The following is a 57,225-nucleotide window of genomic DNA, read 5'->3' as shown; positions in this document are numbered from 1 at the left end:
ACGAACTCGCACAACTGATCGCGGGCGAAGTCGGCATGCCGCTCAAGCTCGCGCGCGCGATCCAGGTGGGCGGCCCGGTCTACAACTGGGGCGCCTACGCGAAGCTCGCGAACGAATTCCAGTACGAGGAACGCGTCGGCAACTCGCTCGTCGTGCGCGAGCCGGTGGGCGTGGTCGCGGCCATTACGCCGTGGAACTATCCGCTCAACCAGATCACGCTCAAGGTTGCCGCCGCGCTGGCCGCAGGCTGCACCGTCGTGCTCAAGCCGTCCGAAATCGCGCCGCTGAACGCCTTCGTGCTCGCCGAGGCGATCCACGAAGCGGGCCTGCCCGCAGGCGTGTTCAATCTCGTGAGCGGATATGGCCCGGTCGTCGGCGAATTGATGGCGCGCCATCCGCAAGTCGATATGGTTTCGTTCACGGGCTCGACGCGCGCGGGCAAGCGCGTGTCGGAAGTGGCGTCCGCGAGCGTCAAGCGCGTGGCGCTGGAACTGGGCGGCAAATCGGCCTCCGTGGTGCTCGACGATGCCGATTTCGCCGCCGCCGTGAAGGGCACCGTGGGCGCGTGCTTCCTGAACTCGGGGCAGACCTGCTCGGCGCACACGCGCATGATCGTGCCGGAATCGCGCTACGAGGAAGCGCGCGAACTGGCTAAAGCGGCCGCCGAAGCCTATACCGTCGCCGATCCGCGCGACGAAAAGGCGAAGCTCGGCCCGCTTGCCTCGAAGGTGCAGCAGGAGCGCGTGCAGCACTACATCGAGCGCGGCCTCGCCGATGGCGCCGAACTCGTGACCGGCGGCGCCGGCATGCCCGATGGCCTGACGAAAGGCTTCTTCGTGAAGCCGACCGTGTTCGGCCGCGTGCCGCGCGACGCCGCCATCGCCCAGGAAGAAATCTTCGGCCCGGTGCTGACGATCCTCACGGCCAAGAACGAAGACGACGCCGTCGCCATCGCCAACGATTCGCTCTACGGTCTGGGCGGCGCAGTGTGGGCCGGCAGCGACGAGCGCGCGATGCGCGTGGCGCGCCGCATCCGCACGGGCCAGATCGACATCAACGGCGGCGCATGGAATATGGCCGCGCCGTTCGGCGGCTACAAGCAGTCGGGCCATGGCCGTGAGAACGGTGTCTACGGTCTCGAGGAATATCTCGAGTACAAGTCGATGCAGTTCAAGGTGCCGAAGGCCTGAGTCTTCGATAGCCCGTAGAAAACCGTCGCGCCTTGCAAATGTCTCGGTGCGACGTCTTGATAAAGGTCATTGCTGCGGGAGTCATGACTGGCTCCCGCAATAGTTTTTGACTTTTATCAATGCTGCAATTGGGGTGCGCGCGACCATTAGCGTTTTGTCATCGACAACGCAAAGCGGGTCACCATGTTTCCTGATCATTCATTCGCGCCGCTCCACCTTCGTGGCCGTCAACTGTTGCCCATCGTGCAAGGCGGCATGGGCGTCGGCATTTCCGCGCATCGGCTCGCGGGCAGTGTGGCGCGCGAGGGCGCGCTCGGCACCATCGCGAGTATCGATCTGCGCCATCATCACGCCGACCTCGTCGAGCAATGCCGCGCCGATCCGCGCCACGAAACGCTCGCGCAAGCCAATCTCGTCGCGCTCGGCCGCGAGATCGAAGCGGCGCGCAGGCTGGCCGAAGGCCGCGGCATGATCGCCGTCAACGTCATGAAAGCCGTCAATGCCCACGCCGATTACGTGCGCGCGGCCTGCGAGCACGGCGCCGACGCCATCGTCATGGGCGCGGGTCTGCCGCTCGATCTGCCCGATCTCACGCAAGGCGTCGATATCGCGCTGATCCCGATTCTCTCCGACGCACGCGGCGTCTCGCTCGTGCTCAAGAAGTGGATGAAAAAGGGCCGTCTGCCCGACGCCGTGGTGCTCGAACATCCGGCCCACGCGGGCGGCCACCTCGGCGTGACCGATCTCGCCGATATGCAGAACGAACGCTTCGGCTTCGAGCGCATTTTCGAGGAGCTGGACGCCGTGTACGCCACGCTCGGCATTACGCGCGCCGATGTGCCGCTGATTGTCGGCGGCGGCATCAACAGCCACGAAGCCGTGCGGCGCTGGCTGCAGGCGGGCGCCAATGGCGTGCAGGTGGGCACGCCGTTCGCGGTGACGGAAGAGGGCGACGCGCATCCGAACTTCAAGCGCGTGCTCGCCGATGCCAAACCGGAAGACATCGTCGAATTCGTCAGCGTGACGGGCTTGCCCGCGCGGGCGGTGAAAACGCCGTGGCTCGATCGTTACCTGCGCAACGAATCGCGTATTCGCGCCAAGATCGGCCAGGTGAAGAATGCTTGCCCGACCGCGCTCGAATGTCTGTCGGTGTGCGGGCTGCGCGATGGCATCGAGAAGTTCGGCCATTTCTGCATCGATACGCGCCTGGCCGCTGCGCTGCGCGGCGAGGTATCGAACGGGCTGTTCTTCCGCGGCCGCGAAGCGTTGCCTTTTGGCAACGCCATTCGCTCGGTGAGAGACCTTTTGGAGCTGCTTTTGACCGGTTCTGCGCGACCTGCTGTCGCACATCGCGCGGCGTTTGCGCTTAACTGATTCGCATCAAGCGTGGGATGACCCCTGCCTCGGAAAATTCGCACTGTCTTGCGAATTACCGCGGGAACCACAGGGGAAATCACCATGAAAAATCACACGAAGACCATCCTCGCCACGGCGCTCGCACTGGCCGCAGCGTTCGGCGCATCGGCCGCGCAGGCCGCCACGCCCGATACGGGCATCTACGCGGGCGACTGGCTGGTGCGCCTGCGCGCGATCAGCATCATGCCGCAGGTGGGCACGAGCGGCACGCTCTCCACGCTGAAAACCGACGTCAACAACGCCATCGTTCCCGAGCTGGATTTCACCTACATGGTGACCAACAACATCGGCGCGGAACTGATTCTGGGCACGTCGCGCCATCAGGTCACGTCGAGCATCGGTGCGCTCGGCGGCGTCGGCGTGCTGCCGCCCACGCTGCTGCTGCAATACCACTTCAACAACGCCGGCGTGTTCCGGCCATACGTGGGCGCGGGCATCAACTACACGCTGTTCTACAACAACGGTCTGCACGCGGGCGGCCAGCAGGTGTCGATCGACAACCATAGCTTCGGGCCGGCGCTGCAGTTCGGCGTCGATTATCAGGTCGCGAAGCATGTGTTCGTGAACGCCGACATCAAGAAGATCTGGATGCGCACGGGCGCGTCGCTCAACGGCCAGTCGATCGGCACGCTCTATATCGACCCGATCATCGTGGGTATCGGCGTCGGCATGAAGTTCTGAGCGCTTGCGCGTCAGACGCGCCTGTCAATGCAAACGCCGGCGTGTCCGGCGTTTTTTATGCGCTACGCACACTCAAGCGTGCGCGCTCAGCCGTCCTTGCGCTGAAAACGCATGGCGGTGCCTTCGCTTTCGATGCGGGTCCAGATGGCGCGCTTTTCTTCGTCGCTCAGAAAAACCCAGTTCGAGACTTCGATCGCGGTGCGGCCGCAGCCTTTGCAGATATCGTCGAAAAGCGTGGAGCACACGCCGATGCAGGGGCTGTCGGGAAGGTCGTGAAGATTGGATGCCATCGATCTGTCTTGGGGCGGGATGGCCGGGCAGAAAAGGGCGCGCCGGCCGGGCGGAAAACCCCGCTATGTTAACCGATAAGCCGGGGCGGCCTTTTTTTGCCCATCCAGTTGAAAGGGCAAGTAATTTTTTGGTGCAGGAATGGGCGGTATTCCGGTGCCGGGCGGCTGGCGTCGCGTGAAAGTTGCGTTCGCCGTTTTTTTTGTGGACAGGGACGCTCAAACGGCTAAAATTGCGCGCGATTTACCGTCTGCTGCACGCTTTGCGCGTGGGTCTATCGGCCATTCGGACGCTGTTCCGTTTGTGCGACAAGCTGGCGTTCTTTTTTGTCGCCTGGCGCGATTGATGGTAGGTTCGGTAAATTCTCGGGGCCGCCCGGTGCGGCACGCAGGCAGAACATGCAGTAAACACAAGGCGACGGCTGGCCATCAATCGCGAACTGCGCATTCATGCGCAAGCCATCGATTGGCCGGCAGTTCAAAGGCGGATACAGCCTGATAACACGCTGGGAATCAACTCAAACGACCTCAAGCGGCAGGCTCAGAACGGAGAACGGGATGAAGAAACGGGTTTTGGCGAAACTGGCTGTGCTCGCACTGTGTGCGTCGCCGTGGGTCGCGTCGGTCGCAAAAGACACGCAACTGAACGTGTACAACTGGTCCGATTACATCGCCAAAGACACGATTCCGAACTTCCAGAAGCAGACCGGCGTCACCGTCAAGTACGACAACTACGACAGCGACGACACGCTGCAGGCCAAGCTGCTCGCGGGCAATTCGGGTTACGACGTCGTCGTGCCGACCACCAATTACGCGGGCAAGCAGATCGCCGCCGGCATCTTCTCGCCGCTCGACAAGTCGAAGATCCCGAACCTCAAGTATCTCGATCCGCAACTGATGGCGCTGGTCGCCGGTGCGGATCCGGGCAACAAGTACGCGGTGCCCTGGGCCTACGGCACGACGGGTCTCGCCTATAACGTCGACAAGGCGCAGCAGATCCTCGGCAAGAACGTGCCGCTCGACAACTGGGACATCCTCTTCAAGCCCGAGAACCTCTCGAAGCTGAAGGCCTGCGGTGTTTCCGTGCTCGACGCGCCGGACCAGTTCTTCGCCGCCGCGCTGCACTACATCGGCAAAGACCCGCTTTCGACGAATCCGGACGACTATCGCGCCGCGCTCGCGATGATGAAGAAGATCCGTCCGTTCATCACGCAGTTCAGCTCGTCGGGCTACATCAATGACCTCGTGGGCGGCGACGTCTGCTTTGCGTACGGTTACTCGGGCGACGTCGTGATCGCCAAGCACCGCGCCATCGACGCGAAGAAGCCGTACAAGATCGAGTACGAAATCCCGAAGGGCGGCGCGCCGATCTGGTTCGACGTGATGACCATCCCGAAGGATGCGCAGCACAAGGAAGCCGCGCACGAGTGGATCAACTACATCGAGACGCCGCAGGTGCACGCCGCGATCACCAACGCCGTGTACTACCCGAGCGCCAATGCGGAAGCGCGCAAGTACGTGAACAAGGACATCGCCAACGATCCGGCGGTCTATCCGTCGCCGGAAGTGCTCAAGACGCTGTTCCTGCTCAAGCCGCTGCCGCCGGAAATCCAGCGCCTGCAGACGCGTCTGTGGACCGAATTCAAGTCGGGCCGCTGACGCGACCGGGAGCGTAGCTAGCGCTTCGTTTCACGTTTTACCCCAAGCCCTCGGCACCTACCGGGGGCTTTGTTCGTCAACCCCGTCCAGGTATCAAGTCAGAAAGGCAGGGCAGAGAGAATCATGAGTGACCAGTCGAGTGTGCCGGCCGCAGCCGGCGCGCTGCCTACGGGCTTCGCCGCGAGCGATCCAGCCGCGGACAACTTCGTGCAGGTCGTCGATGTCGTCAAGAAGTTTGGCGACACCACGGCCGTCAAGGGTGTCAACCTGTCGGTGAAGAAGGGCGAGCTGTTCGCGCTGCTTGGCAGCTCGGGCTGCGGCAAGTCTACCTTGCTGCGCATGCTGGCCGGTCTCGAATCGGTCACGTCGGGCAAGATCCTGATCGATGGCGAAGACCTCGCCACGCTGCCGCCGTACCGCCGTCCGGTCAACATGATGTTCCAGTCGTACGCGCTTTTCCCGCATATGACGGTGGAATCGAACGTCGGCTTCGGGCTGCGCCAGGAAGGCGTGAAAAAGGCCGAGCTCCAGGAGCGCGTGGCCAATGTGCTCGAACTGGTGCAGATGTCGCGTTTCGCCAAACGTAAGCCGCATCAGCTTTCGGGCGGCCAGCAGCAGCGCGTCGCGCTGGCGCGCTCGCTCGTCAAGCGTCCCAAGCTGCTGCTGCTCGACGAGCCGATGTCCGCGCTCGACAAGCAGATTCGCCAGCGCACGCAGATCGAACTCGTCAACATTCTCGACAAGGTCGGCGTCACCTGCATCATGGTCACCCACGACCAGGAAGAAGCGATGACGATGGCGGGCCGCCTCGCCGTCATGAGCGAAGGCGAGATCGTCCAGCTCGGCACGCCGAATCAGGTCTACGAGTATCCGAATAGCCGCTTCTCGGCGGAATTCATCGGCTCGACCAATCTGTTCGAAGGCAAGGTGGTGGAAGACGAACCGGACCACGTCTACGTGGAATCGCCGGATCTGCCCGTGCATCTTTACGTGAACCACGGCATCACCGGACCGCTCGGCATGCCCGTGACGATCTCGGTGCGCCCGGAGCGCATCTCGCTCACGCGCAAGCCGCCCGAAGGCGTCTTCAACTGGGGCAAGGGCGTGGTGAAGAACATCGCGTACATGGGCGGCTACTCGCTCTATCACGTCAAGCTCGACTCGGGCAAGACGGTGATCGCGAACATGTCTAGCCTCGCGCTTTCCGAAATCGATTCCCCGACCTGGGAAGACGAAGTCTATGTGCGCTGGAGCGCCTCGGCCGGTGTGGTGCTGACGTCATGAGCACTACGCCCATCAGCGCCCCAGGCAGATTCAGGAAAATCCTGAACTGGCCGGCGAAGCGCTTCAACCTGACCGGTCGCACTGCCGTGGTGGCGGGACCGTTCTTCTGGTTGCTGCTGTTCTTCCTCGTGCCGTTCATCCTGGTGGTGAAGATCAGCTTCGCCGACCAGCAACTGGGCATTCCGCCGTACACGGAACTCACGTCGTTCAGCGACGGCGTCTGGCACATCGCGCTCGACCTCTCGCACTACGCGTTTCTGTTCCAGGACAGCCTGTATTTCGCGACCTACGTGAATTCGGTGGTCGTGGCGGGGATTTCGACGCTGCTGTGTCTGCTGATCGGCTATCCGATGGCGTACTACATCGCGCGCTCGAATCCGGCCACGCGCAACATCCTCATGATGGCCGTGATGTTGCCGTTCTGGACTTCGTTCCTGATCCGCGTCTACGCATGGATCGGCATTCTGAAGAACAACGGACTGCTGAACAATTTCCTGATGTGGACCGGCCTCATCCATTCGCCGATCGAGCTGTATCACACCAATACGGCCGTTTATATCGGCATGGTGTATTCGTATCTGCCGTTTCTCGTGATGCCGCTTTACGCGCATCTCGTGAAAATGGATCTGACGCTGCTCGAAGCGGCCTACGATCTGGGCGCGAAGCCGTGGCGCGCGTTCCTCGAAATCACGCTGCCGCTCTCGAAGAACGGCATCATCGCGGGCTGTCTGCTGGTGTTCATCCCGGCGGTGGGCGAGTACGTGATTCCAGAACTGCTCGGCGGCGCGAATACGCTGATGATCGGCCGCGTCATGTGGAACGAGTTCTTCGATAACGCCGACTGGCCGATGGCTTCCGCCGTGACCTGCGCCATGGTCCTGCTGCTGCTCGTGCCGATGGCGATGTTCCAGCACTTCCAGGCAAAAGAACTGGAGGGCCGCGGCAAATGAAACCGAATCGCGTACTGCAATTCATCGCGCTCGGCCTTGGCTTTGCGTTCCTCTATATCCCGATCGTCAGCCTGATCGTGTACTCGTTCAACGAGTCGCAACTGGTGACGGTGTGGACGCACTTCTCGACGCGCTGGTACGAAGCACTCGCCACCGACGACGAACTTATCAACGCCGCGTGGCTCTCGCTGCGCATCGCGCTGATGACGGCGTTCGCCTCGGTGATCATCGGCACGTGGGCGGGTTTCGTGCTCGCGCGCATGGGCAATTTCCGCGGCTTCACGCTCTACACGGGCATGATCAACGCGCCGCTGGTGATTCCCGAAGTGATCCAGGGCATCTCGCTGCTGCTGCTGTTCGTCGAAATGGGCAAGCTGCTGGGCTGGCCCGCGGGGCGCGGCGTGTTCACGATCTGGATCGGCCACGTGATGCTGTGTATCTCGTACGTCGCCATCATCGTGCAGTCGCGCGTGCGCGAACTCAATCCGTCGCTCGAAGAAGCGGCGCTCGATCTGGGCGCGACGCCGTTCAAGGTGTTCTTCCAGATCACGCTGCCGCTGATTTCGCAGGCGCTTGCGGCCGGCTGGCTGCTGTCGTTCACGCTGTCGATCGACGACCTCGTGTTGTCCGCGTTCCTCTCGGGCCCCGGCTCGACGACGCTGCCGCTCGTGGTGTTCTCGCGCGTGCGCCTCGGTCTGAATCCGGAAATGAACGCGCTCGCGACGCTCTTTATCGCCGTGGTGACGGTGGGCGTGATCGTCGGCAACTACTTCATGCAGCGCGCCGAGCGCAAACGCATGGCGATGGCGGTCTGACGCTTTTCCATCAGCCGGTGGAACATCGAACGGCGCGTGGGCTTCGGTCCACGCGCCGTTTTCCTTTCAGAGCCGATAACCCATGCGGAAACCGCCCCAATGCCGCCCATTGACGAAGATCGGCGCGGACGCGTCCTTCATCATCGCGAACTGGCCGCCGCCCATATCGCGCCGGTAGGTTTGCAGCAGGAACGACTGCGTATGCGAGCCCGCCGCCACGCCGGTGCGATCGCCAAAGATGCGCCGATTGCGGCAGTTCGCGGCGTTCCAGACCGGATCGGCGCCTTGCGGATGCGAGAACTTGCGGTTGTGCGTCGGAATATAGCCGCGCGGATCGATCGCCGCGCAAAACGCCACGCGCGCGTCGAGCGCCAGCAGCGGTTCGAGAATCGCGGGCAGCACGCGGTCGGTGAAAACGGTGAAGCGTGTCGTGTGCTGCTGCGGGTTGCTGTTGGGCACCGGCGCGTACTGCTGGTCGAACAGGTCGGCTTGCGCGATCTCGCCGCGCGCGATGGCCGCTTCGAACAGCTTGCCGACCTGTTTCGCCGCGCCTTGCACGGCTTCGATAAAGCGCGTGTCCTCGGTCTCCACGCCGGTCGCGGCGGATAGCTCGATCAAGGTTTCCGAAACCGTCAGCAGCTTGCCAAGCTGATCCTTGGCCTGCGCGAAATTGCGGCTCGAATCCTCGACGCCGTTGGCCATGTCGCTGACTTGCGCCTCCAGACCATCGCACTGAGTTTCAATTTCAGCGCTCAACTGGGCGATCTCGCCCGCGTGCGTATCGAGCTGCTTGATGGCATCGCCGGTACTGTGCACGGCCTCGCCGATGGTGCGCGTGCCTTCGCGCACGCGATGCGCGCGTTCGGTATTGGCGGCGCCTTCCACGATCAGGCGTTCGGTCTGCTGGTTGAGTTGCGCGAGCGTGCGCTCGATCTGGCCGGTCGCCTGCGCGGTCTTGGCCGAGAGATTCTTCACCTCGGACGCCACCACGGCGAAGCTCTTGCCCATTTCGCCTGCGCGCGCGGCTTCGATGGCGGCGTTCAGCGCAAGCAACTGGGTCTGACGCGCAATCAGCGAAATTTCTTCGGAAACCTTCGAGACATGCTCCAGTGCGCTTTTGAGCGCGCCGATCTGGCTCTCGATAACGGTCACGCCTTCCACGAGGCCGTGAATATCGTCGAGCGAAGCGTCGATGGTCTGCTGCGACGCCTGCACGGTAGCCGCCGTGCCCGCGCTGACTTCGCGCATGGCGCGCGCTGCGACGGCGATCTGGTGATTCCCGGCCAGCGTATGCGCGGCCGATTCGCGCAGCGACTGGCACACGCCGGCCTGATGCTGCACCCGCGCGGCGACCGCATCGACATTGCCGGACACATCGCAGATTTCGATACCGAGCCGGCCCGCATGCGCCGCGATATCGCCGACGACCGCAGCCCGATTGCCGGCGCGGCGGCGGCCGCGCCAGTTGATGCGCAAAACTGTCATTGGGTGTCTCCTCCATGCCATTCGCGACTTGCTCCCGGTCGCCGAGCCGCCTTGCTGCGCGCGCGCGAACGCCAGGATTTCAACTTGTTTACGGCGCCGCGGCCGGGTCACTTTAGCGTCGCCAGGTAGCGACACGCTATGATCGGGGAAACACGGGTCAGGCGCGCAAGGTCGAGCAAGCCGCCGCCCGCAGCGGAAACACGATGATTGAAACGATTTTGAATGGGGGCGCGATCTCGTCGATGACGACGATATCGACGCTCTGGCAACAACTGATGCAGCTCTGGGAGCTGATCGTGATGGTCTGCCGGTTTTTGTGGGACCTGCTCAGGATGCTGGGCGGGGTGTGACAGCCGGCGGAAAACGGGGCGACAACACGAGGACACACGATGATCGACGATTCCACCCGGCGTTTCACCGACCGGGTCGCAGACTACGTGAAGTACCGGCCGACTTATCCGCGCGAAGTCGCGACTTTCGTGCATGTCGAGTGCGGCGTGGCGCCCGCCGCGACGGTGGCGGATATCGGCGCGGGCACGGGCATTTCCTCGAAGCTTTTTCTCGATGCCGGGCATCCGGTGGTTGCCGTGGAACCGAACGCAGCGATGCGCGAGGCTGCGGATCGGCTGCTCGCGGCTTACCCGGTTTATCGCAGCGTGGCGGGCACGGCCGAAGCCACGACGCTCGCCGATGCCAGCGTGGCCCTCGTGGCGGCCGCGCAAGCCTTCCATTGGTTCGACAAAGCCGCCGCGCGCCGCGAATTCGCGCGCATTCTCAAACCGCGCGGCAAGATCGTACTGTTCTGGAATAGCCGCAAGCTGAAGGGATCGGCGTTTCTTGAAGGCTACGAAGCGCTGCTGCAGCGTTTTTCCACCGATTACGCGCGCGTCGCCGAAACCTATCCCAGCGATGACGCCATGGCCGACTGGTTCAACGACGGCTTCGAGCAGAAAACCGTGTTCCCGAACGCCCAGTTGCTCGATTTCGACGGCTTGCGCGGGCGGCTGGCTTCGTCTTCCTACGCACCCAAACCGGGCGACGAGCGCTACGAACCGATGCTCGCCGCGCTGCGCGAACTATTCGACACCACGCAGCAGGACGGGCTCGTGAACTTCGCTTATGAAACGCGTGTCTTCGCGGGCAAACCGCTGCGCGCGTGAGCGGGCATCAGCGCACGAACTCGTAATCGCTCGCTCGCACGCGCCGCGTCTTGCGGCGAAACGTGAACGTGAAACCCGGCCATAGCGAGGTGACTTTGCCACTGCGCGTCTGGTACCAGCTATGGCAGCCCGAGGTCCAGACCGTGCGTTTCAACTGCGACTGCAGCGCGTCGTTAAAGGCGCGCTGCACGTCCGGCCGCACGCTCATCGTGCGCGCGCCACGACGCTTGAGCACGCGGATACACGCGGCGATATAGCGGATCTGCGACTCGATCATGTAGATCATCGAATTGTGGCCGAGCCCCGTATTCGGCCCGATCACGAAGAACAGATTCGGAAAGCCCGCCACGCTCGCGCCCAGATACGCTTCGGGGCCGTCACGGCGCCACGCTTCGCCAAGATCGGCGCCATTCAGTCCGCTCACGTGGAAAGGCGCATCCACATCGTTCACCTGGAAACCCGTGCCGCAGACGATCGCATCGAACGCGTGATGCACGCCATCACTTGTAACGATGCCATCGGCGACGATTTCGCGAATCGGCTCGGTCAATACCGCGACATTCGATTGCGTCAGCGCGGGCAGGTAATCGCTCGACAACAACACGCGCTTGCAACCGAGCGCGTAGTCGGGCGCAAGCTTCGCGCGCAACACGGGGTCTTTGACCTTGTGCGCGAGATAGTTGCGCGCGAATTTCATCGGCGCTTTGAGCAGGCGCTGATCGACCACAAAACCTAGCGCGCGCGATTCGAGCTGGCAATAAATCGCCGCGCGTGCGAGACGCTGCGCAAACGGAATATGCCGATAAATCCAGCGTCGTCGCGCATCGATCGCCCGGTCGCGACGCGGCATGATCCAGGGCGCAGTGCGCTGAAACACCGTGAGTTGCGCGACTTGCGGCTGGATGCGCGGCACGAACTGGATCGCGCTCGCACCCGTGCCGATCACCGCCACGCGCTTGCCTTCGAGCGCGTAATCGTGATCCCAGCGCGCCGAATGAAACACCTTGCCTTCGAAACGCTCCAACCCGGCAATCGCCGGCAGGGCGGGGCGCGAGAGCGGGCCGTTCGCGGCGATCAGCAGATCGGCCTCGACGGTTTCAATCGCACCGTCGCGCTCGATTTCGAGGCTCCATACGCGGCGCGTTTCATCGAAACGCGCCGCGCTCACACGCGAACGCCAGACGATAAAACGCTCGACGTCATACTTGCGCGCGCAACGTTCCAGATAAGCGAGAATTTCGCGCTGCGGCGCGAAGGTGCGCGTCCAGTCCGGATTGGGCTCGAAAGAAAATGAATAGAGGTGCGAAGGAACATCGCAGGCGGCGCCGGGATAGGCGTTATCGCGCCACGTGCCGCCGAGACTGTCCGCGGCTTCGTAAATCGTGAACGATTCGATCCCCATGCGCCGAAGCTGGATCGCCATGCCAAGGCCGGAAAACCCGCTCCCGACGATCGCGATGCGCGGCGTGCCCGCGTGTGTGGCCATATTGGTCCGATTCGAAGTGTGATGCGCCGATTCAAGCAAAACGGGCTCCGTGAAGGAGCCCGTGTGGCGAAGCCGGCGAGGAAAGCTGCGGGCGTGGCCAGTTCGACACTGGCGACTACGTTCAGGAGTTCCAGTCGTCCGAGGAGTCGTTGCTGCCCATGTCGACACCGCCGCCACCGGAACCATCGTCCCAGTCGTTGGAACCCTGGCCGAAATCGACGCCGCCATCGTTGTTGCCACGGCGACGGTCGTCATCGCGATCGACGATCACATCGCGCTCGATCACGCGGTCACGGCCCGAATTGAGCGCTTCGCCCAGCAGCACGCCGGTCAACAGACCGCCCATGCCACCCATGCCGCCACCGCCTTGCTGGACGATGACCTGGGGCGGTTGCTGTTGCGGCGGATATTGAGGCGGATACTGCGGCTGACGCCCGAATGCGGCATCGGCTTCACGCGCATAGGAGGAATCGGAACCGTAAGCCGCGGCGGGCGCGGCGGCCTGGGCGTTCGGATCGGGACGACCTTCGGCGCGGGCCTTGAGGCTCGCGAACTGGCGCTCCAGATCTTCGATCTCATACGGCGCGACCGGGCTCGTGCTACCCGACAGCTTTTCGACCACGCTGCGCAACTGCGCCTCGAAGGCTTCGACGTCTTTTTCGAGCGCTTCGTGACCGGCAGCCGTCGAGAGTTTCACGTCGAGCTTGAGCGAACGCACGGCGTTGAGCAGTTCGGTGGCGCGCTTGAGCTGATCGCGACGGTCGTCGCCGGCCTTGGCGTCGTCATTCGACTTCGCGCGGCGCAGCGTCCAGCGCAGCACCAGCGCAATGCCGATCACAACGATCACAATGCCGATCCACATGCCCATGCCGGGACCGTGCCGTTGCGGCGCAGCGGCGGTCGCCATGGCGGCGGCAGGCGCGACGGATTGCGACTGCTGCGCGAACGGATTGCTCGTGCGGCTGGTGGTGGTGGCGCCTGCGCGCGTGGCATCGGAGCGAATCTTCGCCTCGACCTGCGCGAAACGCTGCGGCTGCGTAAAGCGGATCTGCGGGTCCAGCGACTTTGCCTGCTGGACCTGCGTGAGCGCATCGGCGTATCGGCCTTCGCGGTTGAGCACCTGCGCGTACAGATAGTGCGCGCGGGCGTTGTCGGGGTGCGCCTGCAGAACCTCGGCGAGGCCGGCGTCCGCGCGTTGCCAGTCGCCTTGCGACATCGCGGATTCGATCTGCTGCACGCTGGGCACGGCAAACGCCGCGCCGCTCACGAGGGCGAGCGAGGCGAAAACAGCGAGGAGAAACTTTTTCATGTTGCAGGCCGGGCGGTTTGTTGCCCGTCTCCGTGACATACGTTACGTGGATGCGGCACAGCGTTCAGACAATCGATCACAACCGTCTGGCCGCGCCGCATCCGTCACGCGCGGCGCGTTACTGCGCCGGCGTATTGAGCTGCTTTTTCAGGGCTTCGAGGCGGTCGTCCACCGACGGGCCCTTGTTGAGCGCGGCGAGCTTGTCGTCGAGTGCCTTGCCGCTGGAGGCGTCCGCCGAATTCAGGCGAGCGTCCGAGCGCGCGTTCGACAGGTTCACCTTGTCTTCGAGCTTCTGGAAGTCCTGCGCAAGATTCTTGCCGCCGATACCGCCGAGCGCCGTAGCCGCGACGTCCTTGGCCTGAGCGATCTGCTGCTTCGCCTGCAGGATGTTCGAGCGCGCGTTCAGGTCGTTACGACGCGAACGCATGTCGTCGATCTGCTGCTTGAGCTGGTCGACCGATGGTTCGAGCTTGGCGAGTTCGCCGGCCAGCGCATCGCGTTCGGCTTCGGCCGTCGACTGCGCGCCGAGCGCTTCGCGGGCGAGCGCTTCGTCGCCCGATTGCAGGGCGCGCTTCGCGCCGTCTTCGTACTTCTTCGCCTTGTCGGCGGCCACGTCGCGCTTGCTTTGCTGCATCGCGACCTGTGCCTGAATCTCGACGAGCGAGTTCTCGGCCTTGGCGATGCTGTCGTCGAGTTCGCGCACGATCTGGCGCGCGTCGCGCGACGGGTCTTGCACGGAATCGGCCGCGTCGTTCAGGAGACCCTTGACCGTGCGAGAGATGGAGTCGAAAAGCGACATGGAATTCCTCCGGTGTATTGAGATCGGCCCTGTGGGCCGCAATGCCTGCGTGCATGCCGCGCTGTGACGTGACTGAGTGCGTTCCTCGCATTCAGCTTACGCCGCTTTGCGCTGGCTGCGCATGCAGCGCGAAAATCGGGGCGCTTCGGCCAATTGCAAGAGATGCGCGCGGCGCGTGATCGAAAATGTCACGCGATGAGCGGCGGTATCTGTTGCACCTTGCGTGGCGCCTGCGGACCCAACCTTACGTCAGCGTTTCGATCGTCTGGCCGGCCCGCAATGCTCGCGGATATTACACCACGAGGTCTCTTAAAAGGGACTTAAAGGCCCGCGCAGGCCGCAACGCGCCGATGTGGCCGATGCAGCATGTCACGCAAACTTTCCGCTTTCCGGCGCGGAGTCGCTGTCCTGTGCATCTTCGTCGTCGAGGATGCGCTGCGTGCGCGTGAAGGGCGCGTCGCTCAGCGGCGGCAGCGGGGCGCTATCGTGCAGATGCGCCTTGGCGGCGAGCGCGTTTTCAGCGTCGGCTTGCGCCTGCGCAGCGTGCGCTTCGGCGGCCAGACGCGCGACGGTTTGCGCCAGCGTGTGCTCGGCGTGATTCGGTGCGAGATCGGGGACTGAATCGTTTTCAGGCACGGTTTCGGGGTTCGCGTCGTGCGCGGCCGGCGCGCTGCTTTCCTGCGGTTGCGCAGCGGGGCGCACGGCGGCGCCGCGTCCCGCACGCAGCGGTTTCGCCGCTTTACGCAGCACCTGGGCGAGCGCATCGGGTTCGCGCGGCGCGTTGAGCCGATCGACGATGCTCGCGGCCTTCACCTGATCGCTGGTCGCGCTGAAAGCGATGACAGCGCGCCGCATCAGCTCGCTGACGCTGATACCGAGTTCGTCGGCCGTGGCGGAAATCGCGCGCTTCTGGGCGGGCGTGACGAAGACGACGATGCGTTCGCTAGGCTTGTTCATGATCGGCTGGCCGGAAAATCAGCGCTGAAATCGGCTGCGAAGTGAACCTCGCCGGCAGTGCGCACGGCAGGCGAGGCGAGCAGGGCGTAGGCAATCACTCCATCATAAGACGAGACGCGCGTGGCGCAACGCAAAGATGCGCGTGCGGCCTTGCCATGTCACGCAACAATGTATCGCGCATAGGGTGAATGACCGCGTATTACCGTATCGAGTCATGTGTCGATTCGATATTTTCTCCGCAGAACCGTGCAGATGGCGCAAGGTGCCGTCACGAAGGCAAAACAAGGCACGGCACCACTGCGAGTCCAGGAAACTCTTACAAAAAAAGCGCGACCGTCGCCGCGCGATTTATTTAGAATGCGCTGTTACATTTCGCGTGGACGCTTTTTTTAGCGGCTTTGCGCGAAAGGTTACTGAAAGCGTAACCACGCGACGGCGCGCCTTACCCGCGCGCCGCGTGACCGGACGGGGGCGTTGCCGGTCACGCCACGGCACCGCACTCGGGGTGCGATGCCGTACACGCCGCATTGGCGCCATGACGCCATGATCAGATCAATGCGCGCTCTATGTCTTCATCGAGCGCAGCCGGGGCGCAGTACCAGATGCGCCAATCATCCCAGTCATGCCTATCATCAAACGACCGCCTTCACCGCAATACCCGAACGACGATCGGGAACCTTCCTTCAACAACGCACGCCAGCAGCGCAACGAAGAGCCTCGCGCGGACTCGCGTGGCGGCTCGCGCGGCGATCGCCCACGCAAGCGTTCCTTCGGTGCATCGCTCGCACTGTGGTTCGCGGGCCTGATCGCGACGCTGTGCGTCGTGGGCGCGCTGATCGTCGGCTATGCGCTCGTCGTCATGGGGCCGCAGTTGCCCTCGCTCGACGCGCTCACCAACTATCAGCCGAAGGTGCCGCTGCGCATCTATACCGCCGATCACGTGATGATCGGCGAGTTCGGCGATGAGCGTCGTCAGCTGGTGCGCTTCCAGGACATTCCGGACGTGCAGAAGAAGGCCGTTCTCGCGATCGAGGACTACCGCTTCTACGAACACGGCGGCGTCGACTTCGTGGGCATTCTGCGCGCGGGCGTGGCCGACCTGATGCACGGCGGCGCGTCGCAGGGTGCGAGCACGATCACGATGCAGGTCGCGCGTAACTTCTTCCTTTCGAGCGAGAAGACCTACACGCGCAAGATCTACGAAATGATGCTCGCCTACAAGATCGAGCGCGCGCTCACGAAGGACCAGATCCTCGAGCTGTACATGAACCAGATTTATCTGGGTCAGCGCGCCTACGGTTTCTCGGCGGCGGCGCGCGTGTACTTCGGCAAGGATCTGAAGGACATCACGCTGGCCGAAGCGGCCATGCTCGCCGGTCTGCCGAAGGCGCCGTCGGCGTATAACCCGATCGTCAATCCGAAGCGCGCGAAGATTCGCCAGCAGTACATCCTAAAGCGCATGCTCGATCTGGGCTACGTCACCCAGGCGCAGTACGACGAAGCCGTGAAGGAGCCGCTGCACACGCGCACCACCGGCACCGAGTACAGCGTGCACGCCGAGTACATCGCGGAAATGGTGCGTCAGATGATGTACGCGCAGTACAAGGACGAAACCTACACGCGCGGTCTGACGGTCACCACGACCATCGATTCGGCCGATCAGAACGCCGCTTACGCCGCCGTGCGCAAGGGCGTGATGGATTACGAGCGCCGTCACGGCTATCGCGGCCCGGAAGGCTTCGTGCAACTGCCCGCAGCCGGCGACGACCGCGATCAGGCGATCGACGACGCGCTCACCGATCACCCGGACAACGGCGACATCGTCTCGGCAGTCGTGACCGAAGCCGGTCCGAAGTCGGTGACCGCGCAACTGCTCGACGGCACCTCGGTCAACATTACGGGCGAAGGTCTGCGCTTTGCGGCCACGGGTCTGTCGACGCGCGCTTCGGCGGCGATGAAGATCCGCGCGGGCTCGATCGTGCGCCTGATCGCGGATGAAAAGAACAACTGGCAGATCACGCAGTTGCCGCAGGTGGAAGGCGCGCTGGTGTCGCTCAGGCCGCAGGACGGCGCGATCCGCGCGTTGATCGGCGGCTTCGACTTCAACAAGAACAAGTTCAACCACGTGACGCAGGCATGGCGTCAGCCGGGTTCGAGCTTCAAGCCGTTCATCTATTCGGCATCGCTCGAAAAGGGTCTGGGACCGGCGACCATCATCAACGATGCGCCGCTGTACTTCCCGCCCAGCTCGCCGGGCGGCGACGCGTGGGAGCCGAAGGACGACGACCAGCCGGATGGTCCGATGCCGATGCGCCTCGCGCTGCAGAAGTCGAAGAACCTCGTGTCGATCCGCATTCTGTCGTACATCGGCACGAAGTACGCGCAGGACTATGTGACGCAACGTTTCGGCTTCGACGCGGACAAGACGCCGCCGTATCTGCCGATGGCGCTGGGCGCGGGTCTGGTGACGCCGCTGCAGTCGGCGGGCGCGTATAGCGTGTTCGCTAACGGCGGCTATCGCATCAATCCGTATCTGATCGCCGAAGTCGACGATGCGCACGGTCAACCGGTGTCGCGCGCGCAGCCGCTCGTCGCGGGCCAGAACGCGCCGCAGACGCTCACGCCGCGCAATGCGTACATCATGAACAGCCTGCTGCATTCGGTGGCGACGGCGGGGACGGGCGCGGGCACCAACGTGCTGCATCGCGACGACCTGCAAGGCAAGACCGGTACGACCAACGATGCGCACGACGGCTGGTTCGCCGGCTATCAGCGCAATCTGGTGGCGGTGGCGTGGATGGGTTACGACCAGCCGAAGAGCCTCGGTAGCCGCGAGTTCGGTGCGCAGCTTGCGTTGCCGATCTGGGTGAACTACATGAGCCAGGCGCTGCGCAATATCCCGCAGGAAGAACCGCCGATGCCGGCCGGTATCACGACGATCGGCGGCGAGCTTTATTACTCGGATGTCACGCCGGGTGCGGGCTTCGTTTCGGCGATCGGCATGGATTCGGGCATGCCCGCGGGCGCGGCAAGCGACGCCAGCGGCGCGACCGGCAGCATGGGTCCGGGCGGCATGACGCCGCCGAACGTCACGTCCAGCGAGAAGCAGCAGATCATGGATCTGTTCGAAACGAACAAGCCTTGATCGATCGTTCGGGTTGCCAGGCAGCCCGGACGATAGCGGTAAACACACAGCAAAACACGGCACCCCGGCAACGGCGTGCCGTGTTTTGTTTTGCACGGACGATTTCCTTTTGCAACAAGCACTTGGGCAGGTTGCCCAGGGCTTTTCCACAGGCCCATCAACAAAATCTGTTGATAACCTGAGCGCGAATCGTTGTTCTGTTGTCCACAGTTTTTGTTGGCAGCCCTGTGGGTAACCTTGGGAGAGCGAAGCTAACTGTCTGATCCGCAAGCGCTTGTGCCTGCGTATAGCGGATGAAGCAGCGCTGCATCAGAACGTATTGTCGTATCGCACTCCGATGGTTTTGCCGTGCGAACCGCCCGAATACATGACCGCCCAGTGCGTGAGCCAGGCGCCCGTGAGCGCGCCCAGGGCGTCGGCGAACAGATCCTTGTACGAGAAACCATCGGTGCGGCAGGTACCGTCTATGGTCTCCTTCACCAGACCGGGCACGGTGCCGAGCAGCGTGCCGTAGATCACCGGATGATCGGTGTCGCGCATCAGCCAGCCGCCGATCGCGCCGAACGGTGCGGAAACGCCGAAGTGCTCGAGCTTGTCCGTGCCGGTCCAGCGATCGTCGGTCTGGACGCGAAAACCGCCGTGCGATCCGTTGCAGTCGAAACTCGCGTGCGCGGTGGCGCTGGCCATGAGCAGCAGTGCGGCGCAAAGACCGCCTTTGGTGTGAAGTGCCATGATCGGTGAGGTCGGAAGTGCAGAGGTTGTGGTTGTTTGCTGTCCTCGTCGCGCGCCAAAGCCAGCCGTTTTCTCTCCATCGAACCGGGCATTATTTATAAAGGAATCCGAATTAATAGATTCGCTTAGCCTCGATTTGCAGCCGAGTGTATCAGTAAAGTCTTAAATGTTTACTTGAGATCTTCCCGTCGGAGAAATGTGAAATACGCCCTGAGAAAGGGCGTATTCGAGAGGGGAAGTTGACCCGGCGTGCGGGTCAGGGCGCCGATGCGTTGGTGCTGCTGCCTGTCGGCGGGTTGCCCATCGCCTGGAACAGCGCGGCTGTATCCGAGAGACGCGCACCGCGATAGCGGATCGCATCGAGGCTGGCGTTGCGCCATTGCTGCTCGCTCTGGCGCACGGCGTAGTAAGGCACCGCGCCCAGCTTGTAGCGCGCGTGGGTGTCGTCGTAGACGCCTTGCGCGGTCTGCGCCGACGTGCTGGCCGAATCGAGCGCCTGCGCATCGTGCTCCAGCGCGGCGAGCCGGTCGGCGACGTCCTGAAACGCCGCGAGCACGGTCTGCTTGTACGACGCGTTGGCCGCGTCATACGACTGCAGCGCCGCGCGCCGCTGCGCCATCAGCGCGCCGCCGTGAAAGATCGGCTGCGTGAGCGATGCGCCGATCGCCCACAATGCGCCCACGCCCGATGTCGCGACCGGCCAGCTAAAGCCGCCCTGGCCGAGTCCCGCGCTCAGCGTGATGCTCGGGAACATCTGCGCCGTGGCCGCGCCCACATCGGCGGAAGCGGCGATCAGCGCGGCGCCAGCCGCCTCGATATCGGGACGCGTCTTCAGCAGATCGGACGGCACCACCACCGGCACCTGTTGCGGCAGATGGAAACTCGCGAGATCGAGATCGGCGGGCGCCTGGTCGGGCGTGCGTCCGAGCAGCACGGCCAGCGCGTGTCGCATCGCCGCCGCCTGCTGCTGCAACCCCGGCAGATTGGTGGCGAGCGCCGCCGCGCTTTGCTGCGCGTTGAGCACATCGGTATGCGAAACCGCGCCCAGCGCGTAGCGTTTTTGCAGATCGTCGGCCTGCGCATTGGCAATGGCGATGAGCTTTTCCGTCGTGTCGATCTGCGCGTGCAGTGTCGCCACGCCCAGCGCGCTGGCGACGATATTCGCCGCGAGCGCGCGGCGCGCCGCTTCGTACTGGAACGCCTGCATATTCACGCGCGAAGCGAGCGCGGCGTTATTCAGCCGCGACGCGCCGAAAATATCGAAGGAATAGCGCACTTCGACCAGCCCGGCGAACAGGTTGTATTCGAGCTTGTCGATACCCAGTTGCGGAATGCCGGGCGCGCGCTGACGCTGCGCCGTGCCGATCGCATCGACAGTCGGCAGCAGGGAACTGCCGATCTGGCCGCGCAACTGTTCGCGCGCCGCTTGCAGGCTGTGATTCGCGGTGGCCAGATTCGGGCTGTTCGCGAGGCCTTCCTCGACCAGCGCATCGAGCGCCGCCGAATCGAACTGCGTCCACCATTGCGGCACCGGTTGGCCGCCCACCACGAACTGCTGCGCCACGCCTTGCGCGGCCACGGTTTGATCGGGCTGCGGCGCGGCGCCGTAATGCGCGGGCTCGGGGATCACCGGCGCGGTGCCATTCGGCCCGAACGAGCAGCCGCTGGCCAGCAGCGCGGCGACAGCCGCCGCACATACGCGCAACCGTGAGGTTTTCATCAGCGCGGAATCTTTCATGATGCGTTCTCCGCGTCAGGTTGTGCCGCGTCGCTTTCGCTGCTGCGCACGCGGAAGGCCGCGGCGTAAAGCGCGGGCAGGAAGAACAGCGTGAGCACGGTAGCGCTCGTGATGCCGCCCATCAGCGCCGTGGCCATCGGCCCGAAGAAGTTCGAGCGCACCAGCGGAATCAGTGCGAGCACCGCGGCCGCGGCGGTCAGGATGATCGGCCGGAAACGCCGCACGGTCGCGCCCACGATGGCGTCGAAGCGCGGGTGTCCGGCGCGGATATCGCTCTCGATCTGATCCACCAGAATCACCGAATTGCGCATGATGATGCCGAACATGGCGATCACGCCGAGCATCGCCACGAAGCCGAATGGCTTGTGAAAGAGCAGCAGCGCAATCGCGACGCCGATCAGGCCGAGCGGCGCGGTGAGCACCACCATCATCACGCGTGAAAGGCTTTGCAACTGGATCATCAGCAGCGTCAGCACGGCGATGGCGAGCACCGGCAATTGCACGAAGATCGACGCCTGGCCTTTCGCGCTTTCCTCGACCGAGCCGCCCACCTCGATGCGATAGCCGGTCGGCAGCGTGCCGCGCATCGATTCGAGCTGCTTTTGCAGCGCATGCGTGACGTCGATGCCTTGCGCGCCGCGCCGCACATCGGCCTGCACGGTGATGGTGGGCTGCCGGTCGCGCGACCAGATCACGCCGTATTCCAGCGTGTTTTCCATATGGCCGATGGCGCCCAGCGGCACCGGGCCGTTCGGCGTCGGCATGGCGAGTGCGAGCAGATGGGCGGGATCGACGCGTTCGCTGGCCGGCGCGCGCAGATCGACGCTGATGAGCTTGTCGCGCTCGCGATACTGCGTGACCGTGTAGCCGGAGTAGGTCACCTGCAGGAAGTTCGCCACATCCTGCGAAGCGATATTGAGCGCGCGCGCCTTCTGCTGGTCGATGGCGAAATGCAGCGAGCGCTCGGCCGGTTCGTCCCAGTCGAAGCTGACGTTCTCGGTGCGGGTGTCGGCGCGCATGAGTTTCGCCACGCGATCGGCGATACCGCGCACGGTGGCGATGTCGTCGCCGCTCACGCGGAACTGCACGGGATAGCCCACCGGCGGCCCGTTTTCGAGCCGCGACAGACGCGTGCGGATCGCCGGGAAGTCGTTGCGCAACTTCGTTTCGAGCCAGTCGGCCAGCTTTTCGCGATCCTCGACCGACTTCGCGGTGATGACGAACTGCGCGAAATTCGGTTGCTGCAACTGCTGGTCGAGCGGCAGATAAAAGCGCGGCGCGCCCGTGCCGACGAAGTCGATCGAATGGTCGATTTCGGGGCGACCCTTGAGCGCTTCTTCGAGCCGCTTCGTCTGCCGCAGCGTGGCGTCGAACGACGCGCCTTCGGGCAGGCGCACATCGACCAGCAGTTCGGGACGGTCGGAACTCGGGAAGAACTGCTGCGGAATCTGCGTGAAACCGGCGAGCGCCACGACGAACAGCACGACGGTCAGCGCGAGCACGACGATATGCCGCTCGATGCACCAGCCCACCCAGCCGCGCAGGCGATGATAAAAACGCGTGTCGTAGATGTCGTCTTCGTGGTGCGCGCTCGCGCCGGTAGTCGCGTCGTGCTTGCGCTCGGGCAGCAGCCGGTAACCGAGCAGCGGAATCAGCACGACCGCCGCGAACCACGAGGCGATCAGCGCAATCGCCGAGACCTGGAAAATCGAGCGCGTGTATTCGCCGGTACTCGATTTCGCCAGCACGATCGGCAGGAAGCCGGAGACCGTCACCAGCGTGCCGGTGAGCATCGGGAACGCCGTGCTCGTGTAGGCGTAGGCGGCGGCGCGCGTGCGGTTCCAGCCCTGCGCAAGCTTCACCGCCATCATCTCGACGGAAATGATGGCGTCGTCCACCAGCAGGCCGAGCGCGAGCACGAGCGTGCCGAGCGAAACCTTGTGCAGGCCGATCCCGCACAGATACATCACGAGCGCGGTGATGGCGAGCACGATCGGAATCGTGATGACCACCACCATGCCGGTGCGCACGCCGAGCGACACGAGACTCACGACCAGCACGATGCCGACCGCTTCGGCCACGGCTTCGACGAAGTCGTCGACGGAATGCGAAACGGCGTCCGGCATGCTCGACACTTCCACGAGCTTGAGGCCGACCGGCAGTTCGCGGCGCAACTGGTCGACCCGCGCATCGAGCGCCTTGCCCAGGCGGATCACATCGCCGCCCGGCTGCATGGTGATGCCGATGCCGAGCACCGCCTTGCCCTGGAAACGCATCTGCGTGGCGAGCGGCTCGTCATAGCCGCGCCGGATCGTGGCGATATCGCCGAGCCGGAAACTGCGGCCATTCACGCTGATGAGCGTATCGGCGAGCGCCTTGAGGTCGGTGAACTGGCCGCTCGGACGCACGAACACGCGGTCGTCGGCGGTGGTCAAGGTGCCCGATGCCGACACGCTGTTCTGCGCGCCGATCGCCTGACCGATCTGCGTGGGCGAGATGCCCAGCCGCGTGAGCTGCGCGTTGGCGATTTCGATGTAGACGCGCTGGTTCGGATCGCCGAAGTAATCGACCTTGCCCACGTCCTTCACGCGCAGCAGTTCCTCGCGCAGTTTATCGGCGTAATCGTGCAGCTGGGCGGGCGAAAAACCGTCGCCTTCGAGCGAATAGATATTGGTGTAGACGTCGCCGAATTCGTCGTTGAAGAACGGGCCTTGCACGCCTTGCGGCAGCATCGGCGCGATATCGCCGACTTTCTTGCGCACCTGATACCAGGTTTCGCGCACCTCGGAAACCGGCGCGGAATCCTTCATCGTGAAGAACACCAGCGATTCGCCGGGCCGCGAGTAGCTGCGCAGAAAGTCGATATACGGCGTTTCCTGCAGCTTGCGGCCGATGCGGGTGGTGACTTCGTCCTCGACCTGGCGCGCGCTTGCGCCCGGCCAGAAGGTCTGGATCACCATCACGCGAAACGTGAAGGGCGGATCTTCGGACTGCGAAAGACGCGAATACGACAGCGCGCCGAAGATCGTCGCCAGCGCGATGATGAAGGTCACCAGCGAGCGATGACGCAACGCCCATGCGGAAAGATTGAAGCGGCCCTCGTCGTGATCGGCGCCGGGGCTGCGATCGACCTGATCTTCGCCTTCGCTCATGACGCGAAATCCTCGGGATGCAGCGGCGCGATCGGGTGCACTTTCTCGCCCGCGCTGACCGTATGCACGCCTTGCAGCACGATACGGTCGCCGTCCTTGAGGCCGTCCGTCACGGTGATGGTGCGCGCGTCGTAGCGCGACACGCTGATGCGGCGCAGTTGCAGCACGTTATCCGCGCCTTGCACGATCCAGAGCGCGGGCGCGTTGCCGTCGTGGAACAGCGCCGTGGCGGGGATCGTGAAGGCGCTGTTTGCGTCGGCACGGGCCGCCAGCGCGATGTTCGCGGTCATGCCCAGACGCACGTCGGCGTCCGGGTGTTCGAGCGTGAGCTTGATGCGCCACGTGCGGCTTTGCGGATCGGCGGCGGCGCCCAGCTCGCGCACCTTCGCCGTATAGCGGCGGCCCGCCAGCGCGGGCAGCGTGACTTGTGCCGTATCGCCGGTATGCAGACCCGCGATGGCGTTTTCGGGCAGATCGCTGACCACGTCCACCTCGCCGGTCCAGGCGAGCTGATAGACCGCCTGACCGGCCTGCACGTTCTGGCCGGTATCGGCGTTCTCGGCGGTAATGACGCCGGTGTGATCGGCGACGAGTTGCGTATAACGGCGTTGATCCTGCGAAAGCGCGAGTTGCTGCTTCGCCTGGTCGCGCTGCGCCACGGCGGACGCGTACGAGTCCTGGGTCTGCTCGAGCTGCGCGCGGGCGATCAGATTGGCCTGCGCCTGCGCGGTATCGCGGTCGAGCTGCTGTTTTGCGAACACGAAGCGATGCTGGGCAGCGTCGAATTGCGCCTGCGCGCTCGCGGCATTTTTGTCGTAATCGGCGGGATCGAGCCGCGCGAGCACCTGACCGGGCTTGACCGCATCGCCCAGGCGCACGTTGCGCTCGATGATCTTGCCGTTGACGCGGAACGATAGCGGCGTGCTGTTGCGCGCCTGGACTTCGCCGGGATACGTGCTGGACGGCGCGCTCTGGTCGGCGTGCACGGTCATCGACACGACCGGACGCGGCGGCAGCGCGGCTTCCTCGTGCTTGCCGCAAGCGGCAAGGCCGGTCAGCGCGCAGAGCGCCGCGGTGGCCATGAAGCGCGCTAATTGTTGTGGACGGGCCTTCGACGACGATGATTCAACGATGGCTCGGGACTGCCTGCGCATGCTGCTCGATGCGCCACGACTGCGACGATTCACATGGACCTCGATACGCGTAGAACGCACGCGCGCCATGTCCGCGCGCCTGTTGCTCGCGCCGGGCCTGTCGCGCCGCCGCTGAGTTCGCCTGCATGCAGAAGGCCCGCGCGCAGACGCGGGGCACGTGGATGTCTCCTCCGTCGCGCACCGGTCTCAGATGATGAAGAGGATTCTAATACAACGCTGTATCTGAATACACGAATGAATCCGAGGAAAGATTCAGTGTTAGACTCGCGCTACCGTCCGGGTCATGCCCATGGCATCGTCGCGGCGGCACCGTCCCCAAAAAATCTCACTCGCTTTCCCACACCATGACGCGCCCAGCCACTCCGCGCACCCGACTCACCCGCGAGCAGAGCCGCGACCAGACACGCGAGCGCCTGCTCGATGCCGCGCAGGCGCTGTTCATGACCAAGGGATTTGTCGGCGCGAGTGTGGAGGACATCGCGCACGAAGCGGGCTACACGCGTGGCGCTTTCTACTCGAATTTCGAGAGCAAGGCCGAACTGATGGTGGAACTGCTGCGGCGCGATCATGAGGCGATGGAAGTCGATCTGCGCGCGATCTTCGAGGCGAACGCCCCGCGCGAAGACATGGAAGCGCGCGTGCTGACCTTCTATAGCCGTCTGCCGCAGGACAACAAGATGTTCCTGCTGTGGGTGGAAGCCAAACTGCTCGCGGCCCGCGACGCGCGTTTTCGCACGCGTTTCAACGCCTTCATGAAGGAAAAGCGCGAGCGTCTTGCCGCTTACATTGAAGAATTTTCCGCGCGCGTGGGCACGCCGCTGCCGATCGCGCCGGACCTGATGGCGCTCGGCCTGATGGGTTTGTGCGACGGCGTGCAGTTCCTGTCCACGGCCGATCCGCAGCACGTGACGCTGCCGGTGGTGGAAGAGGTGCTGGGCCGCTTCTTCGCGCGTGTGGTGTTCGGCCGCGACGCCTGAACCGGTCGCGCGAAGCGCCTCAGATACCGAGGCCAGGACCGTAGTTGCTGCCGATCAGGCGCGTGACCGAGGCCACGTCGCGATAATCCTGCTCGGGCATTCCGTCGAGAATCGCCAGCACCTCGTTGCTCGCGCCGGCCGTGCGCGCGGCTTCGACGAGATCGTCCTTGTTCGCGGGCCAGCGCACTTCGCGCAGCACGTCGCTGAACTGGAGATCGATGGGTTCTTCGGGGATCGACGAGGCGGACATGCGCAAAATCCTTGGCGCGGCAGCGCGCGGGCGTGACGCTTGGGTGAGTCGGCGGAAAAATCAGCTCGTGTCGAAGCAAAAAAACAGCTTGAGCAGCGGTCTTTCGATGAACTCGACCGGCCGCTGGCGTCGCGCTAACCAGCATACACACATCCCGCGCCGCGCCGCCGACAGGTGCGCAGCGGGTGCCGCCATGCCTTTTTGCTAACGCTCAAGCTCAGGTCTGCTGATGCAGGATCGGGCTGAGCGTGCGATCGAGGCGATGGGACTTGGGCAGGCTTAGATATTCCCAATGCTGCACGCCTGTGGCGCTAGGCACGTCGGGCGCGGGCGGCGCCACCGGCACATCGGCCATGGGCGAGCGCAGGGCGGACACGGGCGCGCTGGCCCGGTCGATCTGGGCGTCCTGCGTGCGCACAGGTGCGGCGAAGCACGAGGCCGACAGCAGCACGGTAGTCAACACTGTCGAGGTTTTCATCGCTCGACCTCCTTTCCTCATGCGGCCCGAAGGACGCAGCAAGTGCCGTGCCGTTGCGGTCAGGCTGACCGGACGAGGCAGGGCAGCCGCGAGCAGGAAGCTGGAGAAACCTCGCGGGCCACACGGCGCCGCAGGGCGTGCGGGAAAGCAGCGACAGAACAATGAAAGTATCTGTCAGCGTGCGCGCGCGAGCGGAAATCCAATAATGGCAGCAAATGCGGCCTTACGTCTCGCACGCACGTGCTTTTTTGATTTGTCTCATGAAATCAGTGATCTAGACGTTAATACACGTCAATCGCGTGCTTATCGCTCGGGGTTCATCCGCTGATAGGCGTCGAGCAGCGACGTCTTGTAAACCACGCCCGCCAGACGGGGTTGCTGCGCGCTTTCGATCACCGGCAGACGCTCGCCCTGGAACGACATGAAGTGCTGTAGCGCGACCGCGAGCGGCATGTCGGGCGTCAACACGTCGAACGATGCCTTGAGGTAATCGCAGGCGTGCTTGTTCGAGGTATCGCGCTTTTGCAGCAAATCGTTGGTGATGTCGGCGAGGGCGACCGCGCCCAGGAACCGGCCGGTGTCGTCGGTCACATAGAGGTATTTCACCGGATATTCGAGGAACACGCGCGTCATGTCCTGCACGGTGGCTTCGGCGCGCACGACGGTATCGGCGGGACGGATCAGTTCGCGCATCTGCGTGGCGCGCAGGCGCAGCCGTTCGGCTTCCTCGCGATTGCGGTGCAGCGTGATTTCGTACATCGACTTCGTGCCGGTTGCGCGCGCCACGAAATAGGCGACCACGCAGGACAGCATCAGCGGCAGCACGACCTGGTAGCTGAGCGTCATCTCGAAGATCATCAGGATCGCCATCAGCGGCGCCTGGGTTGCGCCGGCCAGAAAGGCGCCCATGCCGACGATTGCATAGGCGAACGGCGCTGAAGTGCCATGCGGCCACAACGCGTGCATGCCCTGGCCGAACAGACAGCCGAGTACGGCGCCCATGAAGAGCGTTGGCGTGAAGACGCCGCCGACCGCGCCGGAACCGACCGTCGCCGCCGTCGCAACCAGTTTGAACACCAGCACGGTGGCGAGCGCCGTCCAGGTCCACGGCGAATGCAGGATCGAGTTCACCACGCTGTAGCCGTTGCCCCAGACTTCGGGCGTCCACACGGAAAGCACGCCGCAAACGAGGCCGCCCAGTGCGAGCTTCGCGGGCAACGGCAGCTTGAGGCGGCTAAAGCCGGCCTTCGTCACGTCCATCATCGAAAGAAAGCGCGGCGCCAGCACGCCGCACAGAATCCCGAGCGCCACGAACAGCAGCACCTCCACGCCCGTGACCGGCGGAAACACCGGCATCTCGTACGGCGGCTTGTAGCCCGCGAATTCGCGCATCGTGATGTTCGCGACCACCGAAGCGACCACGATCGGCCCGAAGCTTTCCATGACGATCGCGCCCAGCACGATTTCGGTGACGAAGAACGCGCCGGCAATCGGCGCGTTATAGGCCGAGGTGATACCGGCCGCCGCGCCGCACGCCACCAGCAGGCGCAGACGCTGCGGATCGAAGTGGACCCAGCGCCCGATCAGCGAAGCCGCGAGCGCGGCCAGTTGCACCATCGGACCTTCGCGGCCGATCGAGCCGCCGCTTGCGATCGTGAACAGCGACGACGCGCTGCGCCAGATGCTCTTGCCGACCGGCATCACGCCATCGCCGATCGCCACGGCTTCGACGTAGTCGGTGTGGATCGGCTTGCTGCCGGTGCCCGGCGAACTGCGTCGGGCCATCAGCAGCAGGCAGCCTGCGACGAAGCCGCCCGTGGCCGGCAGCCAGATGCGCGTATGCCAGGGCAGGCGGCGCGCCATCTCGACGAAACTGCCTTCGCTACCGGTAAACAGGATTTGCAGATGGGCGATGCCTTCGCGAAAGAGGACGGTCGCAAAAGCCCCCGCCACGCCGACGATGACCGACCAGATGAGCATCGTGTGGGCGTCGGAAAGGCGAAAGAGGTCGCGGGCGCGGGTGCGCAGTTTCAGCAGGAATGACAGCACGGCAGGCGGGCAGGTTGGTCGGTTGAAAAAAGCCGCGCATACGTGCAGCGCGGCGCTTGAGGCAAAGAAAAAGCGGCCGCGCGTGATGCGGCGGCAGCGTTCAAGCGTGATGGTTGCCGCGCACAGGTGTTCAGCGCACGGCCCGGTCCAGTTCCGGGTAGTGGCGGAAGATGCCCGTGTCGTTGAACGGCAACCGGCGCTCCGACTGCACGTACGCGGCGATATTCGGCCGCGCGGCCACGGCATCGTGCAGCGCGACGATATGCGGATAGTGATCGGCGAGATGCCTGGTCGCTTTCGGAAACGCATAGCGCAGCCCTTCGACGACCTGGAACATCGACAGATCGACGTAACTGAGCGCACGGCCAACCATATGCTGCGGCCCCTGCGGATTCTGCGCGAGCACGCGCTCGAAATAGCCCATGAATCTGGGCATGCGATGCTGGATGAAGTCTTTCGAGCGCGCCTTCGCTTCGTCCTTCTGGTCTTCGTAGTAGAGGCCGCTTGCGATCGGATGATGCGTGTCGTGCACTTCGGTCACGAGATCGGCGATCGTCAGTTGCAGCCCGTTCGCGACGATGCGCATGCCCTCGTCGTGCGGCGCGAGCTTGAGCTTCGGACCGAGATAGAACAGGATGTTGGCGACGTGCGGCACGAGCAGGTCGCCGTCCTTGAGAAAGGGCGGGGCGTAGGGCGGGTACGGACCGTCGCTCTCCAGTTCGGCCATCATCGCGCCGATTCCCTCGCCGTCCTCTTTCGAGCCGCGCGCGACATCCACATAGGGCGCACCGGCTTCCTCCAGCGCGAGCCGCACGAATTCGCCGCGTCCCTGCAAACCGTCCCAGTAATACAGTTCGTATGCCATCGGTCGTCCCCTTGATCGGATCGGACAGTATGGGCCGCAACCGTCGCGCCTGGGCGCTGCGTGGCGTGGCGGTTTGTCGACGCACAAAGCGCGCCGCACAAGCGCAAAAAGCCCCGCCGGTGGCGGGGCAAGCGACCGGGTTGGCCGGTGCGCGATCTCTCAGGTGGTCCCTCGAATACGTTCCTGTCATTAACCGCAAGTCGTTGCAGATCGCTGGTATTAGCCGAACAGCCGTTGCACGCCCCAGGTAATCGCGAGGCCGCCGAACACCAGCCACACGTAGAGGATGAAACCCGTGGTCAGCGCACGCGGGCCGGCCTGGCGAATCTGCGAAACCCGCGTTTCGATACCGAGCGCCGTCATGGCCATGGTCAGTGCGAAGGTGTCGAGCATATTGAGCGTCGAGGTGGCCGGTTCGGGCAGCACGTGCAGCGAGTTCACCACCACCAGCGCGAGGAAACCGAGCGCGAACCAGGGCACCGCCAGCTTGCGGGCGCCGGACTTCGCATCATCGGCGCTCATTGCTCCGACTGCCCCGACCGCACTACGCGCCGAGCGATTGAGCCACACGCCGAGCACCAGCAGCACCGGCACGAGCAGCATCACGCGGGTCATCTTGACGATGGTGGCGATGTGCGTGGTTTCCGGGCTCACATTGCTTGCCGCACCCACGACCTGCGCAACTTCGTGAATCGTGCCGCCGAAGAACAGACCGGCGCCGACCGTATCCAGGTGCAGCCAGCCAGCGCGGTACAGCAGCGGGTAGAGGAACATCGACAGCGTGCCGAACAGCACCACGCTGCCCACCGCCATCGCGCTCTTGTGCGGCTTCGATTGCAGCGTCGACTCGAAGGCCAGCACCGCGGCCGCACCGCAGATCGCGCTGCCGGCGGCCGTGAGAATGGCCGTATCGCGGTCGAGTTTCATGAATTTCATGCCCGCCCAGGTGCCGATCACCAGCGTGCTCACGACGATCACCACCGATTCGACGAGCCCCGGCACGCCCACCTGAGCGATTTCCTGCAGGCTCACGCGCAGACCGAAGAACGCCACGGCGATGCGCAACAGCTTGCGCGCGGAGAAGTTGACGCCAGCCGCCCAGCTTTCGGGCATGGTGTCGGGCAGCAGATTGCCGTAGATCGCCCCCGCGACGATACCGACGATCAGCGGGCTCAAGCCCAGATTGGCGATGGCGGGCAGGGCGGCGAGCCGGGTAACGGCGAAGGCAAACAGCGCGACGAACAACACGCCGTTGATCTGGCCGTGTGTCGAGAGCGACGGGTGCGCAAGCGTAGGCGACGTAGTGGACATGGCAGTAGGCATTCCGTGGAAGAAGCAAACGGCTTCGAATGCGCTAATCCTAATTTAGATATAAGGATATGAAAAATCGTCATTTGCGAAGTAAACTATAAGTCAACCCTATAATTGACCGCGATGACCCCGGAACAACTGATAACTTTCGCTGCCGTCGCCGAGCATCTGAACATCAGCCGCGCCGCGCAGGCCTTGCATCTGTCGCAGCCCGCCGTGTCCGGGCAGTTGCGGCTGTTGCAGGAGGAATTCGGCGAGCCGCTGTATCTGCGCGACGGGCGCGGCGTGCGCCTCACGCCCACCGGCGAGCAACTCGCGGCCTACGCGGCGCGGCTGCGCGAAAACTGGCGCGATACGCTGGCGTTCCGCGACGCGCTGCGCGGGCTCGAACGCGGCACGCTGCGCATCGGCGCGAGCACGACGCCCGCGAGCTACCGGCTGCCGTATCTGGTGGCGGCGTTTCATCGGCGTTATCCGGACGTGAAGCTGGAAACGGCCAGCGGCAATACCGCCGATGTGGTGGCGATGCTCGGTCAACTCGATATCGCGCTGGTGGAAGGGCCGGTGGGCGCGCAACTGCCCGCCGATTGCGCCGTGCATCCGTGGCACGAGGACGAAATCGTCGCGATTGCGCCGCGCGGGCATGCGCTGCTCGGCGCCGTGGACGCCACGCTTGCAGCAGGCGCACAGCGCTGCGATCTGTCGGCGTTTGCCAATCTGCCCGTGGTGCTGCGCGAGGACGGCTCGGGCGTGCGCCAGCTGGTCGAGCGCGCGTTTGCGCGCGCGGCGGTGCCGATGCGCGTCGCGCTCGAAATCGCGGGCGTGGAGGGCGTGAAGGAAGCGGTGCGGGCGGGCATGGGAATCGGCTTCGTTTCGGCCATGTCGATGCGCCACGAAGACGGCGCGCTCCAGCAGATCCGCATCGGCCCGGAGCCCCTCGCGCGGCGCTTTTCGATCGTGGTGCCGCACGCGGGCGCGGCTTCGCGCGTGGCGCAGCGCTTTCTCGAACTCTGTCTGCTCGACGAGCCTGGGCAAAACGGTGCCAGTTCAGACAACACCGCGGCCGGCACAAGGTTCCCGCCTTGATTTAGGGGATTTCCACAATGGCGCGGGTTGCGGGGTCGGCGCAACATCGCGCCATCAATTTGACGGTTCGGAACCCAGGCGCCCAGGCGCTTTTTTTCGGCGCCAGATTGGAACCGGTTCCAAACACATCGCGCGGAGACGCGCAAATTCAGGCAAGCGGAACCGGCAGCAACGGGATGCAACAGGAAGACGACGATGGCGGAAGTAGCAATTGTGGCAAGCGCGTTTGGCGCAGGATCGATCTGGCGTGACGGCCATGCGGCGTGGTTCGGCGCAACGAAAGCGGCGGGCGCGGGCGCGTTCGAAGTGCGGCGCGAACTGATGCACGACGCGGATGCCGAGCCCGCTGCGCTGCGTGCGCTCGGCACGTCGCTTGCGGGATCGGGCTTGTGGCCGGTCTGGTCGACGCCCGACACGCTTTACGCCGATGACGGCGCGCTCAACGAAGCGCAACTGCGCCACGCCGTCGAATGCGCCCGTGCGCTGGGCGCGCGCTTCGTCAAACTGCAACTGGGCGGTTTTGCCGGCGAGGCGCATGTCGCGCGACTCGCGGCGATTCTCGAAGAACTCGGCCTGAAGGCACCGGAAGGCGAGGAAGGCGCGCTGCGTGTCGTGGTCGAGAACGGCCAGCTCGAACAGGGCGGCAAGCTCGCGCAGTTCACCGCGTTGTTCCGCGCCTTGCGCGCCGCGAACGAGGACAAGCTGATCGGCATGACTTTCGACATCGGCAACTGGCAGTGGACCGGCGAAGCGCCGCTGATGGCCGCCGTCGCGCTCGCGCCGTACGTCGAATACATCCATTGCAAGGCGGTCGAGGGTGAAGGCGCGCGACGCTTCGCCTGTGCGCCCGCCGCCGACGATCCGCTGTGCCGCGCCGCGCTCGCGCGCCTGCCGGCGAACGTGCCACGCGGCATCGAGTTTCCGTTCGACGAAGCGCGTATCGACGAAGACGCGTCGCGCTACGTGGCGTGGCTCGCAACGGCCTGAGCGCACACGCAAACGCAAACGCAAACGCGAAACGCGCCGCTCCCGAATTCACTTTTGCAGGAACGCATTCCATGACGCACTCACTCGATGTGATCACCTACGGCGAGGCCATGGCGATGTTCGTGGCCGCCGACACCGGCGCGCTCTCCGACGTCGCGCACTTCACCAAACGCGCGGCGGGCGCGGAGCTGAACGTGGCGACCGGCCTCGCGCGGCTGGGCTTCAAGGTGGGCTGGATGAGCCGCGTCGGCGACGATTCGTTCGGCCGTTTCGTGCGCGGCGTGCTGGAGCAGGAAGGCATCGACGCGCAGTGTGTCGAAACCGATCCGCGCTATCCCACCGGCTTCCAGCTCAAGTCGAAAACCGACGATGGCAGCGATCCGGCCGTCGAATATTTCCGCCGCGGCTCGGCTGCGAGCCACCTGTCGATCGGCGATTTCAAGCGCGGCTATGTGCTGGGCGCGCGCCATCTGCATCTGAGCGGCGTGGCCCCGGCGATTTCGTCGACCTCGCTCGAACTCGCCTTCCTGCTGGCGCGCGAGATGCGCGAAGCCGGCCGCACCATCAGCTTCGATCCGAACCTGCGCCCGACGCTCTGGGGCTCGGAAGCCGAAATGGTCGCGACGCTCAACGAACTTGCGCGTTTCGCCGACTGGGTGCTGCCGGGCGTCAACGAAGGCCGTATTCTCACCGGCTCCGACGATCCCGAGTTGATCGCGCGCTTCTATCTGGAGCGCGGCGCGCGCGGCGTGATCGTCAAGCTGGGCGCCGAAGGCGCGTACTTCGAGACCAACACCGGCGAGCGCGGCCATGTGCAGGCGCAGCGCGTGGAAAACGTGGTCGATACCGTGGGTGCGGGCGATGGCTTTGCCGTCGGCGTGGTGAGCGCGCTGCTCGAAGGGCGCACGCTGCCGCAGGCGGTCGCGCGCGGCAACCGCATCGGCGCGCTCGCGGTGCAGGTGATCGGCGATTCGGAAGGGCTGCCGACGCGTGCCGAACTGGACGCGCTTGAAGCCCACGACGCCCACGACCGCAGCCCCGCGCAGGCCGCCGCGTAACACAGCCTCAACGCCCCCATTCAAGCCGCTTTGCAAGGAACGGTACGGGGCGCTCAAGCCAGCCGTACCGCCGAAAGGAGACACCGATGACCACAACCTCGCTTGCCCCGCGCCGCTGGTGGGCGATCATGCCGATCGTCTTTATCACCTACAGCCTCGCCTACCTCGACCGCGCGAACTACGGTTTCGCTTCGGCGGCGGGCATCAATCGCGATCTGGGCATCAGCCCCGCGCTGTCCTCGCTGATCGGCGCGCTGTTCTTCCTCGGCTATTTTTTCTTCCAGTTGCCCGGCGCCGTCTATGCCGAGCGCCGCAGCGTGCGCACGCTCGTGTTCGTGAGCCTGTTGCTGTGGGGCGGCTGCGCCGCGCTCACCGGCGTCGTCACGAATATTCCTTCGCTGATGGCGATCCGCTTCGTGCTGGGCGTGGTGGAAGCCGCGGTGATGCCGGCGATGCTCATCTACATCAGCAACTGGTTCACCAGATCCGAACGCTCGCGCGCCAATACGTTTCTGATTCTCGGCAATCCGGTGACGGTGCTGTGGATGTCGGTGGTGTCGGGCTATCTCGTGCATGCGTACGGCTGGCGCCACATGTTTATCGCCGAGGGCGTGCCCGCCGTGCTCTGGGCCGTGTGCTGGTGGTTCCTCGTGCGCGACAAACCCGCGCAGGTGAACTGGCTCTCGAACGACGAAAAACGCGCGCTCGACGCCACCATGCGCGCCGAACAGGCCGCCATCAAACCGGTCAAGAATTACGCCGAAGCGTTCCGCTCGCCCGCCGTGATCCTGTTGTGCGCGCAATATTTCTGCTGGAGCATCGGCGTCTATGGTTTCGTGCTGTGGCTGCCGTCGATCGTCAAAAACGGTTCGTCGCTGGGCATGGTCGAAACGGGCTGGCTCTCGGCAATGCCGTATCTCGCTGCTACCATCGCGATGCTCGCCGCCTCGTGGGCCTCGGACAAGCTCAACAAGCGCCGCGCCTTCGTGTGGCCTTTCCTGCTGATCGGCGCGATGGCGTTCGCGGGCTCGTATGCGCTGGGCGCGACGCACTTCTGGATCTCGTACGCGCTGCTGGTGGTCGCCGGCGCGGCGATGTACGCGCCGTACGGCCCGTTCTTCGCGATCGTGCCGGAACTGCTGCCGAAGAACGTCTCGGGCGGCGCGATGGCGCTGATCAACAGCATGGGCGCGCTCGGTTCCTTCGTGGGCTCGTACGTGGTCGGCTATCTGAATGGCGCGACCGGCTCGCCTGCGGCATCCTACGCGTTCATGAGCGCGGCGCTGCTGGTTTCGGTGGGCCTCACGCTCGCCGTAAAGCCGCGCCGCGACGATGCCCCTGGCTACGCCGCGCCCGCGCATGGTAAATAACGCATTCGACAACGCACCCGAACGAACGGAAACAGCGGACCTATGAAGCAGAAAATCGTTGCCTACAAGACCTTGCCTGCCGACGTCACCGACTATCTGCGCGAGCATGCCGAAGTCGTGTTCGTCGATGGCAGCGACGCGGCAGCCCTGGGCGCCGCGCTCAAGGACGCCGACGGCGCCATCGGCGCGAGCGTGAAGATTACGCCGTCGATGCTCGACGGCACGCGCATCAAGGCGCTCTCGACCATCTCGGTGGGCTTCGACCAGTTCGACGTGCCCGATCTCACGCAGCGCGGCATCGTGCTCGCGCACACGCCCGACGTGCTCACGGAATCGACCGCCGATACGGTGTTCTCGCTGATTCTCGCGAGCGCGCGCCGCGTGGTCGAACTCGCCGACTGGGTCAAGGCCGGCCAGTGGAAGGCGAGCATCGGCCCGGCGCACTTCGGCGTGGACGTGCAGGGCAAGACGCTCGGTATCGTCGGGCTGGGGCGCATTGGCGGCGCGGTCGCGCGTCGTGCGGCGCTCGGTTTCAACATGAAGGTGCTCTACACGAACCGCAGCCCGAACGAGACGGCCGAGCGCGAATACGGCGCACGCCGAGTCGAACTCGACGAGCTGCTCGCCACGGCGGATTTCGTCTGCCTGCAGGTGCCGCTGACCGACGCCACGCGCCATATGATCGGCGCGGAGCAGTTCGCGAAGATGAAGAAGAGCGCGATCCTCATCAACGCCTCGCGCGGCGCGACCGTCGACGAAAAGGCGCTGATCGCCGCGCTCGAAGCGGGCACGATCCACGGCGCGGGTCTGGACGTATTCGAGCAGGAGCCGATCGATCCGGCTTCGCCGCTGCTGCGCATGCCGAATGTGGTGGCGCTGCCGCACATCGGTTCGGCTACGCACGAGACGCGTCACGCGATGGCGCTCAACGCGGCCGAAAACCTGGTGGCGGCGCTGGCCGGCACGCTGCGCACCAACATCGTCAACCGCGAGGTGCTGGCGCGATGAGCGTGGGTGCGAGCGGCCCGGACGCGCAGGACAGCGCGGCAAGCGCCGGCACGGCACGCCGCGCGACCATCAGCGATGTCGCGCGCGAAGCGGGCACGGGCAAGACCAGCATTTCGCGCTACCTGAACGGCGAGTTGTCGGTGCTGTCGCCCGATCTGCGTGCGCGCATCGAAGCGGCCATCGAACGGCTCGACTACCGGCCCAACCAGATGGCGCGCGGCCTCAAGCGCGGGCGCAACCGGCTGCTGGGCCTGCTGCTCGCCGATCTGGCCAATCCGTATTCGGTCGAAGTGCTGCAGGGCGTGGAAGAGGCCTGCCACGCGCTCGGCTATATGCCGCTGATCTGCCACGCCGCCAACGAAGTCGATATGGAGCGGCGTTATCTGCAACTGCTCACGACGTATCGGGTGGAAGGGGTGATCGTCAACGCGCTGGGCGTGCGCGAATCGATGCTCAAGCCGGTGGGCAGCGGCGGCATTCCGGCGGTGCTGGTCGACCGCACGGTCGACGGGCTCGACGCCGATATGGTCGGTCTCGACAACGCCGCTGCCGTGCGTCAAGGCGTGCAGCATCTGATCGAGCGCGGCTACGACGATCTGGTATTCGTGGTGCAGCCGTTCGAGCACGTGAGTTCGCGCCGCGAGCGCGAAGCGGCGTTTCGCACGGCCACGCAGAACGCCCGCTGCGCGCAGCGCACGCATGTGCTGGATCTGCGCGAAGAGGCCGCGACCGCCGCTTCGCTGGCCGCCCTCGACCAGCATCTCGCCGATGCGGCACGACGCGGCGCCCGCTGCGCGCTATTCGCGGCCAACGCGCCGGTTGCGCTGCAACTCGCGCTCCATCTGAAGGCGACGCTCGGCGCGCAATGGCAGCAGCAGGCCGCGCTGATCGCCATCGATGATCCCGATTGGGCCGAACTGGCCGGCATCACCACGATCCGGCAGCCGACGCGCGAAATCGGCTATCGCGCCGTCGAGTTCCTGCACGAGCGCATCGAAGGCGCGGCGCCCGCCGCGCGCGCGGCGGCTTTTCCGGGCGAACTGGTCGTGCGGGCGTCGACGCTGGGCTGAAGCGCAAAGGCTGGGCGCGGCCGCCGCTGCGGCGGTCGGCGCTGCGCGATCGGCCCATTTTCTGCGATGATGCGGGCTGCGGCGGGCGACATGAGTGATTTTGTGCGCACGCCGGACGTCACAAGGAACCCCATGCACGTAGATCCGCTCACGCTCGTCTGCCTTTCTCTCGCGACGCTGTTCGTCGCTTTGCTGCCGATTTCGCTGTACCGCCGCCTGCGCCGGCCCTTTATGTTCGACTGGCGCGACACCATCGCCGGGATTGCCGTCTTCGCGCTGTTCGCCACCGTGGTCGAGCGCGCGCTCAACGGTTTTATCCTGCACGACAACCCCGCGACCGCCGATCTGCTGACCAACCCGATCGCCTTCGTCGTCTACGGCGCGCTCGCCGCCGGCGTGTGCGAGGAAGTGGGGCGCTACATCGCCATGCGCATGCTGGCGCGACGCGGCGGCCGTCTGCCCAACACGCCGCAGGACAGCACGGGACTCGCTTACGGCATCGGCCATGGCGGCGCGGAAGCGTGGTTTGTCGGCGTGCTGGTGCAGTTGCAGTGGATCTTTTTCGCGGTGCTCGCCAATCGCGGCGAGCTCGACGACCATCTGACCAATCTGACGATGGATTCGGTGCTGCGCGTGCATCTGGTGCTCGCCACGCTGTCGCCGCTGCATGCGGGCGTGTTCGCGCTCGAACGCACGGCGGCGTTCGTGTTCCAGATCGGGCTCTCCGTGCTGATGTGGCGCGGCGTGCAGGCCGGGCGCAAGACCATCCTGCCGATCGCCATCGGCGTGCATGCGCTGATCGACGTGCCCGCCGCGATGTTCCAGGCGCGCCTCGTGCCGCTGGTGGCCGTGGATGCGCTCTATGTGTCGCTCGCGATCGTCGCGGCCATCGTCCTGTTCAAGACCTGCTCGCCGCGTCGCAGCGAGCCGCGCACGGCCTGATCCGGCCAGCGTTGCTGGAATCGCTGGCTTTCCTGCCTGTCTTGCCTGCACCGGCTGGCCACGGCACTGGCGCCGCGGCGGCCGCTCGGGTACGCTTCGGCGCTATCTCGAATCACTTCACACCGGGCATTGCCGAGCGATGGAAGACTATCTGTATGAATGCGCAAGCGCCGATATCGAGCAGCTTGCGCGCGTGATCGCCGATCTGTTCCCCGAACAGACGCGCTTTGCCGAACAGGCGGCCGAAAACGGCTCGCCGCTGCTGGTCGTGCATTGGGTGGCGATGCGCATGGGCGCGGCTGCGCGCCGCATGACGCTGACGGTGGCGATTACGCCCGCCGCGATGGCGCGTTACCGCGCGCTGCCGGCGCGCCTGCGCGGGCGCAGTTTTGCTGTGCTGCGCGCCTACGTGGAAGCGACCATCGGCTCGCTCGAGGAGCAGCACGCGAAGGGCGAGGAAACGCCGCGCGAAGTCACGCTCGATCTCGACGAGGAATTTGCCTGAGGGAAGGGCGGCGCTCAGTCGGCCAGCCGGTACACCTTGGCGAAACGCGCGGCCTTGACCACGCCGTAATCGCCGGGGGCGTACTGCATGACCCAGTCGCCGGCCGCGCCGTTCAGACGGTCGCTGCCCGCTGCGCGCAGGATCGTGAAGGGCTCGTCCATCCGCTTGGCCAGCACGACGCTCGGACGATTGCGGTAAGCGCCCGGTTGACCGTGCGCGAGCGCGGCATCGGCGGGCAGATATTTCGGATCGAAGCGTTCGCGCGAAACGACCCAGCGCTCGCCGGTCGCGCCGGTGATGATGGCGTCGCCGGGTGCGTAGCGGTTCGGGCCTTCGAGGCTCATCAGCTCGCCCGGGGCGGCCGCGAATTCGACGGCGACGGTTTCGTCCTTGACCACGCGTTGTGCGGCGGGATCGGCGGCGAGGTCGAGTTGGGTCAGTTCGATCATGGTGGTAGCGGCGGACTCGTGCCTGAAAAGCATATCGGTACAAAAACTGCCTGAAATATAGGCTCAAGCGCCAGCGAGCGCAAATACCGCCCGCCGTTCAAACCTGCATCAAAACAGCCACGCAAAAACACGACGGCCGGGCATTCGAGCCCGGCCGTCGTGCGGTCCGCAAGCGTACCTTGAAATCGGGCCGCGCGCGAGCGGCGCCCGATTTCCTGTCGCTTTACTGTGCTGCGCTAGCGGCTTCCGGGGCGCTGGCTGCGGCAGCCGGCGCCTTGGCCTTCGGCTTCAGCTTGTGCTTCGGATGCGCCGCACCCTTCGGGCCGTGATCCGGGTGACGGAAGGTCGTGTCCGCGAGCTTCTTCTGTTCCGGCGAGAAGCTGGTGTACAGCGGCTCGAAGGCCGTCACGAGCTTCTGCATGTCGTCGGCGTGCGCCTGGGTGATCTGGGCGTACTGCTTCATGTCGTCGAGCGCGTTACGCTGCGCTTCGCCTTCCACGCGCTGCTTGTACAGATCGGCCATGGTCTGGCCGTTGCTGCGCATGACATCGGCAAACGTCTTCCATTGCGGCTCTTGATCGGCGGTGATCTTCAGCGACGAGTGCAGGTAAGCAATACGCTCTTCCACGCGCTGCTGATGCTGCGCGGCGCGCACATCGGCGCTCGATGCGGCTGCGGCGACCGGCGTGGACGCGGCTGCCGTTTGTGCGACAGCGCCTTGCGCGAAGGCGGCGCTCATCGTGAGCGTAGCGGCCAGGATGACGAAAGCTTTCTTCATTGTTGCTCCTTGAATCTTCATTTCGTAGCGAGTTTGTAGCTGTCTGGAAGCCACTTTGTAGCGAGTAGGCACAGGACCGCGTGGTACAGCCGTGGTGCGAGCCTCATACACACACGTTGCAGTCGTGTTGCAGGCGTTATTAGTACCACGTTATCGCGACAAAACGGCGCCGATGCGACAACTGCTTACAAACGAAACGCTCGGAAATAAGCTGAAACACCCTGCATCCGGCGTGCATACGCGCGCGATAATGATGCGACCTTTCGCTTCGATCACGCTACAGGAGCCGTCACCACGATGAGACCGCCGCGCCTCGACCAACTCGACGACCTCGACCGCAGCCTCGTTGCGCTGCTGCAGGAAAACGCGCGGGAAAGCGTGGCGAATCTCGCGCGCCAGCTCGGCGTTGCGCGCACCACCGTGCTCGCGCGCATCGCGCGGCTCGAACGTTCGCAGGTGATCGCGGGCTATGGCGTGCGGCTCGGTCAGGACGTGCTCGATGCGAGTCTGCAGGCGTGGGTCGGACTCATCATCGCGCCGCGCCACGGCCCCGATGTGCAGAAGCGGCTGGGCAAGATGCCCGAGGTGCAACTGCTCTGCGCGGTATCCGGCGAATACGATTATGTGGCGTGGCTGCGCGCCGATTCCCCCGAACGTCTGAACGAACTGCTCGACCAGATCGGCGGCATGCAGGGCGTCGAACGCACCACAACATCGATCGTGCTCGCACGCAAGATCGACCGCGGCACGGTGATGGGATAGGGCGCTTCGCGCGCCGCGTTGATCCCTTGTTAACGGCGTTTTTACGCTTTTTCGTCATTTCGACGAAAATCATCGTCAGAATGACGAAATCTGACGTCGATACGCATCATTTTGCGCCTATGATCTGATTTTGCACCTCCCTAGACTGTAGTCGAGCGGGCGCGGTATGGCCCCGACCACAGAACACTAAAAGGAGATGCAAGATGAAAGTCGCGATCGCAGGCGCCGGGCTGATCGGCCACACCATTGCACACATGCTGCGTGAAACCGGGGATTACGAAGTGGCCGCGCTCGACCGCGATGCGCATGCGCTCGACGTGCTTTCGGCGCAGGGCATCCCCACCATCCGCGTCGATTCCGCCGATGCCGCCGCGCTGCGCGGCGCGCTCGAAGGCTACGACGTCCTCATCAATGCGCTGCCGTACTACCTCGCGGTGAACGTGGCCTCGGCGGCCAAGGGCGCGGGCGTTCATTATTTCGATCTGACCGAAGACGTGCGCGCGACCCACGCCATCCGCGCACTCGCCGATGGCGCCGATCACGCCTTCATGCCGCAATGCGGGCTCGCGCCGGGCTTTATCGGCCTGGCCGCGCATGCGCTCGCGAGCCGCTTCACTGAAATCCGCGAAGTGAAGATGCGCGTGGGCGCGCTGCCGCAGTTCCCGACCAACGCGCTCAAATACAACCTCACCTGGAGCGTGGACGGTCTCATCAACGAATACTGCCAGCCTTGCGAAGCGATCCGCGATGGTCGGACGCAATGGGTGCAGCCGCTCGAAGGCCTCGAACACTTTTCGCTCGATGGCGTGGAGTACGAAGCATTCAATACGTCGGGCGGGCTGGGGACGCTATGCGAAACGCTAGCGGGCCGGGTGGAATCGCTCGATTACAAGTCGGTGCGATATCCTGGCCATCGCGCGTTGATGCAGTTCCTGCTCGAAGATCTGCGTTTGTCGGGTGATCGCGATGTGCTCAAGTCGATCATGCGCCGCGCCATTCCCGCCACCGAGCAGGACGTCGTGCTGATCTTCATGACGGTCACCGGCATGCGTAACGGCCAGCTGGTGCAGGAAGTGTTCACACGCAAGATCTTCGCGAAGACGGTCTGCGGCGTGCCGATGAGCGCGATCCAGATCACCACGGCGGGCGCGATGTGCGCGGTGCTCGATCTGTTCCGCGAAAAGCGCCTGCCGCAAGCGGGTTTCGTGCGTCAGGAGCAGGTGTCGTTGACCGATTTCCTGGCGAACCGTTTCGGTCAGGTTTATGAAGGCGCGACGCTCGATGCGTTTGCGCCAGTCGCGGTGAGCTGAAGCGCTCCGCTCGCGATCGACTCAACCCGCCCGCACCAGCCGATCGAGCAAGGCGTCGTAATCGGCTGGGGTGGGCGCGGTCGTATCGAACACGATCAGATCGTCGCGTTGCGCGCCTTCCGGTTCGAAACGCCGCTGACGATATTCGTCCCAATGCGCGAGTTTCCAGGCATCGTCGGGATGCGCGCGCGCCACGATGCGCCGGTGCGCCGTCGCTTCATCGGCATGGACCCAGACGGCGGCGAGCGCCACGTCGTCAGTCACGCCCAGCCAGCTTCGATCGAGCAAACGCCGCTCGCGCACTTCGCGCGAGAGCGGCCCGACCACCAGCACGCTCACGCCCAGCGCCAGATTTTCGCGCGCAGTATCGAGCACGCCCTGATATTCCGGGTCGCGCAGATGGTGGAGAAAGAGCGGACTGTCGCGGTCGTGCGGATCTTGCCCGAGCGCGGCCAGCGTCGCCGCACTGGTGCGCCCGTAGAGCGTGTCCTTGTCGAGCAGGCAGAAGGGTTCGCCCGTCGCGCGGGCGAGCGGGGCGATCAGACGTTTGGCGAGCGAGGTCTTGCCGGTGCCCGCGTGGCCGCAGAAGAAAACCAGCCGTGTCACGCAGACCGGTCCGATGCCTCGCCGGGCGGTGCGGCGGCGTCGCCATTGAGCAGCTTGCCGTTGGCGTCCAGCCACATCACGTTGATGATGCCAAAGCCAAGCGCCACGCCGATGCCGAGTATCCACGTGAAGTACCACATAGTCTGCGTCCTCCGGGGATTGACGGGGTGAGCCGATTCGTTCATCGACCGAAATCGCGCGATCGCGCGCCAATTCCCGCAGCATATACCATTGCCGTCAGCGTGCCCGGAACAAGTGCCGCCCGACGGTGCGCCGCCCGACGCAGCAGCCTGGCCCAGTGCGTATATGATGGGCGCTCGCAGGCCGGCAGTAAAAATCGATAAAGCCGATAAACGCCGATAGACACCAGGGGACTACGCCCATGCCATTGCGCGTATGCAGAGAGCGTCACCGTTCGTGGAATACCGCTGCCGTGGCGCTGGCCGCGGCATCCGCGCTGATGCTGACGCTGGCGCTCGGCGGCTGCGCCGAAGAAGCCGCGCCCGCCATGCCCTTCAAGCCGGTGCCGCAGGCGCGTATCGACAAACCGGGCTACACCGAGCCGGGCGAAGGCCTCGTTGCCGTGGACGTGCGGCGCGAGCGCACGCGCAACGTCGTCGTCAAATTTCGCGATGCGCCCGTCTATATCGATGGCGAAGAAGTCACCGATCTCATGGACGGCGAGCACGTCACTTTTTACCTGAAGCCGGGCGTCCACCGCATCGGCGTGACGACGCAGTTCGATCCAGTGGTCGAGCTGCGCTTCATGGTCGATCCGCGCTACACGAATCGCGCGAGTGTAACGTTCGACAAGGATCATCGGATCGGCATCCGGCGCGTGGCGCAGTGAATGCTGCCCGCCGCCGCGCATGAACCGATGGCGGTTTGCGCGCCGCAGACTTTCACCTCGCTTTCATCAAACGCCCGCAGGCACCCTGGCACCGCGCTTGCTACGCGCTTTGCGGAACTGGCGCCGCGCGCGATGGTCGATGCAACGCTTACACTGGCAAGCGCTTTACCGTATCCCGTAACAATTTGAGGACAGGCGGCGCGGCTTTATGCGTGCGCGCCGCCGGGACGAACCCGAACATGCTTATCAATTGCGCCGCGTATCAGGGCGGCAAGAAACTGGCCGATATCGACGTCGAGGCCATCAGCGACTATCTGCAAAAGCCCGAGTGCTTTGTCTGGGTCGCGCTCAAGGACCCCGACGCCGGCGAAATGGCCGCGATGAAGGAAGAATTCGGCCTGCACGCGCTCGCCATCGAAGACGTGATGAACGGCAACCAGCGCCCCAAGATCGAGGAATACGGCAACACGTTGTTCGCGGTGTTCCACACGATCGAGATCGACGGCGAAGGCGAAATCATCACCGGTCAGGTCAACGTGTTCGCCGGGCCGAACTTCGTGCTCTCCGTGCGCCATCGCGCGGTGCAGGGTTTCCAGGACGTGCGCGCGCGCTGCGAGCGCGAGCCGGATCTGCTCAAGGAAGGCTCGGGCTTCGTGCTCTACGCGCTGATGGACAGCGTGGTCGACCGCTACGCGCCGGTGCTCGAAACGCTCTCCAGCGAGATCGAGGAGCTGGAAGACCGCATCTTCGAGAAACACACGCTCGGGCAGTCGCGCGCCATCATCGAGGATCTGTACTCGCTCAAACGCCGCCTCGTGATCCTTCAGCATCACATCACGCCGCTCGTCGATGCCGTGGGCAAACTGGTGGGCGGGCGCATTCCGCAGGTGTGTCTGGGCATGCAGGCGTACTATCGCGACGTCTACGATCATCTCGTGCGCATCTCCAACATGATCGACGCGCGCCGCGAAATGATCGTCACGGCGATCCAGGTGAATCTCGGCATGATCTCGCTGGCCGAGAACGAGGTGACCAAGCGGCTTGGCTCGTTTGCGGCATTGTTCGCCGTCCCGACCATGATTGCGGGTATCTACGGGATGAACTTCGAACATATCCCTGAGCTACATTTCAAGTACGGTTACGAGGTTTGCCTCGCCGTGATGGCGGCCATCGACGTGGTGCTGTACATCCTGTTCCGCCGCGGCGGCTGGCTTTAAGCGGGTTTGGCTGCATCGCTCGTTGCGGTGCAGCAGCATTGACCCGCGCGCCGCGAACCCACAGAATGGGTCGCCTGCAAACGTTTGCGTATAAACAGAAATACGGCCCAGCCGGGCCAGACAACCGGAGACTACCAGGATGAACTCCCGCATTCGCCGTCGCGTTCTTTGTACTGCTGCTGCACTCGTGACGGTCGCCGTCACGGCCGGTGTGCCGCTTTCCGCACACGCCCAGGCCGCCGGCCACAAGCCGAAAGTTGCACTTGTCATGAAGTCGCTCGCCAACGAGTTCTTCCTCACCATGGAGACCGGCGCGAAGGACTATCAGAAGCACAATTCGGGCGAATTCGATCTCGTCACCAACGGCATCAAGAACGAGACCGATACGGCCGCGCAGATCCAGATCGTCGAGCAGATGATCGTTGCCAAGGCCGACGCCATCGTGCTCGCGCCCGCCGACTCCAAGGCGCTCGTGCCGGTCGTCAAGAAGGCCGTGGATGCGGGCATCATCGTCGTCAATATCGACAACCGGCTTGACCCGGATGTGCTCAAGTCGAAGAACCTGAACGTGCCGTTCGTGGGCCCGGACAACAAGAAGGGCGCGCGTCTGGTCGGCGACTATCTGGCGAAGAAGCTCAAGGCTGGTGACCAGGTCGGTATCGTCGAAGGCGTGTCGACCACCACCAACGCGCAGCAGCGCACGGCCGGCTTCAAGGACGCTATGGACGCGCTCGGCGCGAAGATCGTCTCCACGCAGTCGGGCGAGTGGGAAATCGACAAAGGCAACGCGGTGGCCTCGGCGATGCTCAACGAATATCCCGACCTGAAGGCGCTGCTGTGCGGCAACGACAACATGGCGATCGGCGCCGTGTCGGCCGTGCGCGCGGCGGGCAAGCAGGGCAAGGTCTACGTCGTGGGCTACGACAATATCGACGCCATCAAGCCGATGCTCAAGGACGGCCGCGTACTCGCCACCGCCGATCAATACGCGGCAAAGCAGGCCGTGTTCGGTATCGATACGGCGCTCAAGGCGATCAAGGATCACAAGAAGCAGGCCGAGCTGTCGGGCGTGGTCGAAACGCCGGTCGTGCTCGTCACCAAGTAAGGGCGCTTTCGGCCGCTTTTAGCCCCAAGCCACGCCTCGGGCGGCACAAAATATGCATGCCGAATTTTCTGCGTGCATCGTCCGGGGCGGTTTCCCGTTGCAGTCCGGTCGGCTGGCCGGGCGCGGTAGCGCAAGTGTAATAAACCGCTCAAGAAAAGCTGTGCGCCGCCGTTAATCGTAGCGTGATGGTTGCGTGATCGTCGCATGTGCCGACGCGCTACCGGAAGCGTATTCCCGGCGTGCCGCCCAACCGGCGGCCGCCAGCTTGTGGAGAGGGCGGGCCAGCGCGTACCGCGCGCCGGCCGCGCCCTTTTTGTGCGGATCGTACGCGGTGCCCAGGGCAATCGATTCGCCATGGCAGGCAGCGTTCGAGGCAGCGACTACAGGATCGTGATGGAAGCAATGGCCCCCGATGCACAGTCCCCCGCACCCGCCGACGGCGTGGTGCTGACGGTGACTGGCGTCGGCAAGACCTACGAGCAGCCGGTGCTCGCCGACGTCAGCCTCGCGCTGCGCGCAGGCGAGGTGCTTGCGCTGACGGGCGAGAACGGCGCGGGCAAGAGCACGCTCTCGAAGATCGTGGGCGGCCTGACTACGTCGAGCGCCGGCAGCATGACGCTGATGGGCGCGGCCTACGCACCGGCCAGCCGCAAGGAAGCCGAAGCGCTCGGCGTGCGCATGGTGATGCAGGAACTCAACCTCCTGCCGACCCTGTCGGTCGCCGAGAACCTGTTCCTCGACCGTCTGCCGCGCGCGAAAGCGTTCGGCTGGGCGGGCTGGATCGATCGCGCGCGCCTGCGCGAGGACGCGCGCGCGGCGATGGCGCAGGTCGGCCTCGAAGCGATCGATCCCGATACGCTGGTGGGCGAACTGGGTATCGGCCATCAGCAACTGGTTGAGATCGCGCGCAATCTGATCGGCACCGAGGGCGCGCCGCTGCGTGTGCTGATCCTCGACGAGCCGACCGCGATGCTCACGGGCCGCGAAGTCGAATTGCTGTTCGAGCAGATCGCACGGCTCAAGGCGCGCGGCGTGGCGCTGGTCTACATCTCGCACCGGCTCGAAGAGCTGGAGCGCATCGCGCAGCGCGTGGCCGTGCTGCGCGACGGCCGGCTGGTGCGCGAGGACGCGATGGCGAACCTCACGCCCGATCGCATCGTCGCGTTGATGGTGGGCCGCGAACTGGGCGAGCGCATCGATCTGGGCGAGCGCAACATCGGCGCGACCTTGTTGAAGGTCGACGGCCTGGCGCGTGCGAATGCCGTGCGCGACGTGTCGTTCGACGTGCGCGCGGGCGAGATTTTTGGCGTCTCGGGCCTGATTGGCGCGGGACGCACGGAGTTGATGCGCCTGATTTACGGCGCCGATGCGAAGGATCGCGGCACGGTCGCGCTCGCGCCCGCGCCGGGCAAGACGCCGGTGCCGGTGCGGATCGATTCGCCGGTCGATGCGGTGCGAGAAGGCATCGCGCTGATCACCGAGGACCGCAAGGGCGAAGGATTGTTGCTGCCGCAACCAATCGCCGCGAATGTCTCGCTCGGCAATGTGGGCGCGGTGTCGCGCTACGGCGTGGTGGACGCGGCGCGCGAAAACGCCATGGCCGCGACGCAGATCGATGCAATGCGCATTCGCACGGCAGGACCGGGGCAGGCGGTGGGCGAACTGTCGGGCGGCAACCAGCAGAAAGTGGTGATTGGCCGCTGGCTCGCGCGGCGCGCGTCGAGCGATGTGCGCGTGCTGCTGTTCGACGAACCGACGCGCGGTATCGACGTCGGTGCGAAGTTCGACATCTACGCGCTGATGGGCGCACTGGCGCGCGAAGGCCGCGCGCTCGTGGTGGTGTCGAGCGATCTGCGCGAACTGATGCTGATCTGCGACCGCATCGGCGTGATGTCGGCGGGAAAGATGACGGCCGTGTTCGCGCGCGGCGAGTGGACTCAGGACGCGCTGCTGGGCGCGGCGTTCGCGGGCTATCGCGCCGAGGACGCCATGCTGGCCGATGCCGCCGATCTGCCCGAAGTGGAAACGGATGGCTCTGGAACGGGCCCAGGAGGAAGCGCTTCATGACGAATCAACCGTTGCGCGAACAACCATCGCCGTCGGGTCACGATGGCACGCAGGCGGCGAGCGGCAAGCCTGCGGGCACGCGCTTTGGTTTGTCGAATTATCTGGGGCTGGCGCTCGCGCTGGTCGCGATGATCGTCCTGTTCTCGCTGCTGAGTTCGCACTTTCTGACATACGATACGTTCAGCACGATCGCGAACCAGATTCCCGATCTCGTCGTGATGTCGGTGGGGATGACCTTCGTGCTGATCATCGCAGGCATCGATCTGTCGGTGGGGTCGGTGCTGGCGCTCGGTGCGTCGGTGGTGAGCGTGGCGGCGCTGAAGTGGGGCCTCGGCGCGTTGCCGTCGGCGCTGCTCGGTCTGCTGGCTGCGGCCGCGACCGGCATGCTCACGGGCGCGGTGACGGTGGGCTGGCGCATTCCGTCGTTCATCGTCTCGCTCGGCGTGCTGGAGGCGGCGCGCGGTCTGGCGTACCAGATGACGAATTCACGCACGGCGTATATCGGCGATGCATTCGATTTCCTCTCGAATCCGATCGCGTTTGGCATCTCGCCCGCGTTTCTGATCGCCGTCGCGGTGATGGTGATCGCGCAACTGGTGCTCACGCGCACGGTGTTCGGCCGCTATCTGATTGGTATCGGTACCAACGAGGAAGCGGTGCGGCTCGCGGGCGTCGATCCGCGGCCGTACAAGATTCTGGTGTTCGCGCTGATGGGCGCCTTGTCGGGCCTCGCGGCGCTGTTTCAGGTGTCGCGTCTCGAAGCCGCCGATCCGAACGCGGGCGTCGGCCTCGAACTGCAGGTGATCGCGGCCGTGGTGATCGGCGGGACCAGCCTGATGGGCGGTCGAGGTTCGGTGATCAGCACGTTTTTCGGCGTATTGATCATTTCCGTGTTGGCGGCGGGACTCGCGCAGATCGGCGCGAACGAGCCGACCAAGCGCATCATCACCGGCGCGGTGATCGTGGTGGCGGTGGTGCTCGATACGTATCGCAGTAACCGGCGCAGCAGAAGTCGCAGCGGCGGGAAGTGAGCAACAGGATTCAGCAGTTAGTCACGCAGTCAGTCGTACAGGTAGTCAAAAAAAGCAGAACAAGCGATGCATCAGGTAGCAAGGCAGGCTGCGGACCGGGCAGCCCGCGCATCGCAGCAATAAGAACGTAACGAGGGCGCGCCTGCGTAGCAGACCAGCAAACCAGCGCAGGCGCCGGGAGCAATCGCCGGGAGTACGGCGGCAGCAGTAGAAAACGCGCAGCACAAAGCAGGAGCAACAGAAAAATGGCGACGATCAAAGATGTGGCCGCCGTGGCGGGGGTGTCATTCACGACGGTGTCGCATGTGGTGAACAATTCGCGGCCCGTGTCGGCGGACGTGAGGGCCAAGGTCGAGCAGGCAATCCGCGAGCTCAACTACGTGCCCTCGGCGGTCGCGCGCTCGCTCAAGGCGCGCTCGACGGCGACCATCGGGCTCGTCGTGCCCAACGGCACGAATCCGTATTTCGCGGAACTCGCACGCGGCGTCGAAGACGGCTGCGCGCAGAAGGGCTACTGCGTGTTCTTCTGCAATTCCGATGACGATCCCGTCAAGCAGCGCAACTATCTGCGCGTGCTGCAGGAAAAGCGCATCGACGGCCTGATCGTGGCCTCGGCCGGCGACGACGCCGTGCTGGCCGCGACACTGGGCGACACGCGCGAGCCGATCGTGGTGGTGGACCGCAACATCGAAGGCCTCGACGCCGATCTCGTGCAGATCGACCACGAGCGCGGCGCGTGGCTCGCCACGCGCCATCTGCTCGAACTCGGCCACTCGAATATCGGCTGTATCACCGGCCCGGTCACGACCGCGGTGAGCGCGATGCGCGTGCACGGCTTCCTGCGCGCGATGGCCGAACGCGGTATCGAAATCGCGCCAGGCGCAATCGTCGAAGCGGATTTTTCGGGCGCCGGCGGTTATCGCGCGGCAGCGCAGCTGTTCGACAGCGTGCGGCCCAGCGCGATTTTCGCGGTCAACGACATGATGGGCATCGGCGCATTGCGCGCGGCGGCCGAGCGCGGCCTGCGCGTGCCGGCCGACTGTTCGATCATCGGCTTCGACGATATCGAACTGGGGAATTTCACCTGGCCCGCGCTCTCGACCGTCGGGCAGCCCGCGCGTGCGCTGGGTGAAATGGCGGCGCTCACGCTGATCGAGCGGATCGGCAACAACGATCGCGAGAAGAGCAATAACGCGAAGGTGCTCCGGCGCGTCATGACGCCGCAGTTGCTGGCGCGCGAATCGACCGCGCCGTGGAGCGGCATGCAGGAATCGCAAGCCGAACCGGAATCCGAACCCGAGCCTGCCTCGCTCGCGGCCTGACATCGCACCAGAGCGTTTCGACATCATCCCGTTGCGAATACAACGTGGTGATGTCGATCCAGCGCTACCTCCCTGATTGCGTTCGCAGACCCGATTCGTCGGGCGTCTGCCGCATTGTCAATAATTCGAAAGCTGCAGCGGGGCATTTGTAACTGTTGCGCCATGCATTTCGATTTTTTCTTCATACCATATAACAATTTCAAGTCTCTCAAACGTTTGCCGTAAACGAATTCAGAGCAGGTTAAACGCAGTTATTCGCGCAGTTATTCGTTTTTATGGGCGGCAGCCTCCGCCTTCGGCAAGCACGGGAGAGTCATGAACAAGGGCATCAGCATCAAGGCACGCATCGGCCTCACGATGGGTTTTCTGGCGACGCTCATCGTCGTCATCAGCGTGGTGGGATTGCTTGGACTCACGCGCTCCAACGACGCCTATCGCGATACCTACACGAATCAGATGCCAAGCGGCCATGCGGTGAACATGGCCGAAATCTACGCCGCACGCGAGCGCCTCGCGCTCGACCGCGCGGCCTTCCAGATCGGCACGCCCGACGCGGCGGTCACGCTGGGCCGCGCCAAAGAAATGCGCGGCGTTTCGGACGGCTTCTGGAAAAAGTATCTCGATCTGCCGCGCGGCCAGGACGAAGACCGTCTCGCGCAGGACGTCGCCGCCAAACGCGACGCGCTGCATCAGGCCGCCGATACCTTCGCCGCGACCGTCGCGGCCGCCGACCAGAGCAAGGTGCTCGACGGCGCGAAAGCGCTGCAGGCCGCCTACGACCAGCTCTCGAAGGCCGACAGCGCGCTCGACAAGCTGCAGACCGGCCTCGCGCAGGACGGTTTCGACGCCTCGCAGGCGGCGTTCAGCGAGCTTCGTATCGCCGTGGTCGCCGCGCTGCTGATCGGCATCGGCGCTTCGGTGTTCTCGTTCCTCGCACTGCGCCGCGCGATTTCCGAGCCGCTCGGCGAGGCGCTGGGCGCCTTCACGGCGATTGCGGCCGGCGATCTGCGCCGCCCCGTCGTGGTGCGTACGCGTGACGAAATGGGCGAACTGCTCGGCGGCGTCTCGCGCATGCAGAGCAGCCTGACCGACACGGTGCGCTCGGTGCGCGAAGGCGCGGAGTCGATCGCCACGGCCACGCGCCAGATCGCGGCCGGCAATATCGACCTGTCCTCGCGCACGGAAGAGCAGGCATCGGCGCTGCAGGAAACGGCGTCGAGCATGGAAGAGCTGACCGGCACCGTGAAGCAGAACGCCGAAAACGCCCGCCAGGCGAGCCAGCTTGCGGCCAACGCTTCGGAAATCGCCAACAAGGGCAGTAGCGTCGTGAGCCAGGTCGTCGGCACGATGGGCGATATCAACCAGAGCTCGGCGAAGATCTCCGACATCATCACGATCATCGAAGGCATCGCGTTCCAGACCAACATTCTCGCGCTCAACGCGGCCGTGGAAGCGGCCCGCGCGGGCGAGGAAGGCCGGGGCTTCGCCGTGGTGGCGGGCGAGGTGCGCAGCCTGGCACAACGTTCGTCGGCGGCGGCCAAGGAAATCAAGGCACTGATCGACACCTCGGTCGAGCGCGTGCAGGCGGGTTCGGCGCTGGTCGACGAAGCCGGCCGCACGATGACCGAGATCATCGGCGCGGTGCAGCGCGTGACCGACATCATGGGCGAGATCGCCGCCGCGTCGCAGGAACAGTCGAGCGGTATCGACCAGGTGGCGCGCGCCGTCACGCAGATGGACGAAGTCACGCAGCAGAATGCCGCGCTGGTGGAAGAGGCCGCCGCCGCCGCGCAGTCGCTGGAAGACCAGGCGGGCCGTCTGCGCGCCGCCGTGGCCGTGTTCAGCCTGGACGATCACAGCATGTCGACGACGTCGTTTGCGCCCGCTGCGCCGGTCCTCGCGGCGCCTGCCAGCCCGAAGCCCGCAGCGCGCCCGGTCGCGAAGGCCGCTGCCGCTCGCCCGGCGCCCAAGGCTGCCGCATCGTCCGCATCGTCCGCGCAGTCGGCACCGAGGGCTGCCGCTCCGGCCGCCGCCCGTCCGGCAGCGAGCGCCTCTGCCCCGGCCGCGGCTACGGCATCGAACGACGACTGGGAAACGTTCTAAACCGGTTTGCGCGGGTTTCGTCGGCGTAATAAGCCGCCGAAAAGCGGCTGAGAACCGGCTGAACCCGCGCTTCACAACGGCAACTCATGCCGGATGAATTTGCGCCGCTGTCTTGCAGCGGCGTTTTTTTTGCACGTAAGGTGCCTGCGCGTACCGCGCCGGGATGGTTACGGTACATTGTGTGTCGTGTCACGCTCGCAGCCCGGTGCGCAAGGTACACTGCGCCGCAACTGGACCGGGTGGCCCGGGAGGCCGCCGCAGGGCGTGCGAGGCGAGGGCCGGAGCGGTTCAAGGCCGGGAGAAGCCCGGGAAAAGGCCAGCACAACGGGACAACGGGGCGGCAATGCGGTCACGAATGGGCGCCAGGGAGGGCGCGCTGCATTGCCGGACATCAGCATCAAGCGGATTCAGCTGGATTCGGGCGGATTCAAGCGGATTCACGCGGATCAACGCAATTCAGACGAATCCGGCGGCCTCGCGCCGCCATCGAGCCATGACGACAACGTGCCTGTCCGCGCCAATCGCCAATGCGGCGTTGGCCGGCGAACGTACAACAAGGACCCAGACATGACACGTGACGATCTCGTGCAACGCCTCGTGACGGCGCGTCAGCGCCATCACCTGATCGAGACGCTGCCGCCCGAAAGCCTGCCGCCCGACGCGGCCACCGCCTATGCGATCCAGCAGGCCGTGATCGACGGCCTGGGCACCGCCACGGGCGCCTGGAAGATCGGCGCACGCTCGCCCGGCGGCGCCGCTTCGGGCGCACCGATTCCCGCCACCCTGGTGCATGCGTCGCCCGCGCGCGTCGATCGCCAGCACTTCTTTCGCGTGCTGGTGGAACTCGAAATCGCGTTCCGTTTCGCCGAGCCGGTCGCGCCGCGCCCCGACGCCTATGCGCGCGACGAAGTGCTCGCGCTGGTCGGCCAGGTGCTGCCGGCGATCGAAATCGTCGATAGCCGTTTTGCCGAATGGCCCAATGTCGCGCCGCTCGCCCAGCTCGCCGATGCGCAGAACAACGGCGCACTCGTGACCGGCCATGCGCAGCCCTATGGCACGCTCGCGCGCGCGCTGGATTTCGTCGCGCCCGAACTCGAACTGACCTTCGACGGCGTCTCGCTCGTGCCCGAAGCGCCCGGCAATCCGGCGGGCGATCCGCGTGAATTGCTGCTGTGGTTCGTCAACCATTGCGCCGCCATGGGTATCACCATCGAACCCGAATGGACGATTACCACGGGTTCCTACGTAGGGGCTCACCGCATCGAAGGCCCGGGTCTGCTACGCGGTCATATCGACGGATTCGGCGAAGTCGAAATCGAATTCGTGTGATGCAGATCTGATCCCGTCTCTGGCGCAGCGAACGCATGCGTCGTCACATTTCATTACGGCCATTGCGCGATTTGCGCGATGGCCGTTTTTCATTCGGCTCGCCGCTGACTTCGTGCACCGAAATGTTTCGCGCAAACTGTCACGCGTGACATGTTTAACGTGTCGGCCATGCAGCGAGCACAAAAATGCCACTACTGACGATAGGGGCAGCAGCGCGCAAAAAACACTGTGCAGATGCACGAATAAATGCGCGGCAGGTCACCGACGCACGCCAATACGACGCGTAAAACGAGAAAAAACGCGCAGGCAACGATAGGGCATCCGCGCGGCATCAGCGAAGGCATCGCCGGATCGAACTGTTACAAATAAGGCGATGAAAAAGCGTTGCAGCGTGTACACGCGCTTGCGCGGCCATGCGTTGAGGGAGGAAGTGGTGCGCGGGAAGGAGGAGCGAGCGGACAGTGCGGCTTAACCTTTCTCGCGATGCTCGAACGTCGAAGACCGTTGCGATCTATCTGCGATTATGTGCAACTCACCGCAGTAACATCGGCAGTAATATCGCACACTACGGCGTGAAACTTGCGAGGGTGGGAAGATCATTGTAAGTCGTGTTTCGCGTAGCTCCAAGCACTCAAATCGGCCCTTGAATCCGGCGCGATTTATGTGTGAAAAAAAATTCAAAAGGGTTTAGGATGAATTCGAGCGATGTCGTTTCCGATTAGCGCGCCGCGCACGACATCGGTCGCAGATCTCGGCGAGGAGGTAGCATGGATATCTACAGCAGCTTCGCGACCCGCTTCGAAAAAACGCGAGAAGAGGAACTCTCGCTCGAGGAGTATCTCGCGCTCTGCAAAGAAGATCCCAGCGCGTACGCCACGGCTGGCGAACGCATGCTGACGGCAATCGGGGAACCAGAACAGATCGATACCCGCAATGATCCGCGCACGTCGCGCATCTTTGCGAACAAGGTCATCAAGGTGTATCCCGCTTTCCGCGAGTTCTATGGCATGGAGGACGTGATCGAGCAGGTCGTCGCGTACTTCCGCCATGCGGCGCAAGGACTCGAAGAAAAGAAGCAGATTCTCTACCTGCTCGGTCCTGTGGGCGGCGGTAAATCGTCCATCGCCGAGCGTCTCAAGCAGCTCATGGAACGCGTGCCGTTCTACTCGATCAAGGGCTCGCCCGTGAACGAGTCGCCGCTGGGTCTGTTCGACTACGACGAAGACGGTCCCATCCTCGAAGAGCAATACGGCATTCCACGCCGTTATCTGAAGAGCATCCTGAGCCCGTGGGCCGTCAAGCGCCTGCACGAATACAACGGTGACATCCGCAAGTTCCGCGTGGTGCGCCGCTATCCTTCCATCCTGCGTCAGATCGGTATCGCCAAGACGGAACCCGGCGACGAGAACAATCAGGACATCTCGTCACTGGTCGGCAAGGTCGATATCCGCAAGCTCGAGCAATACGCGCAGGACGATGCGGACGCCTACAGCTACTCCGGTGGTCTGTGTCTCGCGAACCAGGGTTTGCTCGAATTCGTCGAAATGTTCAAGGCGCCGATCAAGGTGCTGCACCCGCTGCTCACGGCGACCCAGGAAGGCAACTTCAAGGGCACCGAAGGCTTCGGCGCGATTCCGTTCAACGGCATCATTCTCGCGCACTCGAACGAGTCGGAATGGAAGGCCTTCCGCAACAACCGCAACAACGAAGCACTGCTCGACCGGATCTTCGTGGTGAAGGTGCCGTACTGCCTGCGCTACTCGGAAGAGATGAAGATCTACGAGAAGCTGCTGCGCAATTCGTCGCTGGCCGATGCCGTCTGCGCACCGGGCACGCTCAAGATGATGGCGCAGATGTCGGTGCTCACGCGTCTGCAGGAACCCGAGAATTCCAGCCTCTTTTCGAAGATGCAGGTCTACGACGGCGAGAATCTCAAGGACACCGATCCAAAGGCCAAGTCGTACCAGGAGTATCGCGACTTCGCCGGTGTCGACGAAGGCATGAACGGGGTGTCTACGCGTTTCGCCTTCAAGATTCTCTCGCGCGTGTTCAACTTCGATTCGACCGAAGTGGCAGCGAATCCGGTGCATCTGATGTATGTGCTCGAACAGCAGATCGAGCGCGAGCAGTTCCCGCCGGAAACCGAGCAGAAGTATCTGTCGTTCGTGAAGGACGTGCTGGCGTCGCGTTACGCTGAATTCATCGGCAAGGAGATTCAGACCGCGTACCTCGAATCGTATTCGGAATACGGTCAGAACATCTTCGATCGCTATGTCACGTACGCCGACTTCTGGATTCAGGACCAGGAGTTCCGCGATCACGACACCGGCGAGAGCTTCGACCGCGCGGCCCTGAACGCCGAACTGGAGAAGATCGAAAAGCCGGCGGGCATCAGCAACCCGAAGGACTTCCGCAACGAGATCGTCAACTTCGTGCTGCGTGCGCGTGCTGCCAATGCCGGCAAGAATCCGGCCTGGATCAGCTACGAGAAGCTGCGCGTGGTGATCGAGAAGAAAATGTTCTCGAATACGGAAGAACTTTTGCCGGTTGTCTCGTTCAATGCAAAAGGATCGGCGGAAGAGCAACGCAAGCATGAAGACTTCGTCAACCGCATGGTGGCGAAGGGCTATACGCCGAAGCAGGTCCGGTTGCTCTGCGACTGGTATCTGCGTGTGCGCAAGTCGTCATGAGCGCAGAAGCTTTACCTTCCTGCTGCGCCGCCGCAACGATCGTGCGGCGGCGCAAAAGGAAACTCCGGCAGGGCGCAGGCCACGCAGCCGCGAGCGGGTGAACGCGGCAGGCACGGCATCCCAGACTGCGCACCTCGCCCATTCCAAACTGGAGCGGGAGACTGGATGTGCTTCATCAAATCATCGACCGCAGGCTGGCAGGCAAGAACAAGAGCATTGCAAACCGCGAGCGCTTTCTGCGCCGCGTGAAA

50 protein-coding genes (2 of these 50 only partly in view) are annotated in these 57,225 nt (G+C 64.4%); 31 read left to right on the top strand and 19 right to left on the bottom strand.

The annotated features are described in order from the left end of the window. From G3N59_RS06235 to G3N59_RS06225, 3 genes are all read left to right on the top strand, one after another. Positions 1–1,190, top strand: the 3' portion of a protein-coding gene (locus tag G3N59_RS06235) for an aldehyde dehydrogenase family protein (protein WP_205981689.1). It extends 244 nt beyond the left edge of the window; the window shows 1,190 of its 1,434 coding nt (coding positions 245–1,434); the start codon falls outside the window, past its left edge; it ends in the stop codon at positions 1,188–1,190. Positions 1,191–1,373: 183 nt separating this feature from the next. Next, a complete protein-coding gene (locus G3N59_RS06230; RefSeq protein ID WP_205981688.1) occupies positions 1,374–2,564 on the top strand; it encodes a nitronate monooxygenase family protein in 1,191 nt (396 codons plus the stop codon). 84 nt (positions 2,565–2,648) lie between these two features. Beyond that, positions 2,649–3,287 (top strand): OmpW family outer membrane protein, encoded by a 639-nt coding sequence (locus G3N59_RS06225; RefSeq protein ID WP_205981687.1) that lies wholly within the window; start codon positions 2,649–2,651, stop codon positions 3,285–3,287. Positions 3,288–3,373: 86 nt separating this feature from the next. On the opposite strand, the gene G3N59_RS06220 is transcribed toward G3N59_RS06225, so the two are convergent. After that, positions 3,374–3,577 (bottom strand): DUF1289 domain-containing protein, encoded by a 204-nt coding sequence (locus G3N59_RS06220; RefSeq protein WP_205981686.1) that lies wholly within the window; start codon positions 3,575–3,577, stop codon positions 3,374–3,376. Between the two features lie 555 nt (positions 3,578–4,132). Here G3N59_RS06220 and G3N59_RS06215 point away from each other — a divergent pair. The 4 genes from G3N59_RS06215 (at position 4,133) to G3N59_RS06200 (ending at position 8,282) form a co-directional block, all read left to right on the top strand. Continuing rightward, positions 4,133–5,233, top strand: coding sequence for a polyamine ABC transporter substrate-binding protein (locus tag G3N59_RS06215; RefSeq protein WP_205981685.1), 1,101 nt, complete (start codon positions 4,133–4,135; stop codon positions 5,231–5,233). Between the two features lie 120 nt (positions 5,234–5,353). After that, positions 5,354–6,517: a polyamine ABC transporter ATP-binding protein gene (gene potA / locus G3N59_RS06210; RefSeq protein ID WP_321816555.1), complete on the top strand. Its 1,164-nt coding sequence runs from the start codon at positions 5,354–5,356 to the stop codon at positions 6,515–6,517. Continuing rightward, entirely contained in the window at positions 6,514–7,467 is a 954-nt protein-coding gene (locus G3N59_RS06205) for an ABC transporter permease subunit (RefSeq protein WP_205981683.1), read from the top strand. Before potA ends, G3N59_RS06205 begins: the two co-directional genes overlap by 4 nt. Beyond that, the gene (locus G3N59_RS06200) at positions 7,464–8,282 is read left to right on the top strand and encodes an ABC transporter permease subunit (protein ID WP_205981682.1); all 819 of its coding nucleotides are present in this window, start codon (positions 7,464–7,466) and stop codon (positions 8,280–8,282) included. Before G3N59_RS06205 ends, G3N59_RS06200 begins: the two co-directional genes overlap by 4 nt. Before the next feature lie 66 nt (positions 8,283–8,348). Here the strand turns inward: G3N59_RS06200 and G3N59_RS06195 are convergent, their stop codons facing one another. Continuing rightward, positions 8,349–9,767 carry a methyl-accepting chemotaxis protein gene (locus G3N59_RS06195; protein WP_205981681.1) on the bottom strand — a complete coding sequence of 473 codons (1,419 nt, stop codon included), beginning with the start codon at positions 9,765–9,767 and terminating at the stop codon, positions 8,349–8,351. A 203-nt stretch (positions 9,768–9,970) separates the two neighbouring features. Here G3N59_RS06195 and G3N59_RS06190 point away from each other — a divergent pair, with 203 nt between their 5' ends. Next, the gene (locus G3N59_RS06190) at positions 9,971–10,117 is read left to right on the top strand and encodes a hypothetical protein (RefSeq protein ID WP_205981909.1); all 147 of its coding nucleotides are present in this window, start codon (positions 9,971–9,973) and stop codon (positions 10,115–10,117) included. Between the two features lie 39 nt (positions 10,118–10,156). Further along, positions 10,157–10,927 carry a class I SAM-dependent methyltransferase gene (locus tag G3N59_RS06185; protein ID WP_205981680.1) on the top strand — a complete coding sequence of 257 codons (771 nt, stop codon included), beginning with the start codon at positions 10,157–10,159 and terminating at the stop codon, positions 10,925–10,927. A gap of 7 nt (positions 10,928–10,934) precedes the next feature. Here G3N59_RS06185 and G3N59_RS06180 read toward each other — a convergent pair whose 3' ends face one another. The 4 genes from G3N59_RS06180 to G3N59_RS06165 form a co-directional block, all read right to left on the bottom strand. Continuing rightward, positions 10,935–12,413, bottom strand: a complete 1,479-nt coding sequence (locus tag G3N59_RS06180; RefSeq protein WP_205981679.1) for an NAD(P)/FAD-dependent oxidoreductase — start codon at positions 12,411–12,413, stop codon at positions 10,935–10,937. 121 nt (positions 12,414–12,534) lie between these two features. Next, positions 12,535–13,722, bottom strand: coding sequence for a tetratricopeptide repeat protein (locus tag G3N59_RS06175; protein WP_205981678.1), 1,188 nt, complete (start codon positions 13,720–13,722; stop codon positions 12,535–12,537). Positions 13,723–13,840: 118 nt separating this feature from the next. After that, entirely contained in the window at positions 13,841–14,521 is a 681-nt protein-coding gene (locus G3N59_RS06170) for a PspA/IM30 family protein (RefSeq protein ID WP_205981677.1), read from the bottom strand. Between the two features lie 369 nt (positions 14,522–14,890). Beyond that, positions 14,891–15,478: a hypothetical protein gene (locus tag G3N59_RS06165; RefSeq protein ID WP_205981676.1), complete on the bottom strand. Its 588-nt coding sequence runs from the start codon at positions 15,476–15,478 to the stop codon at positions 14,891–14,893. Between the two features lie 622 nt (positions 15,479–16,100). Between G3N59_RS06165 and G3N59_RS06160 the strand changes: the two genes are divergently transcribed. Continuing rightward, entirely contained in the window at positions 16,101–18,623 is a 2,523-nt protein-coding gene (locus G3N59_RS06160; protein ID WP_205981675.1) for a penicillin-binding protein 1A, read from the top strand. A 309-nt stretch (positions 18,624–18,932) separates the two neighbouring features. Here the strand turns inward: G3N59_RS06160 and G3N59_RS06155 are convergent, their stop codons facing one another. The 4 genes from G3N59_RS06155 to G3N59_RS06140 form a co-directional block, all read right to left on the bottom strand. After that, a complete protein-coding gene (locus G3N59_RS06155; protein ID WP_205981674.1) occupies positions 18,933–19,355 on the bottom strand; it encodes a hypothetical protein in 423 nt (140 codons plus the stop codon). Positions 19,356–19,611: 256 nt separating this feature from the next. Then, on the bottom strand, positions 19,612–21,093 hold the full coding sequence (locus tag G3N59_RS06150; protein WP_205981673.1) for an efflux transporter outer membrane subunit: 1,482 nt from the start codon (positions 21,091–21,093) through the stop codon (positions 19,612–19,614). Beyond that, positions 21,090–24,245 (bottom strand): efflux RND transporter permease subunit, encoded by a 3,156-nt coding sequence (locus G3N59_RS06145; RefSeq protein ID WP_205981672.1) that lies wholly within the window; start codon positions 24,243–24,245, stop codon positions 21,090–21,092. The genes G3N59_RS06150 and G3N59_RS06145 overlap by 4 nt, the downstream gene beginning before the upstream one ends. Then, a complete protein-coding gene (locus tag G3N59_RS06140; RefSeq protein WP_241023220.1) occupies positions 24,242–25,327 on the bottom strand; it encodes an efflux RND transporter periplasmic adaptor subunit in 1,086 nt (361 codons plus the stop codon). The genes G3N59_RS06145 and G3N59_RS06140 overlap by 4 nt, the downstream gene beginning before the upstream one ends. Before the next feature lie 416 nt (positions 25,328–25,743). Here G3N59_RS06140 and G3N59_RS06135 point away from each other — a divergent pair, with 416 nt between their 5' ends. Continuing rightward, the gene (locus G3N59_RS06135; protein ID WP_205981670.1) at positions 25,744–26,376 is read left to right on the top strand and encodes a TetR/AcrR family transcriptional regulator; all 633 of its coding nucleotides are present in this window, start codon (positions 25,744–25,746) and stop codon (positions 26,374–26,376) included. A 19-nt stretch (positions 26,377–26,395) separates the two neighbouring features. On the opposite strand, the gene G3N59_RS06130 is transcribed toward G3N59_RS06135, so the two are convergent. From G3N59_RS06130 to G3N59_RS06110, 5 genes are all read right to left on the bottom strand, one after another. Beyond that, positions 26,396–26,626: a DUF2795 domain-containing protein gene (locus tag G3N59_RS06130; protein WP_205981669.1), complete on the bottom strand. Its 231-nt coding sequence runs from the start codon at positions 26,624–26,626 to the stop codon at positions 26,396–26,398. A gap of 217 nt (positions 26,627–26,843) precedes the next feature. Further along, the gene (locus G3N59_RS06125; protein WP_205981668.1) at positions 26,844–27,104 is read right to left on the bottom strand and encodes a hypothetical protein; all 261 of its coding nucleotides are present in this window, start codon (positions 27,102–27,104) and stop codon (positions 26,844–26,846) included. 303 nt (positions 27,105–27,407) lie between these two features. Then, positions 27,408–29,153 carry a ClcB-like voltage-gated chloride channel protein gene (locus G3N59_RS06120; protein ID WP_205981667.1) on the bottom strand — a complete coding sequence of 582 codons (1,746 nt, stop codon included), beginning with the start codon at positions 29,151–29,153 and terminating at the stop codon, positions 27,408–27,410. A 130-nt stretch (positions 29,154–29,283) separates the two neighbouring features. Then, positions 29,284–30,018 (bottom strand): glutathione S-transferase, encoded by a 735-nt coding sequence (locus G3N59_RS06115; RefSeq protein ID WP_205981666.1) that lies wholly within the window; start codon positions 30,016–30,018, stop codon positions 29,284–29,286. Positions 30,019–30,237: 219 nt separating this feature from the next. Next, positions 30,238–31,329, bottom strand: a complete 1,092-nt coding sequence (locus G3N59_RS06110; protein ID WP_205981665.1) for a YeiH family protein — start codon at positions 31,327–31,329, stop codon at positions 30,238–30,240. A 123-nt stretch (positions 31,330–31,452) separates the two neighbouring features. Between G3N59_RS06110 and G3N59_RS06105 the strand changes: the two genes are divergently transcribed. The 8 genes from G3N59_RS06105 (at position 31,453) to G3N59_RS06070 (ending at position 39,355) form a co-directional block, all read left to right on the top strand. Next, entirely contained in the window at positions 31,453–32,415 is a 963-nt protein-coding gene (locus G3N59_RS06105) for a LysR family transcriptional regulator (protein WP_205981664.1), read from the top strand. Between the two features lie 195 nt (positions 32,416–32,610). Then, positions 32,611–33,402: a TIM barrel protein gene (locus G3N59_RS06100; RefSeq protein WP_205981663.1), complete on the top strand. Its 792-nt coding sequence runs from the start codon at positions 32,611–32,613 to the stop codon at positions 33,400–33,402. Between the two features lie 71 nt (positions 33,403–33,473). Then, entirely contained in the window at positions 33,474–34,460 is a 987-nt protein-coding gene (locus G3N59_RS06095; protein ID WP_205981662.1) for a sugar kinase, read from the top strand. An 86-nt stretch (positions 34,461–34,546) separates the two neighbouring features. Further along, positions 34,547–35,830 (top strand): MFS transporter, encoded by a 1,284-nt coding sequence (locus G3N59_RS06090; protein ID WP_205981661.1) that lies wholly within the window; start codon positions 34,547–34,549, stop codon positions 35,828–35,830. 42 nt (positions 35,831–35,872) lie between these two features. Further along, entirely contained in the window at positions 35,873–36,838 is a 966-nt protein-coding gene (locus G3N59_RS06085) for a D-glycerate dehydrogenase (protein ID WP_205981660.1), read from the top strand. Next, positions 36,835–37,908 carry a substrate-binding domain-containing protein gene (locus G3N59_RS06080; protein WP_205981659.1) on the top strand — a complete coding sequence of 358 codons (1,074 nt, stop codon included), beginning with the start codon at positions 36,835–36,837 and terminating at the stop codon, positions 37,906–37,908. Before G3N59_RS06085 ends, G3N59_RS06080 begins: the two co-directional genes overlap by 4 nt. A 132-nt stretch (positions 37,909–38,040) precedes the next feature. Continuing rightward, the gene (locus G3N59_RS06075; RefSeq protein ID WP_205981658.1) at positions 38,041–38,850 is read left to right on the top strand and encodes a YhfC family intramembrane metalloprotease; all 810 of its coding nucleotides are present in this window, start codon (positions 38,041–38,043) and stop codon (positions 38,848–38,850) included. Between the two features lie 139 nt (positions 38,851–38,989). Further along, positions 38,990–39,355 carry a DUF3022 domain-containing protein gene (locus tag G3N59_RS06070; RefSeq protein WP_205981657.1) on the top strand — a complete coding sequence of 122 codons (366 nt, stop codon included), beginning with the start codon at positions 38,990–38,992 and terminating at the stop codon, positions 39,353–39,355. A gap of 14 nt (positions 39,356–39,369) precedes the next feature. Here the strand turns inward: G3N59_RS06070 and G3N59_RS06065 are convergent, their stop codons facing one another. Beyond that, positions 39,370–39,804 carry a PGDYG domain-containing protein gene (locus G3N59_RS06065; protein ID WP_205981656.1) on the bottom strand — a complete coding sequence of 145 codons (435 nt, stop codon included), beginning with the start codon at positions 39,802–39,804 and terminating at the stop codon, positions 39,370–39,372. 223 nt (positions 39,805–40,027) lie between these two features. Then, positions 40,028–40,582 carry a Spy/CpxP family protein refolding chaperone gene (locus G3N59_RS06060; RefSeq protein WP_205981655.1) on the bottom strand — a complete coding sequence of 185 codons (555 nt, stop codon included), beginning with the start codon at positions 40,580–40,582 and terminating at the stop codon, positions 40,028–40,030. 297 nt (positions 40,583–40,879) lie between these two features. Between G3N59_RS06060 and G3N59_RS06055 the strand changes: the two genes are divergently transcribed. Beyond that, positions 40,880–41,344 (top strand): Lrp/AsnC family transcriptional regulator, encoded by a 465-nt coding sequence (locus G3N59_RS06055; protein WP_103703784.1) that lies wholly within the window; start codon positions 40,880–40,882, stop codon positions 41,342–41,344. Between the two features lie 203 nt (positions 41,345–41,547). Further along, positions 41,548–42,654, top strand: a complete 1,107-nt coding sequence (locus G3N59_RS06050; protein ID WP_205981654.1) for a saccharopine dehydrogenase C-terminal domain-containing protein — start codon at positions 41,548–41,550, stop codon at positions 42,652–42,654. Positions 42,655–42,675: 21 nt separating this feature from the next. Here the strand turns inward: G3N59_RS06050 and G3N59_RS06045 are convergent, their stop codons facing one another. Further along, the gene (locus G3N59_RS06045; RefSeq protein WP_205981653.1) at positions 42,676–43,260 is read right to left on the bottom strand and encodes an ATP-binding protein; all 585 of its coding nucleotides are present in this window, start codon (positions 43,258–43,260) and stop codon (positions 42,676–42,678) included. Next, positions 43,257–43,400 (bottom strand): cytochrome bd-I oxidase subunit CydX, encoded by a 144-nt coding sequence (gene cydX / locus G3N59_RS06040; protein ID WP_205981652.1) that lies wholly within the window; start codon positions 43,398–43,400, stop codon positions 43,257–43,259. Before cydX ends, G3N59_RS06045 begins: the two co-directional genes overlap by 4 nt. 242 nt (positions 43,401–43,642) lie before the next feature. Between cydX and G3N59_RS06035 the strand changes: the two genes are divergently transcribed. From G3N59_RS06035 to G3N59_RS05990, 10 genes are all read left to right on the top strand, one after another. Further along, positions 43,643–44,110, top strand: a complete 468-nt coding sequence (locus tag G3N59_RS06035) for a hypothetical protein (protein ID WP_205981651.1) — start codon at positions 43,643–43,645, stop codon at positions 44,108–44,110. Between the two features lie 239 nt (positions 44,111–44,349). Then, positions 44,350–45,327, top strand: coding sequence for a magnesium/cobalt transporter CorA (gene corA / locus G3N59_RS06030; RefSeq protein ID WP_205981650.1), 978 nt, complete (start codon positions 44,350–44,352; stop codon positions 45,325–45,327). A gap of 139 nt (positions 45,328–45,466) precedes the next feature. Beyond that, positions 45,467–46,432: a sugar ABC transporter substrate-binding protein gene (locus G3N59_RS06025; RefSeq protein ID WP_205981649.1), complete on the top strand. Its 966-nt coding sequence runs from the start codon at positions 45,467–45,469 to the stop codon at positions 46,430–46,432. A 402-nt stretch (positions 46,433–46,834) separates the two neighbouring features. Further along, positions 46,835–48,499: a sugar ABC transporter ATP-binding protein gene (locus G3N59_RS06020; RefSeq protein ID WP_205981895.1), complete on the top strand. Its 1,665-nt coding sequence runs from the start codon at positions 46,835–46,837 to the stop codon at positions 48,497–48,499. After that, entirely contained in the window at positions 48,496–49,530 is a 1,035-nt protein-coding gene (locus tag G3N59_RS06015; protein WP_205981648.1) for an ABC transporter permease, read from the top strand. Before G3N59_RS06020 ends, G3N59_RS06015 begins: the two co-directional genes overlap by 4 nt. A gap of 245 nt (positions 49,531–49,775) precedes the next feature. Then, on the top strand, positions 49,776–50,852 hold the full coding sequence (locus tag G3N59_RS06010; protein WP_205981647.1) for a LacI family DNA-binding transcriptional regulator: 1,077 nt from the start codon (positions 49,776–49,778) through the stop codon (positions 50,850–50,852). 315 nt (positions 50,853–51,167) lie between these two features. Continuing rightward, positions 51,168–52,955 (top strand): methyl-accepting chemotaxis protein, encoded by a 1,788-nt coding sequence (locus G3N59_RS06005; protein ID WP_205981646.1) that lies wholly within the window; start codon positions 51,168–51,170, stop codon positions 52,953–52,955. Between the two features lie 567 nt (positions 52,956–53,522). Beyond that, entirely contained in the window at positions 53,523–54,284 is a 762-nt protein-coding gene (locus G3N59_RS06000; RefSeq protein WP_205981645.1) for a hydratase, read from the top strand. 767 nt (positions 54,285–55,051) lie between these two features. Then, on the top strand, positions 55,052–56,974 hold the full coding sequence (locus tag G3N59_RS05995) for a PrkA family serine protein kinase (RefSeq protein WP_027814734.1): 1,923 nt from the start codon (positions 55,052–55,054) through the stop codon (positions 56,972–56,974). Positions 56,975–57,141: 167 nt separating this feature from the next. Further along, on the top strand, positions 57,142–57,225 hold the start of the coding sequence (locus G3N59_RS05990) for a YeaH/YhbH family protein (protein WP_205981644.1). The gene runs 1,185 nt beyond the window's last position; 84 of the gene's 1,269 nt are visible here — the first part of the coding sequence; its start codon is at positions 57,142–57,144; its stop codon lies off the right edge, out of view.

Source organism: Paraburkholderia sp. Ac-20340, from assembly GCF_017104965.1.
GTDB lineage: Bacteria > Pseudomonadota > Gammaproteobacteria > Burkholderiales > Burkholderiaceae > Paraburkholderia.
The sequence above is the reverse complement of the archived record's forward strand: the minus strand, read 5'-3'. Positions and strand labels throughout refer to the sequence as shown.

Excerpts from the sequence above, each read along its gene's own strand:
- G3N59_RS06230 (WP_205981688.1), top strand. The coding sequence starts at position 1,374 with ATGTTTCCTGATCATTCATTCGCGCCGCTCCACCTTCGTGGCCGTCAA.
- G3N59_RS06205 (WP_205981683.1), top strand. The coding sequence starts at position 6,514 with ATGAGCACTACGCCCATCAGCGCCCCAGGCAGATTCAGGAAAATCCTG.
- G3N59_RS06060 (WP_205981655.1), bottom strand. The coding sequence starts at position 40,582 with ATGAAGAAAGCTTTCGTCATCCTGGCCGCTACGCTCACGATGAGCGCC.
- G3N59_RS06025 (WP_205981649.1), top strand. The coding sequence starts at position 45,467 with ATGAACTCCCGCATTCGCCGTCGCGTTCTTTGTACTGCTGCTGCACTC.
- G3N59_RS06140 (WP_241023220.1), bottom strand. The coding sequence starts at position 25,327 with ATGGCCACCGCGGCGCTCTGCGCGCTGACCGGCCTTGCCGCTTGCGGC.
- G3N59_RS06005 (WP_205981646.1), top strand. The coding sequence starts at position 51,168 with ATGAACAAGGGCATCAGCATCAAGGCACGCATCGGCCTCACGATGGGT.
- cydX (WP_205981652.1), bottom strand. The coding sequence starts at position 43,400 with ATGTGGTACTTCACGTGGATACTCGGCATCGGCGTGGCGCTTGGCTTT.
- G3N59_RS05995 (WP_027814734.1), top strand. The coding sequence starts at position 55,052 with ATGGATATCTACAGCAGCTTCGCGACCCGCTTCGAAAAAACGCGAGAA.
- G3N59_RS06170 (WP_205981677.1), bottom strand. The coding sequence starts at position 14,521 with ATGTCGCTTTTCGACTCCATCTCTCGCACGGTCAAGGGTCTCCTGAAC.
- G3N59_RS06160 (WP_205981675.1), top strand. The coding sequence starts at position 16,101 with ATGCCTATCATCAAACGACCGCCTTCACCGCAATACCCGAACGACGAT.
- G3N59_RS06125 (WP_205981668.1), bottom strand. The coding sequence starts at position 27,104 with ATGAAAACCTCGACAGTGTTGACTACCGTGCTGCTGTCGGCCTCGTGC.
- G3N59_RS06110 (WP_205981665.1), bottom strand. The coding sequence starts at position 31,329 with ATGTCCACTACGTCGCCTACGCTTGCGCACCCGTCGCTCTCGACACAC.
- G3N59_RS06150 (WP_205981673.1), bottom strand. The coding sequence starts at position 21,093 with ATGAAAGATTCCGCGCTGATGAAAACCTCACGGTTGCGCGTATGTGCG.
- G3N59_RS06070 (WP_205981657.1), top strand. The coding sequence starts at position 38,990 with ATGGAAGACTATCTGTATGAATGCGCAAGCGCCGATATCGAGCAGCTT.
- G3N59_RS06075 (WP_205981658.1), top strand. The coding sequence starts at position 38,041 with ATGCACGTAGATCCGCTCACGCTCGTCTGCCTTTCTCTCGCGACGCTG.
- G3N59_RS06100 (WP_205981663.1), top strand. The coding sequence starts at position 32,611 with ATGGCGGAAGTAGCAATTGTGGCAAGCGCGTTTGGCGCAGGATCGATC.
- G3N59_RS06215 (WP_205981685.1), top strand. The coding sequence starts at position 4,133 with ATGAAGAAACGGGTTTTGGCGAAACTGGCTGTGCTCGCACTGTGTGCG.
- G3N59_RS06050 (WP_205981654.1), top strand. The coding sequence starts at position 41,548 with ATGAAAGTCGCGATCGCAGGCGCCGGGCTGATCGGCCACACCATTGCA.
- G3N59_RS06085 (WP_205981660.1), top strand. The coding sequence starts at position 35,873 with ATGAAGCAGAAAATCGTTGCCTACAAGACCTTGCCTGCCGACGTCACC.
- G3N59_RS06130 (WP_205981669.1), bottom strand. The coding sequence starts at position 26,626 with ATGTCCGCCTCGTCGATCCCCGAAGAACCCATCGATCTCCAGTTCAGC.
- G3N59_RS06190 (WP_205981909.1), top strand. The coding sequence starts at position 9,971 with ATGATTGAAACGATTTTGAATGGGGGCGCGATCTCGTCGATGACGACG.
- G3N59_RS06200 (WP_205981682.1), top strand. The coding sequence starts at position 7,464 with ATGAAACCGAATCGCGTACTGCAATTCATCGCGCTCGGCCTTGGCTTT.
- G3N59_RS06185 (WP_205981680.1), top strand. The coding sequence starts at position 10,157 with ATGATCGACGATTCCACCCGGCGTTTCACCGACCGGGTCGCAGACTAC.
- G3N59_RS06135 (WP_205981670.1), top strand. The coding sequence starts at position 25,744 with ATGACGCGCCCAGCCACTCCGCGCACCCGACTCACCCGCGAGCAGAGC.
- G3N59_RS06035 (WP_205981651.1), top strand. The coding sequence starts at position 43,643 with ATGCCATTGCGCGTATGCAGAGAGCGTCACCGTTCGTGGAATACCGCT.
- G3N59_RS06165 (WP_205981676.1), bottom strand. The coding sequence starts at position 15,478 with ATGAACAAGCCTAGCGAACGCATCGTCGTCTTCGTCACGCCCGCCCAG.
- G3N59_RS06105 (WP_205981664.1), top strand. The coding sequence starts at position 31,453 with ATGACCCCGGAACAACTGATAACTTTCGCTGCCGTCGCCGAGCATCTG.
- G3N59_RS06020 (WP_205981895.1), top strand. The coding sequence starts at position 46,835 with ATGGCCCCCGATGCACAGTCCCCCGCACCCGCCGACGGCGTGGTGCTG.
- G3N59_RS06225 (WP_205981687.1), top strand. The coding sequence starts at position 2,649 with ATGAAAAATCACACGAAGACCATCCTCGCCACGGCGCTCGCACTGGCC.
- G3N59_RS06195 (WP_205981681.1), bottom strand. The coding sequence starts at position 9,767 with ATGACAGTTTTGCGCATCAACTGGCGCGGCCGCCGCCGCGCCGGCAAT.
- G3N59_RS06175 (WP_205981678.1), bottom strand. The coding sequence starts at position 13,722 with ATGAAAAAGTTTCTCCTCGCTGTTTTCGCCTCGCTCGCCCTCGTGAGC.
- corA (WP_205981650.1), top strand. The coding sequence starts at position 44,350 with ATGCTTATCAATTGCGCCGCGTATCAGGGCGGCAAGAAACTGGCCGAT.
- G3N59_RS06010 (WP_205981647.1), top strand. The coding sequence starts at position 49,776 with ATGGCGACGATCAAAGATGTGGCCGCCGTGGCGGGGGTGTCATTCACG.
- G3N59_RS06000 (WP_205981645.1), top strand. The coding sequence starts at position 53,523 with ATGACACGTGACGATCTCGTGCAACGCCTCGTGACGGCGCGTCAGCGC.
- G3N59_RS06145 (WP_205981672.1), bottom strand. The coding sequence starts at position 24,245 with ATGAGCGAAGGCGAAGATCAGGTCGATCGCAGCCCCGGCGCCGATCAC.
- G3N59_RS06155 (WP_205981674.1), bottom strand. The coding sequence starts at position 19,355 with ATGGCACTTCACACCAAAGGCGGTCTTTGCGCCGCACTGCTGCTCATG.
- G3N59_RS06065 (WP_205981656.1), bottom strand. The coding sequence starts at position 39,804 with ATGATCGAACTGACCCAACTCGACCTCGCCGCCGATCCCGCCGCACAA.
- G3N59_RS06015 (WP_205981648.1), top strand. The coding sequence starts at position 48,496 with ATGACGAATCAACCGTTGCGCGAACAACCATCGCCGTCGGGTCACGAT.
- G3N59_RS06055 (WP_103703784.1), top strand. The coding sequence starts at position 40,880 with ATGAGACCGCCGCGCCTCGACCAACTCGACGACCTCGACCGCAGCCTC.
- G3N59_RS06080 (WP_205981659.1), top strand. The coding sequence starts at position 36,835 with ATGAGCGTGGGTGCGAGCGGCCCGGACGCGCAGGACAGCGCGGCAAGC.
- G3N59_RS06115 (WP_205981666.1), bottom strand. The coding sequence starts at position 30,018 with ATGGCATACGAACTGTATTACTGGGACGGTTTGCAGGGACGCGGCGAA.
- G3N59_RS06180 (WP_205981679.1), bottom strand. The coding sequence starts at position 12,413 with ATGGCCACACACGCGGGCACGCCGCGCATCGCGATCGTCGGGAGCGGG.
- G3N59_RS06220 (WP_205981686.1), bottom strand. The coding sequence starts at position 3,577 with ATGGCATCCAATCTTCACGACCTTCCCGACAGCCCCTGCATCGGCGTG.
- G3N59_RS06090 (WP_205981661.1), top strand. The coding sequence starts at position 34,547 with ATGACCACAACCTCGCTTGCCCCGCGCCGCTGGTGGGCGATCATGCCG.
- G3N59_RS06095 (WP_205981662.1), top strand. The coding sequence starts at position 33,474 with ATGACGCACTCACTCGATGTGATCACCTACGGCGAGGCCATGGCGATG.